This window comes from Halomicrococcus pelagicus, assembly GCF_050954125.1.
The window spans coordinates 161883-217178 of sequence record NZ_JBPBWC010000005.1 but is presented as its reverse complement, the minus strand read 5'-3'; the positions used below and the strand labels follow the sequence as shown (position 1 = coordinate 217178).

Below are 55296 nucleotides of genomic sequence, written 5' to 3'. Positions count from 1 at the left end.
TCCACCGACCACGCGACGCCGATTAACAACGACAAGTTCGAGTCACACGACCTTAGTTAGCGACGGACGAATGCCGAGTGCTTCTTCACTTTCTCGCTCGCAACCGAGACAAGGCGCACAAGACCCTCAAAATCGTCGCTATACCTCGGTCTTCAACGTCAAATGAGGAGTCATGCATAGCGTCCACCACCGAACAGGGTTCGGTGATTATCACCTCCCTGTGAGGGAACTATTCTCTCTATATAACATCCCCCTCATGAAAGATTTATTATACTCAAATGGGCTATAATTTTATTAATTATCAAAATGGAAAGATAGAGTCAAAGCATTTCGATAAATCGTCTTCGTTGCTCCATTTTTTCTCGTTCGCTTCGTCGATCGTAATGCTGTTCAAGGACGTCCTTGCTAACGTTAGCGCGGTCACTAACAGCTTTCTCTGGCATCTCCTGATTCAATGCATGTGTTATCGAACCACGCCGGATTGCGTGTGGCGAAACACTGGATGGACATTTTGATGCCCGGTCTCGCTCCGTGGCTTCACACGTCTCGATATCTCGTCCGTGCGGGCAAACTCCGCTGTACAGACAGGGACGAGTAAAGAGATACGCATAATGCTGGATAGTGCCGACGTGAATCCGTCCCTGTTCAGTCGCTAGCAACGGTTCACGTCCAAATTCATCTACCGTATCCGGTCGTTTGTTTTCAATCCAGTCGGTCAGCAGGTCACACATCTGGCCGGGGAGGGCTACGAGCCGCTCTCCTCGCTGTTTATTTTTCAATGGTGTCTCTGACTCTGGTCGATGAACAACCTCGAGGTACCGCTCACTGGGATGGAAGTCTTGCACGTCGAGTGCGCGGGCAGCACCACGTCGCATCATCGTATGCCAGAGAAGAGCGAGCGTCACATGTTTGAGTGAAGCGTACTGGTACTTTTCCAGTTCTTCCAGAACATCCTCGGCCTCATCGCTCGTGAGAGTCGTATCTCGCGTGTTCTCGTCTGCAGTGAGGCTTGGAGACAACACTTTCGTGTGAAGGTCTTGTTCGACAGCGTCGATAGACTCGAGCCACCGAATGAACACCCGTAACGTATCCATCTGAGTCTTCTCGGTCGGCTTCGCCAGCTCCCCGTCATTTCGTCGCCATATACGGTACGCGTGAAGGCGTCTTCCGGTAAGGTCGTTCAAGTTCTCGATGTCTTGGTCATCGCACCAGCGTCTGAAGTGGCCGAGACGTGATCGGTGAGAGTACAGCGTCGCCTCGGAGACATCTGCTGCTCGGTCTGCGAGGTACAGTTCGACGGCACGGTCAGGGTGAATCGGTTCGAGATTCATGGCTCTGTCTGTGATGCGAACGTACCATCAACAGCAGACCCGACGCAGGCTAGTGGATTTGGCCTCGTTTTGTTATTTTGTGTTCGAGGCTATGACGAGTGCCTGCAGCGCCCATACATTTGAACGCCGATAATCCCCGCGTAGTCGGGTGATTATCGTTCGAACAGGCACGATTTTGCTTTCGTTCGATGGTCGAACGAGGGAGTGGTCGTCACTGGGAGCTGTATACATCCAAACCGGTCCCAATCGAGAAAATCAATCCTTCAACGCCTTTATTTCGTTGTATCGTAAGCTGACGAATTTAATTCACTGTCTAGACTCAGTTTCGTCCACTTCCCACGGTTGGACTTCTTGGAGATTCCATCGCCTGGAGATGCGTTACGGAACCTCATCGGCCGGCCCCCGCTGCCCCGTATTTGTACTATAAACTGACAGGAAGCGCTTGCCAAATACAGACGACGTAATCAGCGGGACAGTGCCGATCCCACGTCCAACACTACTTGACTGAGACGAACGTATGTCCCGTTGTCCATGAGTGATTCTCATAGTGGTGGGATTTCAGCTCGACTCGGGTATTCGGATTCGTCGATTGCGGGATTCAACATGGTTCTGGCGGGATTCATCGCCTTCATGGGAATCATCACGGCAGAAGTCCTCTATCCAGATTATTCGACGAGACAGGAGATCAGTGATCTCGGGTCAACCGTGCCACCGAATCCAATTATCCACCAGCCCTCCGCAACGATCTTCAACAGCACGATGCTGGTAACGGGGGCACTCGTACTGATTTCAGCCTACTTTGTCTACCGCGCTCTAGATCGCCGTGGGTTCCCGCTTGCGCTTGCTATTTTTGGGTTCGGCGCATTTGGCGTCGGAGTTTTTCCAGGCAATGTGACACCCTGGCATGGGTTGTTCGCTCTCCTCACCTTCTTCAGTGGTGGTATCACGGTTGTTCTCTCTTCTCGGGTCGTCTCCCGACCGTTTTCCCTTCATTGTGGCCTCTTCGGTGGAATCTCTCTTCTTGTCCTGATTAGCGTCTTTTTCTACGGACTAGTCATCGGTGGCCCCAGCCCACTGGAATTCCTCGGATCCGGTGGGATCGAGCGCTGGGTTGCCTACCCTCTCGTCCTTTGGCTGCTCGCTTTTGGGGGCTATCTGCTGGGAAACGCTGGAAAAAAATAGTAGCCGTTCCGATTCGTGAACGATACGCGCCCTGTATCTTGCAGCGGCTCAACGAGTTACTGGGTTGCAGTCACAAATGTCGTTCTAAATATAGAGAGCGTATTCAACAAAAACGGACACCCTATTCAGCCTTTGTTGGTGAACGACTAAGAGGTCAATGGGTGATCTAAAACTATTCCTGTCGTCGAAATGACTATGCGGTCAAAGCATCTCGATGTATGTAGTTTATAAACAGACCTCATAAGATACCAAATTTTACCAATGATTAGAGTAACGTACGAAAATGTCAATTGAAGCAGATGACGAGGCCAGCAACGGGAGAATTCTATCACCGCTGCGTGAAAGAGTCAGCAGACGCCACGTTGTAATGTTGTCTCTTGGTGTTCTCGCGGGCTTCAGTATCGGTGTATTCGACAAGAGCGTAGTTACTGTCCCCGTTATCGGGCCAGTATCTGGGTGGCTACTCGGCACTATCGGACTTCTCGTAGTGGCTGTCATTTACTACCGCCAGGGAGGCAACTGTGGCTGTACTGGCGATTGTGACGGGAACTGTTCAGTCTGAAGCTTAGAGAGTCCTTCAGAGCTCACCCTTGGTGACGATCGTCATCCATCCAACGTCCAGTTGAGACCCCAAATAAGAGCATCGTAGGTGTCGTGGGAATAGCCTGTACTTGCGATGCGTGAGGCGTGCTGAATACGCGCCCTGTATTCACCACGCCACTTCAGATACCTGTTCGGTAGGTGACTTCAGACCGTGGAAGATACAGTGGTCGGATGCAGTACGCTGGATGAGTTCTGTTCGAAGGTGGAAAGCCACGAAGCGCTTCGGTGAGTATCTGTGTCGGAGGCTGGTCCACACAGATATTCGCACCACGGTGGTTCCGTGAATATCGCATCCTGTTAAGCATGTCCCGGTAGTAAGTGAGGTGTGCAAGATACCTCACGTCGAACGTTCGGCAATACGTCTATCTCTGCCGGAAATCCCTGGCTGTTCTTTGGCGTGACATACGCCATAACGTGGGGCTGTTGGCTGGCAGCGATCGTCCTCGAGGTGAGTTTCGACAGTACCGAAGGACTCGTATTGCTATTACTGGGGCTCCTCGGCCCCGGTGCCGCCGGTATCGGGTTCGTGTACCTCGTCTACGATGAACGAGGGCGGACGGATTTCTGGAATCGCATCAAGCAGGTTCGCCGAATCGGCGTTCGGTGGTTCCTCATCATACTTTTGGTCCCCGTGGTCGTGACTATCGTCGCTGCGTTGGTAGATACGCTATTTGGTGGCCCAGGCGCAACGGTAGGCGAATGGGTGCAGGAAGTTGGCACTAATCCCCTTGCGTTCCTCCCGACGTTGTTCTTTGCAACGCTTCCGCCGATCCTCGAAGAGCTAGGATGGCGAGGGTATGCGTTGGACCGGCTTCAACTGAACTGGTCTGCGTTGGGTGCAAGCCTGATCTTGGGCGTAGTCTGGGCGGCCTGGCACCTCCCGTTGTTCTTTATCGAAGGGTCGTTCCAGCGCGAGGAAGTTGGATTCGCCACGTCGGCGTTCTGGCTGTTCATGATCGGGACTGTCTCGCTCTCAGTGGTATTCACGTGGGTTTACAATCATACATCGCGCAGCATCCTCGGCATCATCCTGTTGCATGGGTGGGTGAACTTCGTCTCCCAATCCTTCGAGGTGGCGGACGCATCGTACTACTCTCACTGGGTGCTGCTCGCAGTCCTAATTACGGCAATCTGGGGAGCGAAGACCCTGACGAATGCCGAACAAGTGCCGCATCCACCCCTTCCTACTAAACAGTAGTTCAGCTGTAGATTATCTTACGTTCGTTCTCCACCTCCAAGATATCCACGCAAGTACTCCGACAATCCGGTGATCAGGTCAGTTCGAGCGAGCGACGTTCGTGAACTCGAATCGGGCACCGCCTTCGTCGCTCTCCCCGATGACGTAGTCCCATCCGTACGCGTCCGCGAGCTCGGCCACGAACGTCAGTCCGAGTCCGATTCCGTCGTCGTCCGTTGTGTAGCCTGCTTCCACCACTGCCTCGCGCTCGGCTTCGGGGATGCCTCGACCCGTATCTTCGACGTAGAAGCCGCCGTCGAGCGCGCCGACCCGTACCGTGACCGCTCCATCGTTGTGCCTGATCGCGTTTCGAAACAGGTTCTCGAATACGTGCTGGAGATGCGAGGGGTTCGCCGTAATCTGCTGTGTGCCCACGAGCGTCAGATCCACTTCGTCAGTCGCCGTCTCAGGCCACGCCTCCGCGGCGACGCTCTGCATCTCGACGGTCTCCAGGCCATCGACCTCGCTCTCGTCACGGGCCAACACTAGCAGTACCTCTATGATCTCGTCGATACGTTGGAGGGCGTCTGCAATCTGACTGATGGTCGCCGTGTTCTCTTCGTCGTCGACGAAATCGAGATAGGACTGAGCCACGTACAGCGGATTGCGGAGTTCGTGCGCGAGCATGCTGGCGAAGCGGTCGAGACGTTCGTTCTGCCGTTCGAGTTTCCGTTCGACGTCCTTGCGGGCAGAGATGTCGCGGAACGTCCCCACGAAATACTGTTCGCCATCCCGGGTGAAGTCGTTGAACGAGATAGCCAACGGTACCTCGTGACCGTCTTTGTGTTGTCCCGGCAGTTCGACGTACGTCCAGTCGATGTGTTTCTCGCCGGTTTCCAGATAGCGCTGAAAGGCCTCCATGTGGACCTCTCTGAGGCGTTCGGGAATGATCGTCATCTTCGACCCCCCGACGAGCTCCTCGGAGGGATACCCGAGGATGCGCTCGACGGCGGGGTTGGCGTACTGGATGACGCTCTCCTCGTCGAGCATGATGATGCCGTCGGCGGACGCCTCCGCAAGCGCATCGAACGCTTGCCGCCGCTGTGACAGAGCGGCTGACGAGTCTCCCATAGCGATTTTTCCGACCCACAGGGCGTTAAAGATGCGGTTTGATACTGCAAGCCACCGAGGCAGGGACAGACGTCCCAACGGGCGGTGAATACAGACACTTCCCGTGGAGGGACTCCGCTCAGTTGTTGAGGGAGGGGAGTTCGACGGAGTCGACTGGCCGTACGGTTCGGACGACTGACGTTCGGCGAGGAGGAGCGCGGAAAAGCACCAGGGGGTGGTGCTGGGGGCTGTCGAACCGTTCGTGACGAGGCCGGACTGCTGATGGCGGCAGACCGGGTAGGTCAGAGGCAACCTCGTCAACAGGGTGGCTGACCGGATTCGATAAATGCTTTGTGGGGCGTAGAGGCGATAATCCGGTCGAAACGAGTACGTCAGCCGGCCCGCATGGAACGTCACGGTCACCGTCGGAGCAGTCGTCCGAATCGTCCCGGGACGTCGCTAGAGAGCGTCGACCCATCGGTCGAACGCACCGCTTTCGGCGTGGACGTGCGCGTAGGTGCCGAGCGTCCGGTACTCCGTGAGACCGTCGCGGTCACCGTCGATACCCGACCCCCGCTCTACGTCGAAGGCGAACCGTGCGTCGGAGCCGACGTCGGCGCTGGAGTAGTGGAACTCGTGGCCGCGGACGGAGTCGTTCGCCCCGGCGGTGAGCGTCGGTTCGCGAGCGCGCAGTTCGACGTGGTCCAGGGCCTGATACCTGTCGTGCATCCGGACGTTGGCGGGCAGGACCCCCGCCATCTCGTACGAGTCCCCGTCGGCGGTCGTCAGCGACTCGCTCAGGACCATCATCCCACCGCACTCCCCCAGAACCGGGACGCCCTCGCTGGCGTACCGACGGAGCGACGAGAGCGCCGGTCCACCAGCGAGCGCGCTGGCGTGCAGTTCCGGATATCCGCCGGGAAGGTAGATACCGTCGGCGTCCGGAACGTCGTCGCCGTCCGTCGGTGCGAACGTCACGACCTCGGCTCGCGACCGCAGGCGTTCGAGGACGCCTGGATAGACGAATCTAAAGGCGTCGTCGCGCGGTACGGCGATTCGCCGGTCACGGGTCGGCTTTCGGTCGTCCGACTCGGGGCGCGGCGGTTCGCTGGCGGTCGCGACGAGTCGTTCGGTGTCGACGTGTTCGGCGACCTCGTCGAGCGTCTCCCGGTCGAGGGGAGCCTCGTCGCCCATGTGGAGGCCGAGGTGGCGATCCGGGATTTCGAGGTCGGAGTGGGGCGGAATGCGACCGAAGTACGTCAACCCGTCGGGAAGGGCGTCCACTATCCCCGCTTCGTGGCGGCCGCCGTGGGCACGCTGTGCGATGACGCCAGCGACGTCGATGTCGCGTCCCGCGACGGCGGCGTACTCGCGGAAGCCGACCGCGGTCGCAGCGACGCTTTCCATTCCGGCGCTCGCATCGACGACGAGCACTACTGGAAGGTCGAGAGCCTCGGCGACCATCGCCGTACTGGACCCGTCACCGTCGTAGAGTCCCATGACGCCTTCGACGACGCAGACGTCGCCGTCGCCGCGGTAGTAGTTCCGCCGCAGTCCGTCTTCGCCTTCGAGCCAGACGTCGAGGGTGCGCGATGGGCGGCCGGCGACGGCCACGTGGTGGCTGGGGTCGATGAAGTCGGGGCCGGCCTTCGCGGGCTGGGCCGAGTGGCCCGCCGCTTCGAGGGCCCGGAGTACGGCGAGCGTGGCGACCGTCTTTCCCACGCCCGAGCGCGTCCCGCCGACGACGACGCCCCTCACGGTTTCACCGCCGGTTCCGCTTCCGTGACTCGTTCGTACACGTCGACGACGCGGTCGCGCACTGCCGCCATCGAAACCCCCGCCTGGTCGGCCAGCGCCAGTGCGCCACCCATCCCGACGCCCTCTTTCGCTTCGCCGGCGACGTACGCGTCCATCGCCGGGTGGTCCCCGTCGGCGAACTCCGGGTCGGTCACGGTCAGCGTCAGATCGAGGTCGGCGGCCGACTCCTCTATCGCGGCAGTCTCGTCGGCCGCGACGAACGAGGTCGTGGCGAGCGACATCGGGTCGTCGACGTCCGCGTGTCGAACGAGGGCCGCGGCGGCGGCCAGTTGGGTGCCGCCGGCCAGCGTCACGTCGGTTCCGGATTCGAGCGCTCCGATGGTCGTCCCCGCGACGCCGGCCAGAACCGGATCGCCGACGCGACTCACCGCCGCCATCGGTTCGCCCGCCGCATCGCCCTCCGACAGGTCGCTCGCCGTCAAGGCGTCGTTCACTACGTCTCGCTTGAGGGCGAGGGGGTTTTCGGGGAGCGACGAGGAGACGGTCGTTCGCTCGCCGAGCGCGGTCAGGACGCCGAGTGCGGTCGTCGTTCCGCCGGGAATCGTCTCGCCGACGACGATCTCGTCGTCGGGAAGCGCGCGTCCGAGACGTGTGGCGTTCTCGAACACCTCTTCGGCATCTGGTACGGGACGTGACCGTCGGACGTCCTTGCCGCTCTCCTCACCGATCGTGACCGTCGGCGCACACGTCGGACTGCCGAGGCCGGCGTCGACGCCGAGCGTCTCGAACCCGAGCAGTTCCCGAACGGCGCGAGAAACGACCGCCGGAGTCGGACAGCCCGTGGGACTGACGGGGACGACGGGAGCCGAGGTCGGTTTCCCGTATTCGAGAATTTCGAGATCGGCGCTGGGAGTGTGTACCATTACGTCCGTGTCGGCCCCGGCGGCGCTGATGCCGTCGATTTCGGCCGTGCGAGTGCATCCGGCGACGAGAACGAACCTCATCGTATCGACGGCCCCCACGTCGAGTTTCCCTCCTGGCACCGTCGGTCGAAGTCACCTTGTCCTGTACTCATGCTCTGCGATTACCCATCTATTTTGTAGTTAGTGAAAGTAGACTTTAATCGTTTGGTGCGGCCCGGTGGGCCCCAGTAGAGGCAAGTGAGGTTGTCGTTCCCGCCCACCCAATACAAGCAAGATTGAAGTATGGCAACTGTGTTTGCTTTCGCATGGACGAAGATACGACCGAGCGTGCCCGACCGGACTCCGAGGGGACGGACGACTCCTGGATTCGGTCCGTCCCCTCTGGAGGGCCGCTTTCCGGGGAACGGGATGCGGCGAGTCGACGGACGCACGTTCGGGAGCAGGCGAACGGGAGCGGGTCGACGGACGACGAACGGACGAAACGGGAAGAACAGTTCTCCGCCGACGTGTCGAAATCCGATAACCGAGGTCGGTCGGCAGAACGAACTGACCGAAAGGAAGAGACGGGTACGGTGTTCTTGGTCGGCTCCGGCCCGGGAGATCCGGAACTGCTCACGAGGCGAGCGTGGCGGCGGCTGCGGGAATCGGACGTCGTTCTCCACGACTCGTTGACCGGTGACCGAATCGTCGACCAACTCCCCGAATCGGCGGAGGTCATCGACGTCGGAAAACGCCCGCCGCAGCGAACGACGCAGGACGATATTAACGAGTTGATGGTCGAACGGGCCCGAAAAGCGGAGGACGTCGTTCGTCTCAAGGGCGGGGATCCGAACGTTTTCGGCCGGGGAGGGGAGGAGGCGGAACACCTGGCGTCCGAAGACGTCCCCTTCGAAATAGTCCCCGGGGTCTCGAGCGTCCTGGCCGCGCCAAGCGTGAGCGGAATCCCGCTGACGCACAGGGACCGTTCCTCCAGTCTCACCGTCATAACGGGGCACCAGACGCCGGACAAGGACGAAAGCGCCGTAGACTGGGGCGCGCTCGCCGATTCCGTCGAGGCGGGAGGGACGCTCGTCATCCTGATGGGCGTGAACCGGTTGCCGAACAACGTTCGGGCGCTCCGAAATCACGGGGTATCGTGCGAGACGCCCGCGGCGATGGTGCAGAAAGCGACGTGGTGCGACGAGAAGACCGTCGCGGGAACGGTCGACGATATCGTCGCGAAGAGCCGAGACGCGGAGATAGAGTCCCCTGCGGTTACGATAATCGGTGACGTCGTCTCCGTGCGAGGCGACGTCGAAGAGTGGCTACTCCGGTAGCGAAGGCGCAACTCGCCCGATTCCGCATCTCCACAGTTTCGAGAGGGTGCTGCTCATCGGCGGAAGAACCGTCGCCCTTCGAAACGCCCGCCGATTCGCCGTCGTGGAGTCATCGCACCCACCGGCGAAGGCGAGTGTCTTCTCCGGTTCTCCACGGTCGTCCTCGTATCCGCTGGAAGTCGCGAAATCGTCGGACGCGGGTCCGGTCGGTAGAGTACCTGAGGGTTACCGCTGTCGGAAGTTTTTCGCCAGCGTCCAAAACTTATTAGGTGGTCGCTGCCCAGGTGGAAATCAAGCAAACTTGGCATAACTAAAGCCAGTTTGTATATCGGCGGGATTCCAACAATGACAAACGAAGCAATCCTACTCGTCGGCCGGAAAGCCCCGCACGCTCGCGAAGTGTACGAGACCCACGCGAACCGGCTCGGACGCCGAGCCAGCGTCGGCGACGTGCACGTCGCGACGTACGAAAACGAACCGGTCCGCGAACTCCGCGAGACGTTCGCCGAAATCGAAGGCGACCGGGTCTACGCCGTACCCATGACCACGGCGCACACGTTCGATACGACCGACGGTGTTCCCGCCGCGCTCTCGTACGTCCCCGGCGAGGTGCGCTACTGCGAACCGGTCGGCCGAAGCCCTGCCGTCACCGACATTCTCGTCCAGCGAGCCTCGGAAGTACTGCGAGCGGACGACGACGCCTCGCTCGTGCTCGTGGGGTTCGGAAGCAGTTCGAAACCGTACCAGCGCCAGACGACCGAGTACCACGCAGCACGCCTGAGCGATCAGTCGGACTACGGTGAAGTCCTCACCTGTTACCTCCTGCAGAATCCGACGGTCGAATGCGTGCGCTACAACACCTCGAACAGTCGTACCGTCGCCGTTCCGTTGTTTCTGACCCGGTCCGAAGCGACGACGGAGGAGATTCCGGCGAAACTCGAACTCGAGCGCGGCGGAATCGAGTACGCCGACCCGCTCGGCGACCACGTGCGAGTGACCGACGCGATCCACGCGGAGGTCGAAAAACAACGCGTACTCGCGACTAGCGAAGACGACCCGGCGTCGTTCGAAACCCGGCTCGCCCGGAATCGCCGCCCCGTTGCGACCGACGGGGAGGGAATACGGCGGTAGCAGCGTCGGTCAGTCCGCCCGAACGGCCAGCACGGACAAGTCCGAGAACGGCGTGTCTTCCGGTTTCGTCCCGCCCGCATACGTTCCGAGTTCGTCCAGCGTCGACCGGGTGACCTCCTCGTCGTCGTGCGTCAACCGCTCGAGGACGAGCGCGTCGCGCGACGGAGACGCACCCGCATCGACGAGGTCCGCGGCGACGTCTCCCGGCATCCAGTCGTACGGTCGCGGTAGTACGAGCAGGTGACGGTCGCCGACGGAGTCGCGGAGGCGCTGGAGATCCGGAGCGACGTCGCCGCTCTTGTGGAGCGTCACGAACGTCGTCTCCTCCATGGGCGTTCGCGCACGACTGGCAGCCACCTGGAGCGACGAGATACCCGGAACCACGCGCACCGTTCGGTCGACCGCGGCCTGGACCTTACCGACGAACTGGTAGCCCGAGTGGTTCGGGTCGCCCATCAGCACGGCAGTCCCGTCCGCACCGTCGCCGACCCGCCGGGCGAACGTTTCGAGCGCGTCGGCTTCGTCGGCGTAACCGCAGGACAGTAGTTCGGCGTCAGTCTTCTCGCGGACGAAGTCGACGACCGTCTCGAACCCGACGACGACGTCCGCCTCGCGAATCGCCCGCTCCCCCCGAGGGGTCAGGTACTCCGGATTACCCGGACCGATTCCGACCGCGTACACCGGGTTCTCCGCGGGCACCTCCGGTGCGGACGCCGCGACCGTCGCCGGGTCGGGACCGGCTTCCAAATCGTGTGGGTCGCTCATGTCGGGTCGACGTCTCCTCGTCTCATCGGTCGCTCCGATCTTCGTTCGGCTCTTCCGGAGGTTCCAGCGAAACCTCGCCGTCCCGTGCGTCGCTCGCGACGTGGACGAGTTCGTTCGTCAGCCCGGCCGCGAGTCCGCTTCCGCCGCGGCGACCGACGTTCGTGACGGCGGGGACGCCGTACTCGCGGGCGACTTCGCGGACGCGCTCGCGGCTCTCGGCGGCCTTCACGAACCCCACCGGCGTGGCGACGACGACAGCGGGACGGGTTCCGTCTTCGATGCAGTCGGCCAGGGCCAGCGCCGCGGTCGGCGCGTTCCCGACCACGGCGACCGCTCCGTCGTAGACGCCTCGGCGGTCGAGTTCGAGCACGGACGCGGCGGTTCGCGTCATCCCCGTCCGTTCCGCGAGGTCGGTGCCGTTGCCGATGGCCTTGCGAACCGAACACCCGTGGCCACGCCCGGTGATTCCCGACTTCACCATCGTGATGTCGGTGACGATGGGTCGCTCGTCGAGCACCGCCTTCGCGCCCGCCCGGACGGGGTCCCCCTCGAAGCGCATCAGATGCTGGAACTCCGGGTCGCCGGTGGCGTGGACCGACTTCTGGCGGATTCTGTCGCGGAGCGTCTCGTCGGGGACGAGTTCGCGCACGCGGTCCATGCTCGTCTCGGCGATGTGCATGGCGTTCTCGGTGGTCGCGCCGAGGTCGGCGTACGCTTCGGCTTCGTCGTCTGCCGAGCCGTCGACGTCGGCGTCAGTCGTCATCGCTCGTCACCTCCGCGGAGTCCGTCCCGTCGGCGCGCGCTTCGATGTCACCGTCGACTCGGAGATTGACGTCGCGGATGCGGTCCGCCGTCTCGTCGTCGGCGTCCCACAGTCCGCGGTCGATGGCCTCAAGGAGCGTGTCGGTGATGCTCTCCAGCGCCCACGGGTTCACGTCTCGCATCCACTCCCGACGGTCCTCGTCGAACGCGTACTTCTCGGCGACGTCGTCCCAGAGCGCGTCGCTCACGACGCCAGTGGTGGCGTCCCACCCGAGGACGACGTCGACCGTCGTGGAGAGGTCGCCCGCGCCCTTGTACTCGTGGTCCTCCATGCTGTCGAGCCAGTCCGGGTTGAGAACCCGAGCGCGCATCGCCTTCCGGACCTTCTCCTCGTTGGTGTAGACGTCGACGTTGTCCGGATCGGCGGAGTCGCCGACGTACGAGGCGGGTTCCTCGCCGGCGATCTCCGAGACGGCGGTGATGAAGCCGCCGTGGAACGCGTACCAGTCCGAGCTGTCGAACTCGTCCTGCTCGGCGGTGTCCTCGATCTTCACCGTGGCCTCGACGCTGCCGAGCCGGCGCTGGAAGGCGTCGCGTGCTTCGGAGACGCGACCGCGCTTGCCCAGCGCGTAGCCGCCCCACTGAACGTACACGTCCGCGAGGTCGGCGCGGTCGTCCCAGTTGCCCTCGTCGACGGCCTTGTTCGTCCCCGCGCCGTAGCCCCCCGGTCGCGTAGTGAACACGCGATGGGTCGCCGCGTTCCGCGCGTCGGACTCGTCCATCCCGTCCGATTGCAGGCGTTCGGTCTCCTCCTCGACGTGCTTCTTGACGTAGTTCAACTCCGGCGGCTCGTCGAGGTCGACCACGGCGTCGACGGCGTCGTGAACGACGCCGGCGGCCTGCGGAAACGCGTCGCGGAACAGGCCCGAGACGCGCGTCGTCACGTCGATCCGCGGCCGCCCCAGTTCCTCCAGCGGAATCGGGGTCACGTCGTCGACTCGTCCGGCGTCGGTCCACTCCGGCTCGACGCCCATCAGCGCCAGTACCTGCGCGACGGTCTCCCCGCGAGTACGTACCGTCGGCGTCCCCCACGCGACGACGCCGATCTCCTCCGGGTACTCGCCCCGCTCGTCACGATGACGTTCCGCGACGCCGTCGGCGACCTCCCGTCCGACCTGCCAGGCGCTCTTCGCCGGCACCTTCCGCGGGTCGAGCGTGTAGAAGTTGCGGGCGGTGGGGAGGAGGTCGACGCCGCCGCGAGTCGGAGCGCCGCTCCCGCCCGGCGGGACGTACTCCCCGGCCAGCGCGTCCGCCGTCCGGGGAATCTCGTCCTCGGCACCCTGCACGCGCGGTGCCGCCTCCTCGCAGACGAACGCCAGCGCTTCCCGAAGGTCGTCGTGGGCACCCGCCTTCGCGCGGGCGTCGCCCAGCGGTTCGACGTCGACGACGAGCAGGTTCATGTTCACCTCCGCGTCCGAGTCGGTTTCCGCTTCGGACGCGGGGACGTCGAACCCCTGTTCGGCCAGCGTCTCCACGAGCGCGAGGCTCGTCTCGTACACCTCGTCGGCGGCCTCCGCGTGGGTCATCCCGAGCGTCTCGTCGTACGTCCCCGGTTCGTCGAGCATCCGCTGGTAGTCGACTCCGAGCACGCCGGCGACGCTCTCCCGTAGGCTCGGCGCGCCCGGGTTCTCCAGTCGGGTGAGCGCGACGAGGTACTCGACGAGGCGCTCGTCCGCGGGCGGTTCGCTCATCGTGTGGAGCCCCATCCGAATCTGGGTGGTCTTCACGTCGGTGAGGTACTCGTGAATCCGCTCGACGAGTTCGTCGATGGAGACGTCGTCGCCCGCCACGCTCCCCTCGGCGAGCGTCGAACCTGCCTCCTCTGGGCCGCGGACGTCCGCCTTCTCCTCGACGCTTCCTTCGATGCCGAGTTCGACCGCGAGGTCCAGTTCGTCGACCGTCTCGCGGATGAGTCGTTCGAGGTGGTCGCCGTCGTCGATCCGGGCGTCCTCCATGCCCGCCTCGCGATACCTGTCCGCGAGTTCCTCCAGTTCGGAGAGTTCGTCGTACGTCCCCGCGTTGCGCATCACCGGCGTGAGGTAGTCGACGATGGCCGCGTACGAACGGCGCTTGGCCTGCGTCCCTTCCCCGGGGTTGTTGATGATGTACGGGTAGACGTTCGGGAGGTCGTCGATTAGCTGGTCCGGCGCGCTCTCGCCGTTCAACCCCACCGTCTTGCCGGGAAGCCACTCCAGACTGCCGTGCGTGCCGAGGTGCACGACGGCGTCGGCCTCGAAGGCGTTCCGGAGCCACGAGTAGAACGCCACGTAGTCGTGGGGCGGCTGGAGGTCCGAGTCGTGGTACACCTTCGAGGGGTCCGCGCCGAATCCCCGCGGCGGTTGCACGGTCACGAGGACGTTCCCGAACTCGATGCCCGGAATGGCGAAGGGGCGTTCCGGCGGGTCGCCCCACTCCGCCACGACGTTCTCGCGGAAGCGCTCGTCGGTGGCCTCGAACCACCGTCCGTACTGGTCCGGCGAGACCACGTCGACGCTCAAATCGCGTACGTCCTCGGGAGCCACCCAACGGTCGTCGAGCGTGAGTTGCGCGGTCAGTCGGTCGACGAGGGTCTGCCCGCTGTTCGGTAGTTCACCGCCGAGGTCGTAGCCTCGACCCTGCAACTCTTCGAGGAGGTTGACGGTGCTCTCGGGGCTGTCGAGTCCGAACGCCGTCCCGATGCCGTCGTCGCTCGGCGGGTAGTTGTGCAGGACGACCGCCACGCGCTTGTCCTCGTTGGGGAGGTGTCGGAGGCGCGCCCAGTTGACGGCGAGGCGTGCCGCGTGGTCGACCCGGTCGTCGATGGGGAAGTGTTGTTTCGGAGCGCTTCCGATACCAGCGGCGTCCTCCGTGCGCTCTTTCCCGCTGATCGGGTGGGTGATGACGTTCCCGTCGAACTCCGGGAGCGCGACCGACAGCGCGAGTTCGAAGCCCATCACGCCGGTGTCGCTGCTCTCGTACCGCGAGCGCGACCGCATCGTCGTGATCGTCTGGAGGACCGGGACGCCCAGTCGGTCCAGGAACACGTCCTCCGCGCTCTCGCCCTCGTCGCTCGCGTCCCGCCCCCGCTCGTCCATCGACAGCGAGAACATGAACGACGAGAGGACGGCGTCCACGACGGGGTCGCCGTCCTCGTCGAGCAACCAGTTGTCGACGACCCACTCGGCGTCCTCCTGTTCGTCGGTGTCGGTCGCCGGGTTGCAGAAGATGGGGAGCGCGTCCGCACCGTTCGCTTCGAGCGATCGCACGAGAGCGTCCACGTACCGGGTGTTCTCGTGGGTCCAGTGGGACTCGTAGAACCACACCGCGACGGTCGGCGTCTCGTCTCGCTCTGCGTTACGAGGCTCGTCGGCGCTTCGCTCCGGCGACGTTTCCGGGTCGATTCTGGCGCGCAGGTCTTCGTATTCGGCGCCTGGAACGTCGGGGTGATACACCCCCTCGGTCGGGAGCGCCACCGGACCGTCGTACTCGCGGTCCTCGTCGGCGTAGGCGTCGACCAGGAAGCGGACGCAGTTAGCGACGTTGGCGGTTCCTCCGCGGTCCAGGTACTCGTAGACTGCCTCGCGGTCCTCCGTGCCGACCGTCGTGTCTTCGAGGGCGTACGCGTCGCCGGTCGACTTCACGACCAGCGGGACCCCTTCCTCGTCGAGACGGTCGACGGCGCGTTCGTAGCCGGGCATGCTCTCCTCCGCACCGTGGAGCCAGAACACGGCCGCGTCCGCGTCGACCGCCTCCTCGAGGAACGCTTCGACGTCCGTCCGTTCGTCGAGGTCCCCCTCCGAGCGGACGACGAGGTCGACGTCGACGCGCTCGGCCGCGGCCTGGACGGCTCCGAGTTCGTTCTCCGTGGCTGTGTACAGGGCAACTGTAGGCATAACTCTATTAAACCTCTATTGTACTATTGCAAGTATGGTTGATTTGGGAGAGACCAAAAAAGTGTCGCAGCCCTCCCGGTCGACGGTGCCGTTCCCCGCCGTCGTGGGCCAAGAGGAGCTGAAAGAAGCGCTTCTCGTCGCCGGGGCGAACGACGAACTCGACGGGCTACTGGTCCGCGGCGAGAAGGGAACGGCGAAATCGACGGCGGCGCGCGCACTTACGGACCTGCTACCCGACCAGCGCGTCGTCGCCGACTGTCCGTACGGCTGTCCCCCCGGCGACGAATCCGCGCAGTGCAGCGAGTGCCGGACGCGGGACGATCCGTCCGTCGAAACCAGGTCGGTCCCCTTCGTGACGTTGCCGCTCGGCGCGTCCCGGGAGCGCGTCGTCGGCTCCCTGTCGGTTGCAAAAGCCCTGGACGGGGCGACGGAGTTCAACCCAGGTTTACTCGCCCGGGCGAACCGCGGCTTCCTCTACGTCGACGAGGTGAACCTCCTCGACGACCACCTCGTCGACGTCCTGCTCGACGCCGCAGCCAGCGGCGTCAATCGCGTCGAACGCGACGGTGTCAGCGTCACCCACCCTGCCGACTTCACGCTCGTCGGAACGATGAACCCCGAGGAGGGCGACCTCCGCCCGCAGTTCCGCGACCGATTCGCGCTCCAGGTCGAAGTGACCGGCGTGCACGACCTCGACCAGCGGGTCACGGTCGTCGAACGCGCCCTTTCGGGGTTCGACGACGACTACGACGACGAAACCGCGACCGTTCGCGAGCGCCTCCGCGGGGCGCGCGAGCGTCTCCCGGATGTGACGATTCCGGATTCGCTCGCCCGCGAGGCGGTGGAACTCTGCCGGGACGCGGGCGTCGAAGGGCATCGCGCGGACATCGCCACGGCGCGGGGTGCGCGTACCCTGGCCGCCCTCGACGCGAGGGACAGGGTCATCGAGACGGACGTTCGCCGCGCCGCCGAACTCGCACTGCCCCACCGTCTCCAGAGCCGACCCTTCGAAGACGCCCCCGATTCCGGGGACGTCGTCGACGACCACTTCGCAGACGGACGGGAGGACGCTCGTGACGGTGAGGCCGAAGACCGACCCGACCCCGACCCGGCCCCCGAGGAGTCGGATGACCCTCCCGAATCCGACGAGAGCAGTTCGGACGCGGGACGGGACGACGGCCGCGGCGAGTCAGCGGAGGGAGGCGACGACGAACGAAGCGACTCGCGAGAACCGCGGTCCGGCCCTCGTGACGGGTCCGAACGGGGAAGTACCGAAGACGCGCCGACCGAAAGCGGCGGAGACGACTCCTCGAACGGCGACGGGAGCGACGGCGACGAAGAAGCGACGCCGCTCGTTCCCGGTCAGCCACCCGCCGAAGCGGTCGAACCCGGTGACGGGATGGCTCCGGACCTGAGTGCGCCGACGGCGGAGCGTGCCGACGGGAGCGGACGGTCCGGAGCGCGTCCGAGCGAACGCGGTCGGGGAACGCGGGTTCGGACGGAGCGGGCCGGACTCGACGACGCCGTCGACGCGGCGGCGTCCGTTCGCGCGGCCGCGGTCCGCGGCGGCGACCGCGTCGAGTCGCGGGACCTCCGTCGCTCAGTCCGCGAGGGCGAGAGTTCGACGCTCGTCGTGTTCGCGATGGACGCCAGTGCCTCGATGCGCGGCCCGATGCGGGCCGCGAAAGGCGTCGCCCTCGACCTCCTCCGGGACGCGTACGAATGCCGGGACGAGGTGGCGGTCGTCACGTTCGCCGGCGAGAGCGCCGACGTGGTCCTCCCGCCGACCGACAGCGTCGACCTCGCGGCGCGTCACCTCAAGTCGTTACCGACGGGCGAACGCACTCCGCTCCCCGACGGTCTCCGCACCGCTGGCGAGGTACTCGCGCGGGCGGACCCCGGCGAGGCCGTGGTCGTCCTCGTCACGGACGGGCGGGCGAACGCCGGCAGCGACTCTCCGACGGCGGACACGCGGACGGCCGCATCTGCCCTCGCCGAACGCGGAGCGCACGTCATGGTCGTCGACGCCAGTGACGGCGGGCGGACGAATCTGGTGGCGGACGTCGTTTCCGCCGCCGACGGTGAACGCGTCCCCCTCGCAGCTCTCACGCCGGACCGCGTCGCGGACGCGCTCCAGCGGACCACGGGAGGAGACGGATGATAGACGTCTCCGGCGTCGGCGTTCTCGCCGCCGCAGCAGTACTCGGGATAACGCACGGATTCGAGCCGGACCACGCCGCCGGTATCTCCGCGCTGACGACCGACGCCCACGGGCGGACCCACGCGGCGTTCGTCGGGGGCAGTTTCGCGGTTGGGCACGTCGTGGTCGTCCTCGCCTGGGTCGGGGTTCTCACCGCCATCGGTCGCGTCGCGACGGCACCGCCCGCCGTGTTCGACACCGTGGGGACGACTCTGGCGGGTCTCGTTCTCTTCGGCGTCGCGTGCGTGTTGGCCGCGAAAGGCACGCGCCGGGTTCGCGGACTCCCTGTTCACTCCGCCCCGGCCGCCATCTCCGGTCCGGTCGGGCGGACGGTGTCCCACGCCCACCTCCATCTGCATCACTCCCACGACAGCTACGCGGACTACCTCCGGACGGGCGTCATCGGGTCGCTGTTCGCGCTGTCACCGCCGGTGAGCATGCTCGCGCTCGTCTCGACGGTCGTTCCGACGAGCGGTCTCCGCGGTGCGCTCGTGGCCGTCGCGGTCTACGCGCTCGCCATCACCTCGACCATGTCGGTCATGGGCGGTGGCATCGGCGAGTTGTTCTCGGTCGTCCAGGGGCGAGGCAAGCGAGTCCACGCGGCGTTCGAACTCGTGACGAGCGTCGTCGTTCTCGGGTTCGCGCTTCGTCTCCTCCTCTGACCTTCCCAGGACGATTTCGGGAAGAAGCGAAACTCAGCGGTGGAGTCGGTACGAGCCCCGAACGTCGTCCCCGTCGTGATAGGCGACGGGTTCCTCCACGGCCGCGAATCGACCGTCCTCGACTGCGGCCGCGGTGACGACGCCCGACGTCGGCCGCGTCGTCGTTCGGCCGTCGACGACGTCGAACCCGTGAAGCGCGTGTGCGTCAGGGTCCCGCTCCCGGAAGTGTTGCGCCGAAGGGACGGCGAGACCGTCGCCGTCGGTCGCCACCCCGTGGACGAACCCGCCGACCGCCGACTCCCAGCGAACCTCGCCGCCCGGCCCGACGCCGACGGCCGCGTGTTCGGTCGGATGGCGAGCGCTCGTCTCCCGTCCGTTTTCGGGATAGGTGTTTCCGGTGACGAAGACGACGCCGTCGCCGGTGGCGTGTACGTGGTTCGGATAGGCGTAGACCGTCTCCTCGCCCCGTTCGACGGGTCGCCCCAGGTCGACCGCCCAGCGGACGCCCTCGCCGTCGAGGAGGTAGCCCGATAGTCGGCGTGGCTGGCTACCGCGATACCGTCCTCGGCGATCGAGACGTCGCCGACGCGGCGCTCTCTGTCGCCGGGCGGATTCCAGCGGCGACGCACCGCTCCGGTGTCGGCGTCGAGGACGACGAGGCCGTCGGAATCGGTCCCCGGACAGCGGTTGCAGCAGACGGCGACGTTCCCGTTCCGGACGTCGAGGGAGATAGGCGAGGCGTCGGTCTCGTAACGCCACGTCACGGCGCCGTCGGCCGCGAACGCGTACACGACGCTCTCGAAGGTCCGGTCACCGTCCGGTCCTCGGTGGTAGCGGCGAGCGGCCGCGTACGCCCGCCGGTCGTCCGCGACCGCGTCCACGACGAACGGCTGGAAGAAACGGGTCCGCTTCGTCGGGCCACCGACGTCGTCCGCAGAGCGATAACTCCACCGTTCCGTCCCGGTGTCGGCGTCGAGCAGTCGGAGTGCGCCGTCGGGGCCGCGCTCACCGACGAGGAAGCCGTCCGCGAACGGGGCCAGCGAGACGACGCTTCCCGAGACGTTTTCTTTCCGCCAGCGTTCGTCGAGGGAATCGGCGTCGAACGCGACGACCGACCCGTCGGCGAGGCCGGCGACGACGGCGTCGTCGCGGAGGCAGACGCTGGACCGCCGACCGAGTTGCCGGGACCCGGCGGGATCGACGCTCCCCAGGTCGACCGTTCGGTTAGTCATCGACGGGGAACGCTTCGTGGAGGACGTCGTGGGACGTCCCGAAGTCGTCCAGCAGCGAGTCGCCGTGGTCGGTCAACCGGGCGAGCGACTGCTCGGCGTCGCGGACCGCGACGAGACGCCCCCGGAGGTAGTCGTACTCGGGGTCGCTCTCGTCGGCGGTTGCGATCTGTTCCTCCAGGTCGACGAGGGCCGCGTCGAGGTGACGCCGGAGTTCCGACAGGCTCTCGGCGTTCGCCAACCCCTCTATCGGACCCTCCAGGTGTCCCTCCAGTTCTTTCTCGGCGTGCTCCCGGACGCTCCGGTCGCTCGTACCGAGGACGTTCATCAATCCGAGTCGCAGCGCTTCGATCTCGTGACAGCTCATGGTTACAATGTTTGGTCGACGATGTCCGAAACGATTCGATCCCGGTCGAGGTGGGACGAGACGATACGCTCCGCGTCGTTTTCGTCGACGCCGCCGTACCAGACGCCGTCCGGGTAGACGGCGACCATCGGCCCGTCGCCGCACCGTCCAAGACACGACGAGCGGGTGACGCGCGAGTCACACTCCTCGGAATCCCGAACCGACTGGCGCAGGCGTTCGAGGATAGCCGGCGCGCCGTCCGCCGCGCACGTCTGGTTCGTGCAGACGGCGACGTGCTTCTCCGGCGCGTCGTGGGCGTGCGGGTCGTCGTCCACGGAGTCGCGGTCGGCGTGGGACTCCCGGTGGGTCAGCGCCCGCAACATGGCCCGCGCACCGCCGACGTCCTCCTCGTACCCGTCGAGTTCGACCTTGTACTTGCAGGTGTCACACGACATGCGGACGCTGTCGGTGCGCGCCTCCTGCCATCTGTCGCCGAGTACGTCCAGGAGCCGTGAGTCCGTCCCGAGGGGGTCTCCGGCCGCGGCGTCCACGTACGGGTACTCGTCGTCGAACTCCGCGGTCCGGTCGCGGACGCGTCGGGTGAGTACGCCGTCGCCCAGCATGTACGGGAGCACGACGACGGCGTCCGGGCGATGCTTCGCCACGTCGTGGAGCGCGTCCCGCAATCGGGGTTCCGTGACCCCGACGAAACAGGATTCGGTGCGGTCGAGCGCGCGGCCCTCGTACAGGAGCCGAGCCAGCTTGCGTACGTCGCCGTTGGCGTCCGGGTCGCTCGACCCGCGCGCACAGAGAACCACCGCGACGTCGTCCGCCTCGCGGTCGACGCCCAGTTCCGCCTCCACCGCGGCGGCACGGTCGTCCAGCAGGTCGACGATGGCGGGGTGGACGCCGAGGTGGGACCCGATGTGGAGCGTCAGGTCCGAACGCTCCGACCGCGCCCGCTGGACGGCCAGCGGGACGTCGTTTTTGACGTGGCTCGCGGCGAACAACGATAGCGGCACCACGGTTATCTCGGACACCGCGGGCGCGAGACTGCCGATCGCCTGCGATATCGTCGGTGCCGCGAGTTCGAGAAATCCCACGTCGACCGGGACGCCCAGTCGCTCTTCCAGGCCGGCGGCGAGTTCGCGGACCTGCTCGTTCGACTTCTCCCGGCGCGAACCGTGACCGACGAGCAACACCGCTTCGTCGTCGAACGCACCGCCCGCGTCCACTGAACGGGCCGCCTCGTCGCGGCCGGACTCGTCGCCGTCGGTACTCCGACTCATCGCTCTCCGGCGCGTTCGAGACTCTTCAGTAATTTCCGTCTTCGCGTCGGGGCGAACAGTCCGCTCTCCTCGCAGTTCTCGTACACCCACGGGCCGACCGTCGGGACTACCTCGTCGCTCACGCCGAACCAGTGGCCGCCCGAGGACGTCTCCTCGATGCCGCCAGTGGGTGCGTCCGGTGGAACGCTCGCGAGGAGCTTCTGGACGCGTTCGAGGAGGTGTCGGTCCTCGTGGACGAACGAGACGCCGACGGAGCCGCCGGTCGAACGGTCCGCAGAGACGCCGGCCGTCTCGGAGGAACCCTTGAAACAGATCGTGCCGCATCCCTCGAGTAGCCCGCGGAGAAGCTGGCGCTCGTACCCGTCGAAGGAGTCCAGGCGATACCCGCCGGGGTCGCCGTTCAACGGAAGCCCGAACGCCGCGGCCGCCCGGTTCGCCACGTCGCCGAAGAGCTGTATCGCGTACTCGTCCTCAGTGCGAGTGATAGCCGTGTCGTGGGCGTACTCGCGCTCGACGATGCGGTGGTCCACCCGTTCGTCGCCCGCGATGGCCGCGAGTCGGCGGGCGGCCGTCTCGTCGTTCGCGCGGACCGTCAGACAGCCCTCGTCCAGGTCGCCATCGCCGACGGCTCGCCCCCAGAAGTACGCCGTCTCCGGGTGGCTCGCGAGCAAGTCCGCGGGGGTGCCGGTCTCCATCGACATCAGTACTCCTCCACGGTGATCGCGCCCGGCGGACAGGCGGCGGCCGCCTGCCGCGCCTCGTCGGCGCGGTCGTCTTCGAACTCGGCGACTATCCGCCCGTCCTCCTCGCGGACGCGACCCTCGTCGCTCCCGCTCGGCGGGACCGGGTCCGCCGCCGGGTCGACCGTGGCCAGTCCGTCCTCGCCCTCGACGAAGCGCGGGTCTCGGGTGAGGCAGGCGAAGATGCCCTCGCAGGCGTCCTCGTCGACGATTACTCGGTAGCCTGTCATGGTTCAGTAGTCGTACTTGCTCTCGTAGCCGCGCGGAGTGACCATCCGGTCGTCCCAGACGTACGTGTCCTCGTTGCCGACGAGAATCGTGGTCGTCATGTCGACGAGGTCGGTCTCGCCGAGGGCTTCGAGGTCGCCGAGTTCGACGATTTCGACCCGCTCGTCCTCGCGACCGGCGCCGTGGACGATACCGACCGGCGTCTCGGGGTCGCGATGTTCCAGCAGAATCTCACAGCACTTCTCGAAGTTGTCCCGGCGCTTGCGACTCCACGGGTTGTAGATGGTGATGGTGAACCCCTCCTTGGCGGCGGCGTGGAGGCGCGACTCGATGGTCGGCATCGGTGTCAGGTGGTCCGACAGGGAGATGCTGACCGTGTCGTTCACGAGCGGCGCGCCGACCCGCGCCGCGCAGGACTGGGCCGCGGGTACGCCCGGAACGACCTCGAAGTCGAGCGCGCTGGCGGTCGCGCCCTTCGACTCCACGATTTCGAGCGCGAGGCCGCCGAGCGCGTACACGTTCGGGTCGCCGCTCCCGACGATGGCGACGTGATTTCCCGCGAGGGCGCGGTCGACGGCCTCCTCGGTGCGGGAGACCTCGCCGCACATCGGGGTGTCGTACAGTTCGTCGGCAGCGTCGGTGATTTCGTCGGGCAAGAGGTCGATGTACGTCGTGTAGCCGACGATGTGTTCGGCCTCGTGCAGCGCTGCACGGGCGCGTCGGGTCATCCCGTCCGCGTGGCCGGGACCCAACCCGACCGCGACGAGACTGCCGGGGTCGGCGTCGAAGTCGTCGACGGTCGCGCCGACCTTCTCTTCGGTCGACGCGTCCGCCGATCCGCCGCAGTTCGACTCGCTCGTCTCCGTCTTCGATGCTCCGCACTTGGATTCGGTGGTGTCGTCCGTGCTCATCGTTAGAAGTCGTCGACGTCACGCCCGCCGCGCGGGGTGACGAGATGTTTTCCGCGTTCGTTCTCCCAGACGTTCGTCTCGTGATTGCCGACGAGGATGGAGGTGCCCATCCCGCCGACCTCGTCGTCGTGGTCGTCGGCCGCCCGCAGCGTCGTGATGGTGTGGGTCTCGCCGTCCTGATTGCGACCGGTATCGCCGCGGCTGGCGTCGTTGAAGATGGCGACGGGGACGTCGTCGGCGCGCTCTTTGCGGACGACGTCTATCGCGCGCTGGTAGTCCCGCCAGCAGTTGTAGAGGACGATGACGAAGCCGCTGATCGCGGCCGCGCGCAACTTCTCCTCGATCTCGTCCCAGCCGCGCCACTTGTCCGACAGCGATATCGTACAGAAGTCGTTCGACAGCGGTGCGCCGAGGTTCGCCGCGCCGCCGAGCGCCGCGGTCACGCCGGGCACGACCTCGATGGGGACGTCGTACGCCCCGTCTTCCTCCGCCATGAGGAACAGGAGGTCGCTCTTCCCGTACACGTTCGGATCGCCGCCCGAGACGTGGGCGACGTCCTCCCCGTCGCGGACGCGTTCGAAGGCCTCGCGGGCGAGTTCGGTCTGTCGGCCCATCGTCGACCGGACGATATCCTGTTCCGGTCGACCGCCGGCCGAGGCGGTGGCCGTTCCGCCGTCCGTCGCGGTCTCCGGCGGAAGCGTCCCGTCGCGCCGGAGGAACTCCTGGTAGAGGTTCGAGGCGATGACGCAGTCGGCGTTGGCGATGACGTCCTTCGCCCGCTGGGTCATCGCGTGGGGTAGCCCCGGACCGATACCGACGACGTAGAGGGTACCCGTGTCGCCTCTGGTCTGGTCGTCGCTCATCTTATCGCCCCACCGCGACCGTCACCGCGCCCTCGAACCGCTCTTTCTCCCGCGCCAGTTCGTGTTCGCGACCACCTGCGATGGCCGACGCCTCCGCGATGCCCGGCCACCCGATGAGTTCCTTCGAACGCGACGGGGAGGGTCCCTCGAACCCCTCCAGGGTCTCCTTTTCGAAGAGGACCACGCCGATATCAGCTTCCCGTGCGGCCTCGTAGATGCCCTCCTCGCCCTCCTTCCTGGTGCCGGTGGCGACGAAGTCCACGTCCTCGAAGCCGAGTCCGAGGTCGCCCAGTGCGGCGTCCCACGCGTCGAGTACCCGCTCCGACTCCACGCCCGAGACGGTGCCCGTCCCGAGGACCACGCCGTCGTCCCCGTTCCGCTGGAGAACGGTCACGTCGTCGTCGACGAGTACCGCCCGCGGCCCGTCGAGTCGAGTGACGGGACCGAGTTCGTCGTTCAGGACGGCGAGGTTGGTCGCGACCGTCGAGTCGCCGTTGACGACGTGGGCGTCCAGCGCCTTCGCCTTGCTCTCGACTCCCTGCTTGCCCGCGGCTTCGCTCGCCGTGGTCATCGCCGGGACCGCACCCATCCCCGAGAGGTCGTGGGCGACCTGGTTGGCCCCGTGGTGGCCGCCAGTGATGGGGATGGCCCACGTGAGTTCCTCGTCGACGACGACGATGGCGGGGTCGTCCCACTTGTCGTCGAGCAAGGGTGCCGTCTTCCGCATCGCGATGCCCGACGCCATCAGCCCGACGAAGCAGTCGTACTCGCCCCAGTGCTCCGCGAACACGTCGCCGTGATACTCGACGATGTCCACGCGGTCGTACTCGTCGCCGATACCGTCCTTTATCTCGCGAGCGGTGTCGAGCTTGCGTTCGAAGCTGACGATAGCTATCTCCTCGGCCACCTCTCCGTCCGAGTCCGGCGTTGAGCAGTGGCCGCCCGATTCGCTCGATTCTCCCGATTCCGTCTCGTCTGTTTCGGTACTCATGGTCAGTCGTCGGCCTCGCTTTCGTTCGAACTCCCGTTCGCCCAGTCGCCGTACAGGTAGGAGCGCTCGTACTCCGTTCCCTGCGCCGCGTCGCCGATGATAACGAGCGCGGAGGCGCGGTAGCCGGCCGCCTCCACCTGCTCACCGATGGTGGCGATGGTCCCCTCGATGACGTCCTCGTCGGGCCAGGACGCGTGGTAGACCGCGGTGACTGGCGTGTCCGGGTCGTGTCCCGCGGCCAGCAACCGGTCCATCGTCTCCCCGACCGCGTGCGTCCCGAGATAGATACAGGTCGTCACGTCGCCCATCTCGACGAACTCGCCGATGTGGTCGTCGTCGGGGTCGAGTGTCTTGCCCTGGGGCCGAGTGAAGGCGACGTGGTTCGCCACGCCGTTCAGGGTGAGCTGCGTTCGAAGCGTGGCGCTCGCCGCGAACGCCGCGGTCACGCCCGGTACGAGGTAGGTGGGAACTCCCTCGTGTTCCAGCGCGTCCATCTGCTCCAGCGCCGCACCGTACACCGCGGGGTCGCCGCTGTGGAGGCGAACGACGTCGCGTCCCTCCTCGTGGGCGTCCCGCAGCAGCGGAACCAGTTCCTCCAGGTCCTTGCCGACGCTCGAAACCTGCTCGGCGTCCGCGCAGTACTCCTCCAGGAGCTCGCTGTTCACGAGCGACCCCGCGTGAACGACGAGGTCAGCCGCTTCGACCAGCTCGCGGCCCGTGACCGTCAGCAGGCCCGGGTCTCCGGGTCCTGCGCCGATGAACGGAATCCCCTCCCGGACCTCGCCGGCGGTTCGTTCGGCGATTCTCGAATCGCGCCGTCGGGTCCGGGCGTCCGCCTCCGCCTCGATGGCGTCTTGCGGGTCAGTCATCCGACGCCACCTCCGGGGGTTCGTCGCCGTGAGCCTCGCCTTCCGCGCGTTCACGCCTCGTCGCGTCGTCCGTCGTTTCGAACCTCGCAGTGGCCGGTTCGTGCTCGACGTCACGCTTCTCCGCGTAGGCCAGCGTGTAGTAGTCCCGCTGGGCGACTGCCTCCGGGTCCTCGGTCACGACGGTCTCGCCCTGCTCCATGAACAACCGGCGACCGTACAGCACGTCGTACCCGGCTTCGACGAGTTTCTCGTGCGTCGTCGGAGCGTCCGTGACCTTGAACAGAATCATCCGGTCCGGACCGGTCGGGGCCGCACCCCGGGCGGCCTCGTGGAGCGCGAGGCTCGTCCCCGACGAGATCTCGACGCCGAGGGCGGTCGCGAACGCGGTGACCGCGCTGACGCCGGGGACGATTTCGACGTCGACGTCCGGATGGAACGCGGACATCGTGCGTCGGAGGTGGCCGAACGTCGAGTAGACGTTCGGGTCGCCCAGGGTGACGAACGCCGCGGTTTCGTCACGCGCCTGCGGTGCAATCTCGTCGGCGGCCTCTCTCCAGGCCCGTCGAAGCTCGTCCTCGTCGCGCGTCATGGGGAAGTCGACGTCGCCGATGCGGTCTTCCGGCACGTGGTCGGTGGCGACCGACCGGGAGAGTCGCCCGGGCGAGTAAACGACGTCGGCCTCTTCGAGGATGCGTCGGCCCCTGACGGTGACGAGGTCGGCGTCGCCTGGACCGAGGCCGACTCCGTACAGGCTCATCGTCGTCTCCCGTCGGAACCGCGCTCCGACGACGTTCGAGGTTCACGCGACCCATCGCTCCCGTCGGAGTTCTGCTCCGACGACGTTCGCGGTCCGTCGGACCGCTCGCTCCCGTCGGTGTCTCGCTTCGCGGACGTTCGCTTCACGTCGGTCGGCTCGCCGCCGTCCGCGGCAACTTCGTTCGGGCTCCCGACCAGCATGTACACCGGATTGTCCGAGTCGAAGCTGGTCGCACCGGCCAACTGGTAGCCGTGGCTCACCTGAAACTGGACGACTTCGTCGAGGAGATTCCGCTCGCGGAACGCCTCGGTCGCCGCACCGGCGACTTCGAGCCTGGAGACGTTCATCACGACGCGGTCGATACCGGTGTCGACCGCGTGGTCGAGCACCGACTCGTAGTTCCTGCTCCCGCCGATGAACAGCGCGTCGGCGTCCTCCGGCAGTCCGTCCGGCGCCTCCGCCTCCCGGAGCGTGACGTCCGCGGTGACGTCGTTCGCCGCCAGGTTTTTCCGACTGACCGCCAGCCGTTCCGGTTTCCGTTCTATCGCAGTGACCCGCCCGGCGCGGCGCGCAGCCTCGATAGTGACCGCGCCCGTGCAGGGACCGACCTCGGCGAAGTGGTCGGTCGGCGCCAGGTCGAGTTTGCCGTGAAGGACGGCCCGAACCTCTGGTTTGGTCGGGCCCGCCTTCGCGTCGTGAGGAAGTACTGTGCGTACCATCACCGGAGACAACTTGCGTGGGGCCTAAAACAATTTTGGTTGATTTACTCCAAGTCAATTTTTGCTACGGCGCTCGTTTCGGCTTCGAAGACAAGCTCATCGACACTAAGGCAAAGATACTTGAGTTGCCGGTGCTCACAGTCGCCAACGACAGAATAAATGGATACGTCCGACGATGCAGGCGTTCTGCGGAGCAAGCGGAACGCCACGAGGTACCAGATTCTGGTCCAAATAGCGGAACGGCAGCCGGCAGTGAGCCAGCAGGAAATTGCGGACGTGATCGGAATCACTTCGCAGGCCGTGAGCGATTATCTCCGGGACCTGATCGAGCACGGGTGCGTTCGGAAGCACGGCCGCGGACGCTACGAGATCACCAAGGAAGGCGTCGACTGGCTCATCTCTCAGACCGACGAACTCCGCGATTTCGTCCGGCACGTCTCCGAGGACGTCATCGGCCAGGTCGAGATCGAAACCGCACTCGCGACGACGGCGATCGGCGAAGAACAGAGGGTGTCGCTCTCGATGCGGGACGGCGTTCTCCGAGCGACGCCGGGGGAAACCGCAAACGCAACTGCAGTTGCAGTCACGGACGCGGAGAAGGGACGGGACGTCGGCGTCACCGATTTCGAAGGCGTCCTCGACTACGAGGTTGGGAGAGTGACTGTGATCTCGGTTCCGCGGGTTCAGAACGGCGGAAGTACGGTGGTCGACTGCGCGACGGTGTCCGAGTGCGCCGAAACGCACGACCTGCTCGTGACGTCCGGCACCGAAGCGCTGGCGGTGGTCGAGTCGACGGACCACGAGCCTGACGTTCGCTTCGGGACTCCCCTCGCGGTACAGGAAGCCGCCACGAAGGGGCTGGACGTGCTGTTGCTTGCGGTCGCGAACGAGCTTTCGACGCACACGGACGAACTCCGGGAACGGAACATCAGCTACGAGGTCGTTGACGCGGCCGAGTAGTCCGGTCGGAGACACCCATCGAACGCGGTTCCACACGTGAAGGTGACGGCGTCCCTCCATACGACCGCCGAGTTCGCAGAGCGACGGCGGTCGAATCGTCGGGAATCAAATCCCGCATCTGGCGGGTCGGTGACGGTGTCGAAGGTACGCGGTCGCACCTGTTCTACGTGGCTGCCGTGACCGCTCGCTTCACCGCCGTCTCCGCTTCGAGTGCTCCCTGCAGTCGAGGGACGACGGCTCAACCGTCCTCGAATCGCTCTCCGAGCACGTCGGAGTCGTAGAGCGATTCGACCTCCTGCCGTTCGTACCCGTGTTCCCGGAGGATTTCGTCGGTGTGCTCGCCGAGCCGAGGCGGATACCGGCGAACGCTCGCGGGGGTTCGCGAGAGATGCATCGGAAAGCCGGGCATCTCCACTTCCCCGGCGGTAGGGTGAGCGATGGAGGCACGCATACCACGCGCCCGGACCTGGTCGCTTTCGAACACCTCCTCCATATTCTTGACGTCGCTCGCCGGGACGTCGTGGTCGCCGAACGCGGAGAGCAGTTCCGCGGTCGTCCGTTCGGCGAACTCCGGTCGGAGTTCCGCGTCGAGGGCCTCGCGGTGCTCGACGCGTCGTGGATTCGTCTCGAATCGGTCGTCGGCGACGAGGTCGGGGCGGTCGAGCGCCTCGCAGAACCGGGGCCAGACGTGTTCCGACGCCACCGCGACGACGACGTGGCCGTCGGCGGTTTCGTAGGCCTGGTACGGGGCGATGGTCGGATGTTTGCTCCCCATCCGGCCGGGTGGGTCGCCGGTCGCGAAGTAGTTCGTCGCCATGTAGCTCATCCACGCGGCCTGGCCGTCGAGGAGGCTGACGTCGACTTTCTGTCCGACGCCGTCGCCGAGTTCGCGCTCGAAGAGCGCCGCGAGAATCGCCTGCGCCGCGTACATGCCGGCACCGATGTCGGCGATGGCGACGCCGACGCGAACGGGACTGCCCTTCTCTTCGCCGGTGATGCTCATGAGCCCGCCCTCGGCCTGCATCATGACGTCGTAGGCCGGTCGGTCCTTGTCCGGCCCCCACTCGCCGTAGCCGGACAGCCCGCAGTACACGAGTTCGGGATTGTCCTCTCGGAGTCGCTCGTAGCCGAGGTTCCACTCTTCCATCTTCCCGACGCGGAAGTTCTCGACGAGGACGTCCGCGTCGCGGGCGAGGTCCCGGAACACCTCCTGACCTGCTTGCGAGGCGAGGTCGAGCGTCATCGACCGCTTGTTGCGGTTGACGCTCATGTAGTAGGCGCTCTCCTCGGCGTCGCCGTACCGCGGCGGATGCCACTCGCGGGTCTGGTCTCCGGTCCCGGGCCGTTCGACCTTGAGTACGTCCGCGCCGAGGTCACCCAACTGCATGGTGCAGAACGGCCCGACGAGCACGCGGGAGGCGTCGAGCACCGTAACTCCGTCGAGCGGGCCGGTATCGGTCTCGGGATTCTGCGCTTCACCAGTCATCGGTTTGCTCGTCGGCGGGGAGACCAGTCAGGTCTTCGCTTGGCATCGAGGCGTAGATCGCGGTGCCCTCGCAGGTGTGACGGCCTCCACGCCGGCCGCGCGGCCCGTCAGGGGTATCGGTAGCGACGCCGTCGCCGCCAGACTTGCGCGTCCCGCGGGCGACGCGGGACCGGTCGCGGGCCGTTCGGACGCCGTCGTGTCCGGCCGTCGAGTCGCGCCGGATGCGCACGTCGCCCACTCTCCCAGTTCCGCGAGCCGGTGGGCGAGCGACGAAGCGGCCGAACCGTTCGGTCGGGCACGGGCCGATACTCCGGTAGCGTCACTCCGCGAGAGCGTCGAGCACCTCGTCGGCGAGATACTCCCCGAACGGAAGCGAGGACGTGAGTCCGGGCGAAACGGCGTTGAGCACGTGCAGCGAGTCGGGGCCCCGTTCGAACACCGGCTCCTTCACGAGCCGACCGTCGTCGCGCACCACCTGTGCACGGATGCCGGCGTAGCTCCGGCGGAAGTCCGCTGCGCGGGCCTCGGGGACGAGTCGCCGGGCTGCTTCGACGAAGGCCCTCTTCCGGTACGACTTGTGGAGCTCCGCCAACGCTACGCGGACCATCTTCGGACTGCCGAGCAGTTTCCAGAGCCCCTCGTACCGCAGCGTCTCGGCCAGTTCCGAGAGGTCGAAGTCGGTGTTCCGGTAGGCCTCGCGCCCGAACGCGAGCACCGCGTTCGGTCCGACGATCACCTTGTCGTCCGTTCTGCGCGTGTAGTGGACGCCCAGGAACGGAAGACCAGGGTCCGGCGTCGGGTAAATCATCGACTCGCAGAGATGGCGGCGCTCGGGCGTGAGTTCGTAGTACTCGCCGCGGAAGGGGACGACCTGGTACTCCTCGCCGACGCCGACGTCGTGGGCGATGGCGTCCGCGTAGAGACCGGCGGCGTTCACGACGTAGTCGGCTTCGATTCGACCCTTGTCCGTCTCGACGAGATAGCCGTCTCCGCTGCGATTGAGCCCCTCCACCTCGTATCCCATGTAGAAGTCGACGCCCATGTCCTCCGCGTCGGCTGCGAGCGCGTAGACGTACTTCTGGGAGTCGACGGACGCGGCTTCCGGACAGTAGAGCGCCGCCCGTCCGTCGGCGTGCGGCTCGCGTTCGGAGAGCTCCGCGGCGCCAATCAGCTCCGTCTCGACACCGTTCGCGTCGGCCTGCGCCTTCAGGTCGTCGAGACGCGCTACTTCGGCGTCGTTCCGCGCGACGACGACGACGCCCGTCTCGGCCAGCGGTACGTCGTGGTCCGCGGCGAACGCCTTCATCCGTCTCGTCCCTTCCGTGGCGAACCGCGCCTTGAGCGACCCCGGCGGGTAGTTGAACCCCGGATGGAGGACGCCCGAGTTGCGACCGCTCTGGTGGACCGCCAGGTGGTGCTCTTTCTCCAGGACGCACACGTCGAGGGCGGACCGTTCGACCAGGTGGGCCGCGACCGAACACCCGACGCATCCGCCGCCGACGACGGCGACGTCGTGACGAACCATGCCGAAGGGTAAAAACGGGTTCATAAAGAGGCTACTGTTCGTCGAGTACCGGCGTGGCCGGAGACCGTAGCACAACGACCGGCGAAACTCACATTCGCGCTCGCCGACTAGCTTCGACTAATGACGTACGAGTACGCGCGTAGCCACGAGCACGAACTGGAAGCGGAGTACCTCGCCCCGACGGACGCCGTCGTCCTCGACCTCTACGAGCGGGACGAATCGCTGTTCATCGACGTGGTCGTCCCCTGTCCGACCTGCAGCGAACCGCTTCGACTGTCCGCTCGCGTGACCGAAGTGGCCGACTCGGACGTCGAGCTTCCGCTCGAAGATGCCGACGAGCTTTACGATTGAATCCACATCTCGAACGGGTCGGTCGTCGAATACGACGTACCGACCGCCTGTACTAGCGAACTTGACAGAAAGATTTTTTACGAACCACGAACATACTACTACCTGGAATCGAAGTGGTCAGCCATGGCGCTGCCAACTGGTCCCACCAGCTCCTGGTTCCAGAGCACGGACTTCCCGAGCCGACTGTTCGAAACCGGAAGTAACGACTACGAGCTGTACGAGGAGGACGGCGAGTTCGTCCTCAGCGTCGAGATGCCGGGCTTCGACGCCGACGAGATTACCGTCTCGTGGGACGCCGGCATCCTCAACGTCGCGGCCGAACACGAGGACGAGCAGCGCGGCCAGCGGAAGACGTACCACCGTCGGTTCCGCTTCCCGAAGGACGTCGACGACGACGAGATAACCGCCCAGTACAACAACGGCATCCTCGAAGTCCGGCTGCCGGTCATGACGGGCGCCACCGTCAGCGGAAAGGAGATCGAAATCCAGAGCTGACGGCGGCGTCTTCGGCGTCCCGGTAGCGGCGTTCGACGACTCGTTTTTCCCGGCAGACTGGGAGGCACCACAGAAGTCGAACGTCGGCGGCGATTTCGTCGCCACCGAAGGCCGTAACGAGGACGGGTGAAGGACGGGAGGACTCGCCGGAAGCCCGTGAACGGTGGTTCCCGTTCGCGTGACGGCCGACGCCGACGGGAGGCGACCGGGCGATTACAGCGCGTCGAGAACGCGCTCGAATCGTTCGGACACGTCCTCGGCGATGGGGTCGAGGTCGGCGTTGTCGGTGATGCCGACGAGTTGTTTCGGGTCGACGGCGCTCACGGCGACCTCGCCGTCGTCGGTCTCGTAGACGATGACGTTACACGGCAGGAGTGCGCCCAGTTCGATCTCGTCATCGAGGCCCTGGTACGCCAGCCCCGGATTACAGGCACCGAGGATGCGGTACTGCCGGAACTCCTCGTCGAGTTTCTCCGCGAACGTCGCCTGGACGTCGATGTCACAGAGGACGCCGAATCCCTCGTCTTCGAGGGCGTTCGTCGTCTTCTCGACGGCCGCGTCGAAGTCACCGTCGACGTCTGTCTGCATCGTATAGTCCATATTTCACAATCACGGTCCAGCCGCTTAGTACTATCGTGTCGGAGCGACACGAGTACGATGGACGGCGTCGCTGTCCCTCGGCGGTCGGGGACGCTCGACGTCGTCCCCTCGGCAGCGTTCTCCGACGCTCTTCCGCCCATCGTCGGCGCAGAATTGTGTAATAGCAGCAATACTAATCCGGCGGAGACGGGTGAGCACCGACCGACGTCGAACGCTTATCCGTGACGACGCCCTACGTCGAACGATGAGCGCTCCGAAACAGGACTTCCAGACCGCGGTCGACAAGACGCCGAGTCGCGACGAACGCGAAGACGCCATCGACGCGCTCGTCGACGCCGGCGAGTGCGAGAAACTCGCCATCCTCGTCCAGATGGACGGGCTGGACGGCCCCTTCCGGCGACGGGCGCTGAACGGGATGGCGCAGGCGGAGTGTTCCGACCTGCTTCGCACGATAGTCGAGAACGGCGGGCTGGAGGAGTCCCTGCAGTCCGACGCCCGGGAACTCCTCGAACGGTAGCCGGAACGCCGTCGCACGACAGCCGCGAGGTCGGAGCCGACGCGCGCGACGGTCGGGACGGTCGCCCGGTGGAGCGTTCGCACCGGTCGACCGGTCGCTCTACGCTTCACCCTCCTCGTCGGCGGTTCGTGGATGCCGCGGGACCGACACACCGAAGTACCGGGCAGTACGACCACCAGCCATGAGCGGACACGAACACCAACCGGGAGAGAGGGACCGCGTGACGGCACCGCAGCAGGAGTACTCGATGCGCGACGTGGGCATCGGCCTCGTCGTCTTCGTCGTCGGGCTCGTCGTCACGTTCGGCGTCCCCCTCGCACTGTTCTGACGTCTCTGGGGGTTCCGAGAACCCCGGACCGGCCTCGCAGTCCCCGAGAGACGCGTCTTCGCGGCTCGTACCCGAAGCGACGGGGGTGAGCGCGTGCGACCGAATCCCGTCGTTCGATACCGGCCGAACTTTTACTACGGGCAGAGTACCCCGGAGCATGGTGCGTAACTACGCGGAGTTGCACGACCCCAACGCGGAGTACACGATGCGAAATCTGTCCAGCGAGACGATGGGCCTCACCGGCGACCGCGGCGGCGGCCCGCGCGACCTGGAGATAACGGACGTCCAGACGACGATGATAGACGGCAACTTCCCGTGGACGCTCGTCCGGATATACACCGACGCGGGTGTCGTCGGCACCGGCGAAGCCTACTGGGGCGCGGGCGTTCCGGAGCTCATCCAGCGCATGCGGCCGTTCCTCGTCGGCGAGAACCCGCTGGACATCGACCGCCTGTTCGAGCACCTCGTCCAGAAGATGTCCGGCGAGGGCTCCATCGAGGGCGTCACCGTCACCGCCATCTCCGGCATCGAGATAGCACTCCACGACCTCGCGGGGAAGGTCATGGACGTGCCGGCCTACCAGCTTCTCGGCGGCAAGTACCGCGACGAGGTTCGCGTGTACTGCGACTGCCACGCCGGCGACGAGGCGAATCCCGAGTCGAACGCCGACGAGGCCGAGCGCGTCGTTGAGGAACTGGGGTACGACGCCCTGAAGTTCGACCTCGACGTGCCCTCGGGCCACGAGAAGGACCGCGCGAACCGCCACCTCCGCAACCCCGAAATCCAGCACAAGGTCGACATCGTCGAGGCCGTCACGGAGCGCGTCGGCGACCGCGCGGACGTCTCCTTCGACTGTCACTGGACGTTCTCCGGCGGGAGCGCCAAGCGCTTGGCGCACGCGCTCGAAGAGTACGACGTCTGGTGGCTCGAAGACCCCGTCCCGCCGGAGAACCACGACGTGCAGCGCGAGGTCACCCAGAGCACCACGACGCCCATCGCGGCCGGCGAGAACGTCTACCGCAAGCACGGCCACCGTCGCCTCATCGAGGAGCAGGCCGTCGACGTCATCGCGCCCGACCTGCCGAAGGTCGGCGGCATGCGCGAGACCCGGAAGATAGCGGACATGGCCGACACCTACTACACGCCCGTCGCGATGCACAACGTCTCCTCGCCCGTGGCGACGATGGCGAGCGCCCACGTCGGCACCGCCATCCCGAACTCCCTCGCCGTCGAGTTCCACTCCTACCAGCTCGGCTGGTGGGAGGACCTCGTCGAAGAGGACGTCATCCAGGAAGGGTACATCGAGATCCCCGAGAAGCCCGGCCTCGGCATCACGCTCGACATGGACGTCGTCGAGGAGAAGATGGTCGCCGGCGAGACGCTGTTCGACGAAGCGTAAGTTCGCCGAGCGCGGGGGTCCGGGTCTTCCGCCGTTCGACGGGCCGTAGCCGGCGTCGAGCCGGCGGACCTCCCGTCCGTCCCGTTCGACTCGGGGCCACACCGAGTCCGTCGCCCCTCCGTTCGACCGAGGAAAGCGCCGATTTCGCACATGTCCGGCTCCGGTGATGTTTATTTCCCATACAAAATTCTTATTTTACGCCGGCAACCGGGTCTTAGTATGACTCGACTCCGTCGACGAGATTTCCTGACGGCGGCGGTCGCCGGCACCACGGTCGCGGTCGTTCCCGTCGCTTCCCGGACGACGAACGACGCGGGAAGTCCTTCGGCGAGCGGCTGGACGACGCACCGCGGGAACGCGGGCCGGACCGGGGCGACGGACGCGGCCGGTCCGGGGCCTGACGTCGGGACCGAGTGGTCGACGGACCCTGGCGGCAGCGTGGCCGAACCGGCGGTCGCCGACGGCACGCTCTACCTCGGAATCACGACGGCGCACACCCCCTCGGCCAGCGAGGGGTACGTCGCCGCTTACGACCCGGCGACCGTCGAGGAGCGCTGGCGGAAGGGGGGTATCTCCCGTCCGGGGACCCTCACGGTCGGCGACGGGGCCGTCTACGTCGCCACCCACGGGACCGAGGACTCCGACGGGTCCGGATTCTTCGCGCTGGACGCCGGAACGGGCGAGACGAGGTGGCATCGGCCGGCCTCGTTCGGACTGGAGGATGTGGTGTTCGTCGACGGCCGACTGTACGGCGAAGCGGGTAGCGACGCCTGCGCGCTCGACGCCGGGACGGGCGAGGTTCGCTGGCGGACCGAAGGCGTCGGCGGCGGCACCTGCTACGCCGACGGCACCGTGTACTACGGTACGGGGGTCGCGCTGGACGCCGCCGACGGGAACAGCCGCTGGAACGTCTCCGGCGACATCGGTAACCAGTGGAGCGACGACGTGGTGCAGACGGTCGTCGACGGCACCACGTACGGTACCCTGTCCGGACAGGACCTGCCGACCGAGGTCCAGGCGCGGTCGGCGGCCGACGGGTCGCTCCGGTGGTCCTACTCGCCCGGCTCCGGGAGCTACTGGCGGTTCGACCGGCTCGCGGTCGCCGGGGGGCGGGTCGTCTGCACGTTCGACGACACGGTACACGCGCTCGACGCCGCGACGGGCGAGACGGCGTGGACGTACGAACCCGACGTGCAGCTCACCAGCAGCCCGACGATGGCGGGCGGGACGGTCTACGTCGGCGGGCGGACGGACCCCGAGTCCGACGCCGGCGACGCGGCCGTAGTCGCCATCGACGCGGCCTCCGGCGAGCGCACCTGGCGGCACGTCTTCGGGAGCTGGGAGTTCGAGGACTACGGTCCCGCCGCCGCGACCCCCGTCGTCGTCGGCGAGAACGTCTTCGCGGCGACGTATCCGGAGGGGTCGGCGATAGACTACGAGTACACCGAGCACGCCGACTTCCACGTCCTCGGCTCCGGCGGAGGGGGCGGCGGGACGACCACGACCACGTCCGAAACCTCGACCACCACCTCCGAGGGAACCACGACCACCTCCGAGGGGACTACGATCGGTTCCCGGACGACAACCGGCTCCCGGACCACGACGGAACCGCCGGCGACCACCTCCGAGACGGCGACCGCGACCGATTCGACGTCGTCCGCGTCGAAACCGACCGCGACGACCACGAACGCGAAGACCGGGGCGGCGCAGTCCACGACGACCGACGGACTACAGACGACGACCGCGGCCGGTTCGACGAGTTCCGGAACCGGAACGACCGCCACGGACGGCCAGACGGGATTCGGCGTGCTGTCCGCGCTCGGCGGTCTGGCCGGCGTCGGCGCCTACTTCCGGTCGCGCCTCGACGCGGAGGACTGAATCGCCCGCGCTGACGGTCGAACCCGGCGACGTGCTCGAAGTCGGACCACCGCTACACCGCGCCGGGGTCGACCTGCCGGCCGACCCACAACAGGCTGGCGACGAGGAGGACCGCGGCGAGCGGGACCAGGGCGGAGAAAGCCGTCAGCAGGACGCCGGAGGCCTGGACGCCGAGTACGACGAGCACGACGGGACCGCAGCACGCGGCACCCGACAGCAGGGCGGGGACGGCGGCGAGCACGCCGGACGAGGAGCGCGTCAGCCCGCACGCTTTCGGCTGTCGCCAGGCGAGGTAGGTGACGGCGAGGTTCGCCCCCACCAGCACCGCGAGACCCAGGCCGACCAGGAGGTCCAGCGGCGAGACGAGCAGCGTGGCGAACGGGAGTCCGAGCCGGGCGACGGGTTCCCAGGTGAGCGTCCCGGTCGGCTCGACCATCCGGGAGAGGGGGTCGCTCACGACGAGCAGTTCGACTCCGTCTCCGCCCGGCGTCAGGTGGCCGAGGGCGTAGAGGTAGGCCAGCAGGTAGCCCAGGGTCACCCCGAGAAGTACGAGGCGGGCGTCGGTCCGGGCGAGCACGGCCCGGACCGCGAACGCCGTCCGCGAGACCGTCCTCCCGACCGACCCCAGGCGTGCGCCCTCGGCGGTCGGCTCGCCGTCCGTCTCACTCATGGACGGACGTCTCCGGGTAGAGGCCGGCCCACGCGAACCACATCCCGTCGTAGGCGTACTGGCGCTCCAGCGGCAAGTCGGCGGGTGCGCTGGGAGTTCCGTCCGGACCGACGACGTCGCCGTCGCGGAACGCGAACGACCGCTCGTCCGGGTTGCGATAGACGTACGCGGTGTCGAGGTCGGGGTCGTAGGCCGCGAGCAGCGGCGTGCCCGCGAGTTCGCCGTCGAGGAGCTTCTCCGTCCGGAGCGCGTCCTTCGGGAACGCGGCGGCCCCCTCGGACGACCGCGTCCCGACGACGACCGCCTTGCCGTCCAGGCGGTCGTCAGTTCGGAGCGGCGGGAACAGCGGGTCGCCGCCGGCGTAGTAGCCGTCTCTCGGATTGTACGAGCCGTAGGGGTCGTCGTCGTAGTCGCGGACGTACCCGGTCTCCTCCGAGAGCACCCGGGTGTCGGGGTGGGCGTCGCGCCAGCGACCCCACGTCGTCCAGACGAGGCGGAACTCGCGGAGCGAGCGTTCGGCGAACTGCCCCTCTATGGCGGTGGCGAGCATCTGGGGCCACCGACTGTCGGTCGCCCGGTCGTACATCACGAGGTTGTCGTTGAGCAGGTCGCCGGAGACGCCGAACGTCGTCGCGCCGCGGTCGAACCCCATCGCCGTCCCCGTCAACGGGCAGTAGGTGACGCTGACCGGCGTGCCGTCCAGCGTGTCGTTGCAGATCTCGTGCCAGACGAGCACGTTCTGCGGGTAGGCTTTCGCGTCGCTCCCGCGGACGACCCCGAACACGACGTCGCCGTCGTCGAGTCGGTCGTTCGCGGCGCTCGCGTCCGTGAACGTCGGTTCGTCGATGGACGGGATGCCGTCCTTCGGCGGGCCGCCGGAGACGACCCCGGACCGGAGTCGTTCGAACGGGTACTGGACCGTCAGCGCGGCGTCGGCGAGCGGCGGTTCCCCGTCGGACGCGGTCGCGGACTCCGAGGGCGACCCGGTGGTCGTCTCGGTCGTCGTCGTGCCGTCGCCGTCCTGCCCCCCGCGGACGCTGCCGCCGAGACAGCCGGCCGTCGCCGCCATCCCTCCGACGGCCGACGCCGCCAGAAACGAGCGTCGTGAACAGCGCTGCATACCTCCGATAGGTCTCCAGCGTGGATAACGATTCCACGGGCGTGCACGCGAGATGCACGACCGGACGGCACCGCGGGAGAATCAGACCGTCGCTTACGCGCTGTCGGTGTCCTCGTCGACGTGGCGCTCGTCGACGCGCTCGGTCGACTCCTCGTCCTCGGGCAGCCCCGCGGCGTCGGACTGTTCGAGTTCCGCGGAGTCCATCTCCTCGTCGACCCGTTCGAGTTCCTCCTCGACCTCCTGTTCGCGCTCGCTCTGCATCTCCCGTTCTCGATCGCGGTCGTCTTCGGCCATGGGGCGGACTTGTTCGCACTCGCACTTGGCAATGGTGGCCCCCTCACCGTCCGCCGCGGACCGCCGACGCGTAACCGTCGCGACGTCGCGCTCGAAGACGCGCACCGCTGGAATTTTTACACCGCCCGCCGACGGTCCCCACATGGCCGACGTGCTGGAGGACAAACGCGCCGCGACCCGCTTTCGCATCCTCGCCGAGATAGCCGACCGCCAGCCGGCGGTGAGCCAGGGCGAGATAGCGGACGCCGTCGGCGTCACGAGCCAGGCCGTCAGCGAGTACATCCGTGGGCTCGTCGACGACGGCCTCGTCGAGAAAGAGGGTCGTTCGCGCTACAGCGTCACCAAGGAGGGCGTCGACTGGCTGCTCCGGGAGGCGACCGACGTCCGGCGGTTCGCCGACCGCATCACCGAGGACATCCTCGGAAGCGTCGGCGAGGACGCCGCGATAGCGACCGCCGACGTCGAGGAGGGCGAGGAGGTAATCCTCACCGTCCGGGACGGACTGTTGCACGCCTCGCCCGAGGGCGACGGCCCCGCGACCGGGGTCGCTACGACCGACGCGGACGAAGGCGAGGACGTCGGCGTCACCGGCTTCGAGGGCATCATCGACCTCGACCCCGGTTCGGTGACCGTCTACCAGGTACCGCCCGTCCGCTCCGGCGGGAGTCGCGCCGTCGACGTGGACGCCCTCGGTGACGCCGCACGGGACGCAGCGGTGCTCGCCGCCACGGGCGTCGAGGCGGTCGTCGCGCTCCGCTCGGCGAACGTCGAACCGGACACCACGTTCGCGACCGGCGAGGTGGCCGCCGACGCCGCGACGCGCGGACTGGACGCGGTCGTCGTCGCCACCGCCGACAGCGTCGGTCGGGTGACCGACGCGCTCCGCGAGGCCGGCGTCGCCTACGAGGTCGCCGACGTGAGCTGAACTAGTTCGCGTGCTTTTTCGCCGTGGTGTAGGCCTCGCGGACCCGCTGGAACTCCTCCCGGCTCCCGCCGTGGTCCGGATGGACGTCCTTGACCCGGTCGCGGTACGCCGATTTCACGTCCGAGAGGGTCGCGCCCGTCGACAGTCCGAGGATGGCGAACGCGGCCTGGGTCGTGTCGACGTCCTCGCCGTCGTCGAGCTCCGGCGTCTCGAACGGGAGGCGGTCGCCGAGGTGGATGCCCGGCATCTCGTGTTCGACGAGGACGCCGTACGTCGGCGACTTCTCGATGCGGAAGAACGCCCTCGCGTCGAAGGTTATCGCCACGTCGCGCTCGGGCAGGTAGAAGGCGACGTGTTGCCCCTCGACGAAGTGGTCCTCTGCGAACTCCTCGCCGATGCTCCGGAGGTACTGGCGAATCTCGACGCGCCGCTTGCTCTCGCCAAGGACGTAGGACGCCTTGCTCGCCTCCGGGGTCGGAAACAGGCGAGCGCCGACGAGGAAGATGCCGGCGATGACGACCGCCGTCGCGACGGACAGCAAGAGGCCGAGGACCAGCCAGTCGGCCATGATGTGCCGTAAGTGTCCCACGATTATCAAACTCCCGCCGGGACGGCGAACGGGCACTGAGCGCCCGCTCGCCCACGACGGACGCCGTCCACAGGGTCGGCGCGCCGACGGATGTCCCCGGGGGTGGCCCCGGAGGCTTTTGGGTGCATTTTTAGTGGTCGGACAGTAACGTCCGGGTATGACAGTAGCGGACGACTCGAACGAGGAGCACGGCCATCACCTGCCGGCCGTCGAAGACTGGCCGAGGGGTTTCGGCGAGGCGTCGTGGTGGCCGTTCATCACCGCGTTCGGCGCAGCCGGATTCTACGTCGGTGCCGCGCTGTACGTGCTCGCCCAGGGCGACCAGCCGCTCGTCGGACCGATGATCGGGCCCTCGGTGTTCATCGCCAGCGCCCTCGTCTTCCTCGTCGGGCTGTACGGCTGGGTGTACCACGCCTTCGTCAAACACTTCTGGTCGCGCGACCCCAACGAGAGTAGCGCGAACGCGCTCCGCTGGGGGATGGTCACGTTCCTCGGGTCCGAGATAGCGACGTTCGGTGCAGGGTTCGTCTACTACTTCTTCATCCGGACGAACACGTGGCCCCCGGTGGGCGACGAACTGCCCGAACTGCTGCCGATGGGCGGTATCTCGGAGATGCTGGGGTCGCTCGTGCTCATCAACACCATCATCCTGGTCATCAGCAGTGGGACGCTCCACTGGGCGCACGTCGAACTCCGGAAGGACAACCACCAGCGCTTCATCGCCGGGATCGCAGCGACGCTCCTGCTCGGCCTGATATTCATCGGCGGGCAGGTGCTCGAGTACTACGAGTTCATCGTCCACCACGGCTTCACGTTCACCGGCGGCGTGTACAACAGCGCCTTCTTCGGGCTGACCGGCCTGCACGGTCTGCACGTCAGTCTCGGCGCGGTGCTCATCGGAATCGTCTTCATCCGTGCGCTGTACGGGCAGTACTCCGCCGATCGGCACGTCTCCGTGACGACCGTCTCGATGTACTGGCACTTCGTGGACGCCGTCTGGATATTCCTCGTCGTCGTGCTGTACGCCGGCGCGGAACTGCACGCCTGATTCGCCGTCTCCTTTCTCGCGCTCTCGCCGTCGACCAGCCTCGCGCTCGCCCACCTCTCCGATAGCGGTCCGCTCGACGCCGTTTTCGACTTCCGAGACGGGGGTCGCGGGACAAGACAGCACATATTTATGGGCTACTTCCTAACGGCTAGGTAGCATGGATTCCAAGCGGCCAGCGTTCGTCGCGCTACTGGGTGCAGCGCTGCTCGCGCTCGCCGTCGACCCCGCGCTCGCGCAGGGGTACGACTCGGCGACCGAGGACCTGATTCGGACGCTGAACACCCAGCTTCTGTACGCGGCGATCCCCATCACGGTGCTCGTCGAGGGTATCCTCATCTACACGGTGTGGAAGTACCGGAACAACGAGGATCCGCTCCCGACGAAGGAGAACCGGCGGCTCGAGATTACCTGGACCGTGGCCACGGCCATCGTCCTGCTGTTCGTCGGCTACGCGTCGTACGGCGTGATGGCAGACCCGTACGTCACGACGACGCAGCAGGACGTGGAGAGCATGTCCGACGACGCCGTCGAAATCGAGGTCATCGGCCAGCGCTACAACTGGAAGTACACCTACTCCGACCAGAACATCACGAACCGCACCACGAACGTCGTCGTGCCGGCGAACACGAACATATACTTCAACGTCACGTCGACCGACTGGATACACGCGTTCCACGTCCCCGAACTCGGGCTGAAACAGGACGCCCTTCCAAATCAGCACAACACCATCAAGACGAAGATAAACGAGGAGGGGACCTACCAGGTCTACTGTGCGGAGTACTGCGGCTCCGGCCACTCCGCGATGCTGAGCGAGATCAAGGTCGTCTCACAGCAGGAGTACCAGCAGTTCCTGAAGGAGAACGGCGGCGGTAGCGCCGGCGGCAACAGTAGTTCGAACAACTCGACGGCGTCTGCCTGACGCGGTCGCTTCCTCTCGACTTCCTTTTCGGACCGACGCTCGCCCGGAAGCGGTTGGTCTAAGTGCCGCGGGTCGAAAGTACCGATAACGGTGTCATCCGACAGTTCATCGACCGGTTTCGAGCGCGCGCTCGCGGCGACAGCGGTCGGCGTCTACCTGCTGGTGGTCGTCGGTGCGACTACGGCGCTGACGAACGCCGCGACCGCGTGTCCGACGTGGCCGGCGTGCAACGGAAAGTGGGTCGTCCCCTTGGACGACCCGCAACTGGCGGTTGCGTGGGGTCACCGCGTCGTCGCGCTCGCGGTGGGACTGTTGCTCACCGGGACCGCGGTTCTCTCGTTGCGGCGCGACGTCCGGCGTCGCGTGCGCGAGGCGCTCGCGTTCGCCGCGGTCCTCTACCCGGCGCAGGTCGTCCTCGGCGCGCTCGCGGCGACGACGACGACGCCCGCGTGGTTCGCCGGCGTCCACCTCGCCGCGGGGATGGCCATCTTCGTCGGCGTCGTGCTCGCGCTCGCGTGGACGCTCGAACCGGAGACCAAGGACGGTCCGGTCGAGATGGGCGTCGTCGACCCGGACGGGCCGACCGATTCGCCGCCCGTCCGCTCCGCGCCCGATGGCCTCGCCGAACGCGCGAAACGGACCGGCTTCGCCTACTTCCGTCTGATGAAACCGCGGCTGATGTGGCTGCTCTGTCTCGTCGCCTCCGCCGGTATGGCGCTGGCGGCGGGGCCGAACCTGCGCGTCGGGACTGTCGTCGCCACGCTGACCGGCGGCGTCCTCTCCATCGGGGCGAGCGGGACGTTCAACCACGTCCTCGAACGCGACAAGGACAAGAAGATGAACCGGACCGCCGACCGCCCCGCCGCCACCGACCAGATTCCGATTCGGAACGCGGTGGCGTTCGGTCTGCTGCTGGCCGCGCTCTCGCTCACGGTCTTCCTCTCGGTGAACCTGCTCGTCGCCGCGCTCGGACTGACCGCCATCGTCTTCTACAGCGTGGTCTACACGCTGCTGTTGAAGCCGAACACGGTCCAGAACACGGTCATCGGCGGGTTCGCCGGGTCGCTGCCCGCACTCATCGGCTGGGCCGCGGTCACGGACGGCGTGGGACTGCCGGCACTGGTGCTCGCCGGCGTCATCTTCCTCTGGACGCCCGCCCACTTCTACAACCTCGCGCTGGCGTACAAGGACGACTACGCCCGCGGGGGCTTCCCGATGATGCCCGTCGTGCGGGGCGAGGCCGAAACCCGGAAGCACGTCCTGCTGTACCTGGGTGCGACGCTGCTGGCGTCGAGCGTGCTCGTCGCCGTGACGAACCTCGGCTGGCTGTACGCGGCGACGAGCGTCGCGTTCGGCGCGGTCTTCCTCTGGACGGTCGTCCGCCTCCACCGTGAACGCGACCGGGCGGCGGCGTTCCGCTCGTTCCACGCCTCCAACGCCTATCTCGGTGCGGTCCTGCTCGCCGTCGTCGTCGACGCCATCGCACTCTGACCATGAGCACGAAGATAGCTCGCTTCAGACCGAACGGCACGTCGCTTGCGGTGGGAGTAGCGGTGTTGAACGCCGAGTTCCTGCTACTCGCGCTCTACCTGGTAATGTCGAACCGCACCGGGGGCGAGATACGCTACCTGCTCTACCCGTTCGTCTGGATGAACGTCGCCGGTTACGCCGCCCTGAAGACGAAGCCGGTCGCCGAGACCGACCGCCAGCGCTACCTCGCGGCGGCGGTCGGCGTCGCCTACTTCCTCGTCGTCGGGTACTTCGGCGGGCTGTACGGCCCCGGCATGGACATGGCCGGGATACCGGCCGGCGGTGCGAGCGTCGCGTGGCTGCCCCCGGGCTGGGGGCCGGCGCTGCTGTACCACGGCGAGTGGCTCCGCCTCTCGCTGCTCCCGTTCAAGGTCGTCGGCTACCTCGGGCTGGCGTATCTCGTCTACGCGACCGTGCTGGACGCCGCGAGTTCGGCCCTCTCGGGCGTCCTCGGACTGTTCTCCTGCGTGAGCTGTGCGTGGCCGGTCGTCGCCACCCTGATGACCGGCGTCGCCGGCGCGGGGTCGGGACTGGCGGCGACCGTCGCGTCCGGGTCCTACGACATCTCGACCGCCGTGTTCGTCGTCACCATCGCCCTCCTGTACTGGCGGCCGACGGTGCGGTGACGCCAGCGGGACTACCGACGCCGACTACGTCACGCCGACGCCGTCCAGGAAGGACCGGTGCTCGTCGGCGCGTGCGTCCACCGCTCTCTCGGGCCGACCGGCCATCTCCTCGCGAAGGTTCCGCATCAACCGCACTCGGGCGAGTACGCGGTACGTCCGGCGTCGCTCCTCGAACCCCTCGTCGCTGGCGAGCGCGTTCGTCGTCTCGTAGCCGGCGTACAGCCGTCCGCGACATCTCGCCCGCTCGTCGCCGTCCAGTTCGGGCCAGTCGACGAGGAGGGCCTCGGTGACCGCGAGTTCGTACCGGGCGGTGGTCGCCACCGGCGACTCCCAGTCGAGGACGGCGGCGGTCACGTCCCCGCTCTCGCCCACTGTCGCGTCCCTGCTCTCGCCCACCGTCGCGTCTCCGTCCCCGTTCGCGTCCATCGTCACATCCCGTCGGTCGGCGTCCCACTCCTCGCCCTCGGTCGCTGCGGGGTCCAGCAGGAGGTTCCCGAGCCGGTAGTCGTTGTGCGTGACGACCGGTTCGAAGGAGTGCGGTGACGCGGCGAGGTGGTCGGCGGCGTCCTCGAAGTACGACGTCAGCGCCGGAACCAGGTCGGCGAACCGGCCGTCTTCGAGTCGCTCGACCTGCATCGTCGCCCACTCGCCGAACATCGACGGCCAGTCCTCGAACGCGCGGGCGACCGCCAGTCCGCCGTCGCCGGACCGGAGCGCCCCGAACTCCTCGACCGCTACCGCTCCGTGGAGGTCGCCGAGGTTCCGACCGGCCTCGAAGCAGACCCGCTCGAACGCGCCCGGCGCGAGGCGGGCGGGCGACGCCTCGACGTTGCGGCCGTCGACGGCCTCGGTGACGAAGAAGGGGTCGCCGACCGTCTCGCCTGGGTCGCTGCCGAGCACGGCCGGGACTGGAATCTCCGTCCGCTCGGCGACCAGCGAGAGCAGGTGTGGCTCCGCGCGGAAGCCGTCGTCGCCGAACCGCGTGCCGACCTTCAGCACGACCGTTCGCGTCTCCCCTCCCTGCTCCGCGACGGTGACGAACCGGACCGAGTTCTTGCCGTGGTCGGCCGGTTCGACGGCGCGAACCGTCACCTCGGGGAGTACCGCCTCGACCGCGCGTCGAGCGTCGTCCTCCGACAGCGAGTCGTCCGTGGCGTCGTCGGCGCGGGATTCGTCGGTCACGTGCTCGTCGTGGATGGCCGCCGTGAAAGGCGTTCGGCGAACCGGATTTCTATTAGATGTCCAACCGTTCCCCTCCGCCGACGGGGAGCGACGAGCGGAGCCCCGCTGGAGACCCGTCGCGGCGCACCGTCCGTCCGACCGGCGAGGGAGCCGTCGGCGGTCCGACCGCCGGGCGTTCTCGACCGGCCCCTCGCCGAATCGAACCCCTTACCTGCCGACGACGGCAATCGTCCGGTATGGCAGACGCACTCGTCGCCGAGGAGGTCCGCAAGTCCTACGGCGACGTCACGGCGCTCGACAGCGTCTCCCTCTCGGTCGGCACGGGCGAGGTGTTCTCGCTCATCGGGCCGAACGGCGCGGGAAAGACCACGCTTGTCCGGGCGCTCACGGGGACGACGACGCCCGACGACGGCCGCGTCCGGATTCACGGCGACGCGCCCGCCGAGGCGGACCGCTCGCGGGTCGGCCTGCTCCCGCAGTCGTTCGACCCGCCGGGCAGGCTGACGGCGCGCGAACTGCTCTCCTACTACGCCGGACTGTACGACGACGCCCGCGACGTGGACGCCGTGCTGGGGGAGGTCGGCCTCGCCGACACCGCCGGCACGTGGTACGAGAAGCTCTCCGGCGGCCAGCAGCGCCGGGTCTGCGTCGGCGCGACGCTCGTCAACGACCCCGACGTGCTCTTTCTCGACGAACCGACGACCGGCATCGACCCGGCCGGGCGACGCTCGCTCTGGTCGCTCGTCGACGAACTGGCCGAGAGCGGGACGACCGTCTTCCTGACCACCCACTCCATGGCGGAGGCCGAACGCCTCGCCGACCGCGTGGGCCTGCTCGCCGACGGCGACCTCGTGGCCGTCGGCTCCCCCGAGGCGCTGGTCGCCGAACACGGCGGTCGGAGCCGCCTCGTCGTCGAGACCGACGCCGCCCCGTCCGCTGTCGACGACCGGTTCACCGTCGAGGCGACCGACGCCGGCCTCGTCTTCGACGGCGTCGGCCCCGCCGAGATTGGCGACGTGGTCGGACTGCTGAACGACCGCGGGGTGACCTACGAGGCGCTGACGTGGACCGAACCGGACCTCGAAGACGTCTACCTGCGGCTGACGGGCGAGTTGCTGGGGCCGGACGCGACGCCGACGGCCGGCCGACCGGTTCCGGCGGGAGGCGACCGATGACGACCGTCGGGCGCGTCGTCGCCGAGGGCGGCGCGGCGTGGCGGTCGTTCGTCCGCCGCCGGACGGCCGTCTTCTTCACGTTCTTCTTCCCCGTCATCCTCATCCTCATCTTCGGCGTGCTCGTCCGGACGGGCGGCGGGGGCGGCGGCCTCTTCTCGAAGCCGGCGGGCTACTACGTCCCGGGCTACCTCGCCGTCGTCGTGTTGTTCACGCCGCTGTCGCGCGTCGGCCACACCGTCGCCCGTCACCGCGAGTCCAACCGATTCGAGAAGCTGGCGACGACGCCGCTGAGCCGCGCGGAGTGGCTGCTGGCGCACGCGCTCGTCAACGTGGTCATCATCGGTCTGGCGGGACTCATCATCCTCGGACTGGTCGCGGTGCTCACCCCCGCGGACGTCGCCCTCGCCGCGCTCCCGACGGTCGCCGTCTTCGTCGCGGTGGCCGTGGCGCTGTTCTGCGGCTTCGGCGCGCTGCTCGGCAGTCTCGCCGACTCGCAGGACGGCGTCGTCGCCGCGAGCAACGGCGTCGCGCTCCCGCTGCTCTTCCTCTCGGAGACGTTCGTCCCGCCGTCGATGCTGCCGGCGTGGTTCCGGCCCGCGGTGAACCTCTCGCCGCTGACCTACTTCGCGCGCGGCGTCCGAGACGTGACGTACGCCGGCACGGGAGCGGGCGCGGACCTGCTCGTGCTCGCGGTGCTCGCGGTGGCCTTCTTCGTCGCCGGCGCGTACGCCATCCCCCGCACCGACTAGTCGTCCGTACTCCGTCGCCCGTCTCCCCCGCTGTCACACGGAAACGGTCGGCCAGACGGGGTCGCAGTCCGCAACCCTTTTCGTCCGTCTGGTTACATCTCCGTCCATGTCGAGCGAGCGTCACCTCGACGCACTGGTAGTCGGGTACACGGCTCTCCTGGTCGGGCCGCTCGTCCCGCTCGCGGTCGAGGGGCCGCGCTGGCCGCTGTTCGCGACGGGCTGTCTCGTCGGTGCGGCGGTCGGGTACGTCGTCGCGGACGCGGCGTCGGACCTCGCCGCGAGCCTTGGTCGCCTCCGGGCCGGTGCCGTGCTCGTCGTCGTTCCGGTGGCGTACGTCTGGCCGCTCGTCACGCGACCGTCCGGACTCGACCCGGTGGCGTTCGTCCTCCACCCCGCCGCGGCCGGTGTGGCCGCCGTCCTGCCGGGGTTTCTGACGAGCCTCGTCGCCCACGAGTGCCTGCGTCGCCGCGAGCGCGAGGCGGTGACGACGCTCGTCGAGTTCTCCGCGCGCCCGTCTCCGCGGCGTCGCCGACTCCTGGTCGGCGTCTCGCTGGTGCCGCTGTCCGTCACGATGCTCGTCTTCGTCGCTGTCCACCTCTGGACCGACTCATCGCCGGACTCGACGACGGTGTTCGTCACCCTCTCCGGATCGCTGTCCGCTATCCTTCCCGCGCTGAGCGGCGAGCGCGACGTCGAATTCGGCGACGAAGGGGTCGTCCTGCAGGGGCGGAAACTCGACTGGGAGTCGTTCGACGGGGCCGAACTCACCGACGAGGCACTCGTCCTGCACCGGTCGGAGTGGTACCTTGGACGGCAGGAGTTCGACCGGGCGGACATCGAAGACGAAGAAGCGGTGACGTCGACGCTCGGTCGCTACCTCGATTACTCCTCGCCGGACTCGTAGTGGTCGCCGGCCGCGTCCGGAGTGCGGGTGCGGCCGACCAGCGCGAGGACGACGATGACGATGACGTACGGCACGAGGCGAATCAGGGTCTGGGAGATGGAGAACCCGAGCGTCTGGAGCCGTATCTCCAGCGCCGAGAGCGCCGCAAAGAGCAGCGACGCGCCGAACGCGCCCACCGGGTTGTAGTTCCCGAACAGGTACGCGGTGATGCCGATCCACCCGCGTCCGTCGACCATCGTCGCGCCGCTACCGATGAACTGGCCGAGCGACAGCGACAGTCCGGCGCCGCCGATGCCGGCGAGGACGCCCGACAGCAGGACGCTCGCGTAGCGCACCTTGCGCACGTCCACGCCGGCGGTGTCGAGCGCCCGCGGGTTCTCGCCGCTGGCGCGGACCCACCGGCCGAACGGTGTGTTCCGGAGGACGTACCACGAGAGCGGGACGGCCACCAGGAGCATGTACACCGTCGGGTTGGCGTTGAAGAACACTGGACCGACCACCGGAATCTCGGCGAGTCCGGGGACGACCCAGTTCGACAGCGTCGGCACCGTGCTGCTGGTGGTGCTCCCCCAGAGGACCCGGGTGGCGAACGGCGCGAACCCGAGCGCGATGAGCCACACCGCCAGCCCCGCGATGACCTGGTCGGCTTTCAGGTCGATGGTGACGACCGCGAACAGGAGCGCGAGCAGCGTGCTCGCGGCGACCGCCGCCAGGAAGCCGAGCCAGGCGGCCGTCGCCGGCGAGGCGAGCGAGGACGACCAGCCGCTGACGGCGACGCCGGTGAACGCGGAGATGATGAGCAGCCCCTCCAGACCGATGTTGATGACGCCGCTGCGCTCGGCGAAGATACCCCCCAGCGCTGCGAAGGCTATCGGGACGGTGACCCGGAGCGACGCCTGGAAGTAGCCGACGTCGAGGACGCCGATGACGGCCGCGGTCGGACTCGCCGGGAAGAACGCCTCGACGACGAGCGCGCCGGCGACGGCCAGCACGGCGAACGCGGCGAGCAGGACGTGTTTTCTACGCATCGTCACCACCCCCCGAGTCGGCCTCGACGTCGTCCGGTTCGCCGCCGTCGGTGGCGACGGGGTCGCGGTCCGCGACGCCCGCCCAGCCGCCGAGCATGCGGAAGAACTCCGGCATGGCGACGAACAGGATGATGAGACCCCGGAGCACGCCGATGAGCTCCGGCGGGACGTCCGTCTGGAAGCCGACCGTGAGCCCCCCGCTCTTCAGCACGCCGAACAGCAGCGCCGCCGGGACGACTCCGAGCGGATTGTTACCGGCGAGGATGGAGACGGTGATGCCGTCGAAGCCGAGTGACGGCGGAGCGATGTACCGCCCCTCGACCATCAGCACGTAGACGGCACCGGCCAGTCCGCCGATGGCACCCGAGAGCGTCATGCTCGCCACCGTCATCCGCTCGGCGTCGACGCCGGCGTAGGACGCCGCCGCCGGCTGGAGCCCGCTGGTCCGCAGTTCGTAGCCGAAGGATGTGTTCTTGAACATGTAGTAGACGCCGAACGCGAGCGCGAGCACCGCGACGAACACGAGCAACGAGAAGCTCGAACTCGGGTGGAACAGAATCGGCTGCAGCTTCGCGTACCCGGGCACGTTCTCGGTGGCGACCGTCGAACTCACCCGGAAGTAGTTGTTGACCAGGTAGAACGCTATCCCGGTGGCGATGAAGTTGAGCATGATGGTGGTGATGACCTCGTTGGCGTCGGCGTACGCCTTCAGCGCGCCGGGAATCGCCCCGTACGCACCGCCGACGACCGCACCGACGAGCAGGCCGAGCGGGATCAGAACGAGACCGCCGACGAGACCCCCCGGGACCAGCGGCGCGACGGCGAGCACGGTCAGTGCGGTCGCCAGCGCGCCGAGCACGAGCTGGCCCTGCGTACCGATGTTGAAGAGGCCGGCCCGGAACGACACCGCGACGGCCAGGCCGGTGAGCAACAGCAGCGTCATCTGCTGTAGCGTGAGCGCGACGTTGAACGGGGTGCCGACCGCGCCGTAGAACAGGTAGTAGTACACGAACACCGGGTCGTACCCGGACGCCAGGAGCAGGAGTGCGCCGACCAGCAGCGACGCGAACAGCGCCGTCACGCTCAGTGCGAGTCGCTCCAGGACCGACGCGCCGACCAGGCGTTCCAGTCCGGCCGTCGCCCTCGCCCGCAATCCGTCGCTCATCGGCGCTCACCTCCGGCGGGCGTACCGCCGTCGGCCGCGCGCGCGGCCATCCGGGGGACCGACGCGGGTTCCTCGCCGGCCATCAGCATCCCCAGTTGCTCCTCCGTGACCGACTCGGGGTCGACCACGTCGGCGACCTCCCCACCGTGGAGGACGCCCAGACGGTCCGAGAGCGTCCGGACCTCGTCGAGCTTCGACGAGACGAGGAGGACGGCCTTGCCCTGCTGGCGGAGTTCCAGCAGGCGGTCGTGGATGAACTCGATGCTACCGATGTCCACGCCGCGAGTCGGATGGGAGGCGACGACCAGCGAGGGGTCGCGGCGGAACTCCCGGCCGACGACGAACTTCTGCTGGTTCCCGCCGGACAGCGAGTGCGCCTCGGCGTCCACGTTCCGCGGACGTACGTCGTACTCCTCGACGAGGTCGTCGACGTGGTCGCGGGTCGTCTCCCAGTCGATTCGGTCGTTTTCGGCGTACGGCTCGGTGTGCTGGTTGCCGAGCAGGCTGTTCTCGACGAGGTCGAACTCCATGACCAGCCCCTCGTCCTGGCGGTCCTCGGGGATGTACGCCATCCCGCGCTCGATGTGCTCGCGGCGCGAGCGGGCGGTAACGTCCTCCCCGTCGAAGACGACGCGCCCCCCGTCCGGCGACTGCATCCCGGTGATGGCCTCGACCAGTTCGGTCTGGCCGTTGCCGTCCACGCCCGCGATGCCGAACACTTCGCCCTCGCGAACGTCGAAGCTCACGTCCGAGACGCGCTCGTGTCCCGTCTCGTCGGTGACGGTGAGGTCCTCGACGGAGAGGACGACGTCGCCGGGCGTGCGCTCCTCTTTGTCCGCTTCGAGGATGACCTCGCGACCGACCATCAGTTCGGCGAGGTTCTCCCGGGTCGCCTCGGCGGCGGCCACGCTGCCGACGTTCTCGCCGTCCCGGAGGACGGTTATCTCGTCGGCCGCGTGCATCGCCTCGCCGAGCTTGTGGGTGATGAAGATTATCGTCTTGCCCTGGTCGGTCAGTTCCTCGAGGACGGCGAACAGGTCCTCGACCTCCTGGGGCGTGAGCACCGCCGTCGGTTCGTCGAGAATCAGTACGTCTGCGCCGCGGTACAGCGCCTTCAGTATCTCGACGCGCTGCTGAACGCCGACGCCGACGTCCTCGACCTTGGCGTCGGGAGACACGTCGAAGCCGTAGCGCTCGCTCAGTTCGACGACCTGCTCGCGGGCGCGGTCGTGGTCGACCGCCAGCCCGCCCCACTTCCGTGGTTCGTTGCCGAGGACGATGTTCTCCGCGACGGTCATCGTGTCCACGAGCATGAAGTGCTGGTGAATCATTCCGATGCCGGCGTCGATGGCGTCCCGGGGCGATTCGAACGTGCGCGGTTCGCCGTCCACCCGGACCGTCCCCTCGGTGGGCCGGTAGAGCCCGTAGAGGACGTTCATCAGGGTGGTCTTCCCCGCGCCGTTCTCGCCGAGCAGTGCGTGGACGGTACCGCGTTCGACGACGAGGTCGACGTCATCGTTGGCGACGACTCCGGGGAACCGCTTCGTGATTCCGTCTAGATGTACGGTAGGAGTGTTCATTGGATCAGGACGACGCGGTCCTCGCCGGTCGGCGCAGCGCGCCCGACTCGGCCGCCGTCTCCCGGCGTCGGCGAGTCAGTGGCAGGGGCGACGCGTGCCGACGATGGTCGCACTGCCGACCGCGAGTCCGCGTCGGAATCGCTTGTCAGACGTTCTTCGGGTCCGTCGGGACCGAGATGTCGCCGTCGATGATGGCCTGCTTCGACTTCTTCAGTTTCGAGTTAATCTGTTTCGGAATCTCGCCGGTGTACTTCTGTCCGATGACGGCCTCGACGCCGTTCTTCTCCAGGCCGAGGGCGTGCGTCGTCCCGCCATCGAAGTTGTCGTTGGCGACCCGCTTGACCGATTTGTACACGGCCGTGTCCACGTGTTTGACCATGCTGGCGACGATCCAGTTCGCGTAGGAGCTGGCGCTCTGGGACTGGTCGGAGTCGACGCCGATGGCGTAGCGACTCTCCTGCTTGGCCGCCTTGAACACGCCGTTGCCGGTCCCGCCGGCGGCGTGGTAGACGATGTCCGCACCCTCGTTGTACATCGAGAGCGCTATCTCCTTGCCGCGCTGTACGTCGCTCCAGGAGCCGGCGTACGCCGACTTGACCGAGATGCCGTCGTCGGCGTGCTTCGCGCCGGCCTTGAAACCGGCCTCGAACTTCTTGATGAGCGGGTTCTTCTTCCCGCCGACGAAGCCGACCATCTTGTCGCCGTTCGTCGAACCGCCGCCCTTGCTGAAGTCGGTGGTCGTGAGCAGGCCGGCCAGGTGGCCGACCTGGAACGACCCCTCGTGTTCCTTGAACACGTAGCTGGAGACGTTGTCCCGCTTGACCTCGCCGTCGACCAGCATGAAGTTCTGCTTCGAGAAGTTCTTCGACGTCTTCTTCAGCGCGTCCGTCTGTACGAACCCGATGCAGCAGACGAGGTCGTACTTGGGGTCCTTCGACGACGCGAACTTTCGCTGGAGCGCCTGGAACTCGCTCGCTCCGCCCGGTTCGACCTCGTCGTAGGCGACGCTCATCTCCTCTTTGGCCTTCTTGACGCCGTTGAACGCCATCTCGTTGAACGAGTCGTCGCCCTTGCCGCCGAGGGCGTACACCATCCCGACGTTCGTCTTGTCACTACCGCCGCCGCCGTTCCCGCCGCCCCCGCCGGGGCTGCTGAGGCAGCCCGCGAGACCGCCGATGGCCAGTGCGCCGCCCGTTTTCACCAGTCGCCGCCTCTGTTTGTCAACGTCCGTCATCTGTTCGTTATTCAGTTCGATTGTTCCTGATAAACGCTCCGCTTCGCGTCCAGAACATCGAAAATGCGGACATTCGACCTGGCGGGCCGCATCTATCGAACCTCCGATATCGCGGCGTCGACGGCGTCCCTCGTTTTCGCGACGAGGGCGTCCACGTCGTCGCTCTCGGCGTAGATGCGGACGTAGGGTTCGGTCCCGCTCGGTCGGACGAGCACCCACGAACCGTCCGGCCGTTCCGCCCGGACGCCGTACTCGGTGTCGGCCGACGCGTCCGGGAACGTCTCGGGAATCGCCGTCTCCAGTCGTGCCATGGCCGCCGTCTTCGCGTCGTCCGGACAGGGGACGCTCACCTTCCGGTAGGGGCGTTCGCTCACCGCTTCCCGGAGCGACGCGACGCCGTCGGCCGCCGCGACCAGGCGCGCGAGTACCGCCGCGCTCGCGACGCCGTCTATCCAGCCGCCGAACTGCGTGTGGACGTGCTTCCACGGTTCCGCCGCGAAGACGACGTCCGTGTCCTCGCCCCCCGCGTTCCGCGCCGAAGCGATACCCTCGTGGAGCGCGCCGAGGCGCACTCGCTCGACTCGCCCGCCGGCCGCGCGGACGCGCTCGTCGATGCGCGCGGAGGCGTTCGGCGTGGTCACCACCACGGGGTCGTCCGCGTCGCTGGCCGCCACGTAGTGTTCCGAGAGAATCGCGACGACCGTGTCCTCGTGGACGATAGCGCCGTCGCCGTCCACCAGTACGATGCGGTCGGCGTCGCCGTCGTGTGCGAGTCCGAACGCGAAGTCGCCGCTCCGGGTGAACTCCTGCAGGTCGGTCAGCGTCTCTGGGGTCGGTTTGCTCTCACGGCCGGGGAAGTGGCCGTCGACGTTGGCGTTCAGCGTGACCACCTTCGCGCCGAGCGCCCGGAGCACCTGCGGCGTGGCGACGCTCGCCATCCCGTTACCGCAGTCGACCGCGACGCGAACGCCGTCCAGCGGCGCGCCGTGCCGGCGGGCGTACGCGACGACGGCCTCGAGGTAGTCGTCGAGCACGCTCTCGCGGTCACAGTCGCCCCATTCGTCCCACGCGACCGGCCCGGGGTCGTCCGCGACCCGGTCTTCGACCGAGCGCTCCGCCTCGCGGTCGTACTCCTCGCCGTCGACGAACAGTTTGATGCCGTTGTCCGTCGGCGGGTTGTGACTCGCGGTCAGCATCACGCCCCGTCGCCCCTGCGAGGCGAACG

General features: G+C 67.0%; 52 protein-coding genes and 1 pseudogene (1 of these 53 cut by a window edge). 21 read left to right on the top strand and 32 right to left on the bottom strand.

The features are described from left to right. Positions 1–320: 320 nt before the first annotated feature. A complete protein-coding gene (locus tag ACRYA2_RS12325; protein WP_433628345.1) occupies positions 321–1331 on the bottom strand; it encodes a tyrosine-type recombinase/integrase in 1011 nt (336 codons plus the stop codon). Positions 1332–1934: 603 nt separating this feature from the next. Here ACRYA2_RS12325 and ACRYA2_RS12320 point away from each other — a divergent pair. From ACRYA2_RS12320 to ACRYA2_RS12310, 3 genes are all read left to right on the top strand, one after another. Continuing rightward, positions 1935–2513, top strand: a complete 579-nt coding sequence (locus ACRYA2_RS12320; protein ID WP_433628342.1) for a DUF998 domain-containing protein — start codon at positions 1935–1937, stop codon at positions 2511–2513. A 283-nt stretch (positions 2514–2796) separates the two neighbouring features. Beyond that, positions 2797–3075: a hypothetical protein gene (locus ACRYA2_RS12315; RefSeq protein WP_433628339.1), complete on the top strand. Its 279-nt coding sequence runs from the start codon at positions 2797–2799 to the stop codon at positions 3073–3075. Between the two features lie 366 nt (positions 3076–3441). Then, positions 3442–4314: a CPBP family intramembrane glutamic endopeptidase gene (locus ACRYA2_RS12310; protein WP_433628337.1), complete on the top strand. Its 873-nt coding sequence runs from the start codon at positions 3442–3444 to the stop codon at positions 4312–4314. A gap of 78 nt (positions 4315–4392) precedes the next feature. Here ACRYA2_RS12310 and ACRYA2_RS12305 read toward each other — a convergent pair whose 3' ends face one another. The 3 genes from ACRYA2_RS12305 to cobT form a co-directional block, all read right to left on the bottom strand. Beyond that, entirely contained in the window at positions 4393–5424 is a 1032-nt protein-coding gene (locus tag ACRYA2_RS12305) for a PAS domain S-box protein (protein WP_433628334.1), read from the bottom strand. A 438-nt stretch (positions 5425–5862) separates the two neighbouring features. Beyond that, positions 5863–7161: a cobyrinic acid a,c-diamide synthase gene (locus ACRYA2_RS12300; protein WP_433628331.1), complete on the bottom strand. Its 1299-nt coding sequence runs from the start codon at positions 7159–7161 to the stop codon at positions 5863–5865. Continuing rightward, positions 7158–8165, bottom strand: coding sequence for a nicotinate mononucleotide-dependent phosphoribosyltransferase CobT (gene cobT / locus ACRYA2_RS12295; protein ID WP_433628329.1), 1008 nt, complete (start codon positions 8163–8165; stop codon positions 7158–7160). The genes ACRYA2_RS12300 and cobT overlap by 4 nt, the downstream gene beginning before the upstream one ends. 224 nt (positions 8166–8389) lie before the next feature. On the opposite strand from cobT, the gene cobA reads away from it, so the two are divergent. Next, the gene (gene cobA, locus ACRYA2_RS12290; RefSeq protein WP_433628326.1) at positions 8390–9400 is read left to right on the top strand and encodes a uroporphyrinogen-III C-methyltransferase; all 1011 of its coding nucleotides are present in this window, start codon (positions 8390–8392) and stop codon (positions 9398–9400) included. A 345-nt stretch (positions 9401–9745) separates the two neighbouring features. Beyond that, on the top strand, positions 9746–10531 hold the full coding sequence (locus ACRYA2_RS12285; protein WP_433628323.1) for a CbiX/SirB N-terminal domain-containing protein: 786 nt from the start codon (positions 9746–9748) through the stop codon (positions 10529–10531). A 9-nt stretch (positions 10532–10540) separates the two neighbouring features. Here ACRYA2_RS12285 and ACRYA2_RS12280 read toward each other — a convergent pair whose 3' ends face one another. From ACRYA2_RS12280 to cobN, 3 genes are read right to left on the bottom strand one after another with little or no spacing between them, the layout of a single operon-like run. After that, entirely contained in the window at positions 10541–11296 is a 756-nt protein-coding gene (locus ACRYA2_RS12280; protein WP_433628321.1) for a cobalt-precorrin-7 (C(5))-methyltransferase, read from the bottom strand. A gap of 22 nt (positions 11297–11318) precedes the next feature. Beyond that, positions 11319–12059: a precorrin-8X methylmutase gene (locus ACRYA2_RS12275; protein WP_433628319.1), complete on the bottom strand. Its 741-nt coding sequence runs from the start codon at positions 12057–12059 to the stop codon at positions 11319–11321. Beyond that, positions 12049–15990 carry a cobaltochelatase subunit CobN gene (gene cobN / locus ACRYA2_RS12270; protein ID WP_433628317.1) on the bottom strand — a complete coding sequence of 1314 codons (3942 nt, stop codon included), beginning with the start codon at positions 15988–15990 and terminating at the stop codon, positions 12049–12051. The genes ACRYA2_RS12275 and cobN overlap by 11 nt, the downstream gene beginning before the upstream one ends. 34 nt (positions 15991–16024) lie before the next feature. Between cobN and ACRYA2_RS12265 the strand changes: the two genes are divergently transcribed. Continuing rightward, the gene (locus ACRYA2_RS12265; RefSeq protein WP_433628315.1) at positions 16025–18151 is read left to right on the top strand and encodes an ATP-binding protein; all 2127 of its coding nucleotides are present in this window, start codon (positions 16025–16027) and stop codon (positions 18149–18151) included. Positions 18152–18695: 544 nt separating this feature from the next. Here the strand turns inward: ACRYA2_RS12265 and ACRYA2_RS12260 are convergent. The 11 genes and pseudogenes from ACRYA2_RS12260 to cbiT form a co-directional block, all read right to left on the bottom strand. Then, entirely contained in the window at positions 18696–20084 is a 1389-nt protein-coding gene (locus tag ACRYA2_RS12260) for an outer membrane protein assembly factor BamB family protein (RefSeq protein ID WP_433628313.1), read from the bottom strand. Next, a complete protein-coding gene (locus ACRYA2_RS12255; protein WP_433628310.1) occupies positions 20077–20448 on the bottom strand; it encodes a DUF3209 family protein in 372 nt (123 codons plus the stop codon). Before ACRYA2_RS12255 ends, ACRYA2_RS12260 begins: the two co-directional genes overlap by 8 nt. 2 nt (positions 20449–20450) lie before the next feature. Then, complete coding sequence (locus ACRYA2_RS12250) at positions 20451–21716, bottom strand: CbiX/SirB N-terminal domain-containing protein (protein ID WP_433628307.1); 1266 nt, start codon at positions 21714–21716, stop codon at positions 20451–20453. Continuing rightward, entirely contained in the window at positions 21713–22417 is a 705-nt protein-coding gene (locus tag ACRYA2_RS12245; RefSeq protein WP_433628304.1) for a cobalamin biosynthesis protein, read from the bottom strand. The genes ACRYA2_RS12250 and ACRYA2_RS12245 overlap by 4 nt, the downstream gene beginning before the upstream one ends. After that, positions 22417–22686 carry a ferredoxin gene (locus tag ACRYA2_RS12240; RefSeq protein WP_433628301.1) on the bottom strand — a complete coding sequence of 90 codons (270 nt, stop codon included), beginning with the start codon at positions 22684–22686 and terminating at the stop codon, positions 22417–22419. The genes ACRYA2_RS12245 and ACRYA2_RS12240 overlap by 1 nt, the downstream gene beginning before the upstream one ends. 3 nt (positions 22687–22689) lie before the next feature. Beyond that, positions 22690–23595: a precorrin-3B C(17)-methyltransferase gene (gene cobJ, locus ACRYA2_RS12235; RefSeq protein WP_433628299.1), complete on the bottom strand. Its 906-nt coding sequence runs from the start codon at positions 23593–23595 to the stop codon at positions 22690–22692. Positions 23596–23597: 2 nt separating this feature from the next. Then, entirely contained in the window at positions 23598–24458 is an 861-nt protein-coding gene (locus ACRYA2_RS12230) for a precorrin-3B C(17)-methyltransferase (RefSeq protein ID WP_433628296.1), read from the bottom strand. A gap of 1 nt (position 24459) precedes the next feature. Continuing rightward, positions 24460–25449: a cobalt-precorrin 5A hydrolase gene (cbiG, locus tag ACRYA2_RS12225; protein ID WP_433628294.1), complete on the bottom strand. Its 990-nt coding sequence runs from the start codon at positions 25447–25449 to the stop codon at positions 24460–24462. A gap of 2 nt (positions 25450–25451) precedes the next feature. Continuing rightward, a complete protein-coding gene (locus tag ACRYA2_RS12220) occupies positions 25452–26318 on the bottom strand; it encodes a cobalt-precorrin-4/precorrin-4 C(11)-methyltransferase (RefSeq protein WP_433628291.1) in 867 nt (288 codons plus the stop codon). Further along, the gene (locus tag ACRYA2_RS12215) at positions 26311–27075 is read right to left on the bottom strand and encodes a cobalt-factor II C(20)-methyltransferase (protein ID WP_433628288.1); all 765 of its coding nucleotides are present in this window, start codon (positions 27073–27075) and stop codon (positions 26311–26313) included. Before ACRYA2_RS12215 ends, ACRYA2_RS12220 begins: the two co-directional genes overlap by 8 nt. 101 nt (positions 27076–27176) lie before the next feature. After that, positions 27177–27794, bottom strand: a pseudogene (cbiT, locus tag ACRYA2_RS12210) (precorrin-6Y C5,15-methyltransferase (decarboxylating) subunit CbiT); the annotation flags it as partial. Between the two features lie 159 nt (positions 27795–27953). On the opposite strand from cbiT, the gene ACRYA2_RS12205 reads away from it, so the two are divergent. Then, on the top strand, positions 27954–28754 hold the full coding sequence (locus ACRYA2_RS12205) for a DUF7839 domain-containing protein (protein ID WP_433628286.1): 801 nt from the start codon (positions 27954–27956) through the stop codon (positions 28752–28754). A gap of 238 nt (positions 28755–28992) precedes the next feature. On the opposite strand, the gene ACRYA2_RS12200 is transcribed toward ACRYA2_RS12205, so the two are convergent. From ACRYA2_RS12200 to lhgO, 3 genes are all read right to left on the bottom strand, one after another. Next, positions 28993–30240: a CaiB/BaiF CoA transferase family protein gene (locus tag ACRYA2_RS12200; protein ID WP_433628283.1), complete on the bottom strand. Its 1248-nt coding sequence runs from the start codon at positions 30238–30240 to the stop codon at positions 28993–28995. Continuing rightward, the gene (locus ACRYA2_RS12195) at positions 30230–30478 is read right to left on the bottom strand and encodes a hypothetical protein (protein ID WP_433628280.1); all 249 of its coding nucleotides are present in this window, start codon (positions 30476–30478) and stop codon (positions 30230–30232) included. The genes ACRYA2_RS12200 and ACRYA2_RS12195 overlap by 11 nt, the downstream gene beginning before the upstream one ends. Before the next feature lie 81 nt (positions 30479–30559). Further along, on the bottom strand, positions 30560–31765 hold the full coding sequence (lhgO, locus tag ACRYA2_RS12190; protein ID WP_433628277.1) for an L-2-hydroxyglutarate oxidase: 1206 nt from the start codon (positions 31763–31765) through the stop codon (positions 30560–30562). Between the two features lie 120 nt (positions 31766–31885). On the opposite strand from lhgO, the gene ACRYA2_RS12185 reads away from it, so the two are divergent. After that, on the top strand, positions 31886–32116 hold the full coding sequence (locus ACRYA2_RS12185; protein WP_433628275.1) for a hypothetical protein: 231 nt from the start codon (positions 31886–31888) through the stop codon (positions 32114–32116). 123 nt (positions 32117–32239) lie between these two features. Beyond that, positions 32240–32611, top strand: a complete 372-nt coding sequence (locus ACRYA2_RS12180) for an Hsp20/alpha crystallin family protein (protein ID WP_433628272.1) — start codon at positions 32240–32242, stop codon at positions 32609–32611. A 213-nt stretch (positions 32612–32824) separates the two neighbouring features. On the opposite strand, the gene ACRYA2_RS12175 is transcribed toward ACRYA2_RS12180, so the two are convergent. Then, positions 32825–33211: a DUF302 domain-containing protein gene (locus ACRYA2_RS12175; RefSeq protein WP_433628269.1), complete on the bottom strand. Its 387-nt coding sequence runs from the start codon at positions 33209–33211 to the stop codon at positions 32825–32827. 244 nt (positions 33212–33455) lie between these two features. Here ACRYA2_RS12175 and ACRYA2_RS12170 point away from each other — a divergent pair, with 244 nt between their 5' ends. The 4 genes from ACRYA2_RS12170 to ACRYA2_RS12155 all read left to right on the top strand — a co-directional run bounded on the left by ACRYA2_RS12170 (position 33456) and on the right by ACRYA2_RS12155 (position 37333). Then, positions 33456–33728: a hypothetical protein gene (locus tag ACRYA2_RS12170; RefSeq protein ID WP_433628266.1), complete on the top strand. Its 273-nt coding sequence runs from the start codon at positions 33456–33458 to the stop codon at positions 33726–33728. 181 nt (positions 33729–33909) lie between these two features. Continuing rightward, a complete protein-coding gene (locus ACRYA2_RS12165; protein ID WP_433628264.1) occupies positions 33910–34056 on the top strand; it encodes a DUF7550 family protein in 147 nt (48 codons plus the stop codon). A 157-nt stretch (positions 34057–34213) separates the two neighbouring features. Then, a complete protein-coding gene (locus tag ACRYA2_RS12160; protein WP_433628261.1) occupies positions 34214–35455 on the top strand; it encodes a mandelate racemase/muconate lactonizing enzyme family protein in 1242 nt (413 codons plus the stop codon). 219 nt (positions 35456–35674) lie between these two features. Further along, the gene (locus tag ACRYA2_RS12155; protein ID WP_433628258.1) at positions 35675–37333 is read left to right on the top strand and encodes an outer membrane protein assembly factor BamB family protein; all 1659 of its coding nucleotides are present in this window, start codon (positions 35675–35677) and stop codon (positions 37331–37333) included. A 52-nt stretch (positions 37334–37385) separates the two neighbouring features. Here ACRYA2_RS12155 and ACRYA2_RS12150 read toward each other — a convergent pair whose 3' ends face one another. The 3 genes from ACRYA2_RS12150 to ACRYA2_RS12140 form a co-directional block, all read right to left on the bottom strand. Beyond that, positions 37386–38003 (bottom strand): hypothetical protein, encoded by a 618-nt coding sequence (locus ACRYA2_RS12150; RefSeq protein WP_433628256.1) that lies wholly within the window; start codon positions 38001–38003, stop codon positions 37386–37388. After that, on the bottom strand, positions 37996–39123 hold the full coding sequence (locus ACRYA2_RS12145; RefSeq protein WP_433628253.1) for a DUF3179 domain-containing protein: 1128 nt from the start codon (positions 39121–39123) through the stop codon (positions 37996–37998). Before ACRYA2_RS12145 ends, ACRYA2_RS12150 begins: the two co-directional genes overlap by 8 nt. Before the next feature lie 93 nt (positions 39124–39216). Next, a complete protein-coding gene (locus tag ACRYA2_RS12140; protein ID WP_433628250.1) occupies positions 39217–39561 on the bottom strand; it encodes a hypothetical protein in 345 nt (114 codons plus the stop codon). Between ACRYA2_RS12140 and ACRYA2_RS12135 the strand changes: the two genes are divergently transcribed. Beyond that, positions 39560–40342, top strand: a complete 783-nt coding sequence (locus ACRYA2_RS12135) for a DUF7839 domain-containing protein (RefSeq protein WP_433628247.1) — start codon at positions 39560–39562, stop codon at positions 40340–40342. The genes ACRYA2_RS12140 and ACRYA2_RS12135 overlap by 2 nt on opposite strands. A gap of 1 nt (position 40343) precedes the next feature. On the opposite strand, the gene ACRYA2_RS12130 is transcribed toward ACRYA2_RS12135, so the two are convergent. After that, positions 40344–40910, bottom strand: a complete 567-nt coding sequence (locus ACRYA2_RS12130; protein WP_433628244.1) for a J domain-containing protein — start codon at positions 40908–40910, stop codon at positions 40344–40346. A gap of 178 nt (positions 40911–41088) precedes the next feature. Here ACRYA2_RS12130 and ACRYA2_RS12125 point away from each other — a divergent pair, with 178 nt between their 5' ends. From ACRYA2_RS12125 to ACRYA2_RS12110, 4 genes are all read left to right on the top strand, one after another. After that, entirely contained in the window at positions 41089–41979 is an 891-nt protein-coding gene (locus tag ACRYA2_RS12125) for a cytochrome c oxidase subunit 3 (protein ID WP_433628241.1), read from the top strand. Between the two features lie 157 nt (positions 41980–42136). Further along, positions 42137–42898 (top strand): cytochrome c oxidase subunit II, encoded by a 762-nt coding sequence (gene coxB, locus ACRYA2_RS12120; RefSeq protein ID WP_433628238.1) that lies wholly within the window; start codon positions 42137–42139, stop codon positions 42896–42898. Positions 42899–42982: 84 nt separating this feature from the next. After that, the gene (gene cyoE / locus ACRYA2_RS12115; RefSeq protein ID WP_433628514.1) at positions 42983–44389 is read left to right on the top strand and encodes a heme o synthase; all 1407 of its coding nucleotides are present in this window, start codon (positions 42983–42985) and stop codon (positions 44387–44389) included. Between the two features lie 2 nt (positions 44390–44391). After that, a complete protein-coding gene (locus tag ACRYA2_RS12110) occupies positions 44392–45054 on the top strand; it encodes a DUF7546 family protein (protein WP_433628236.1) in 663 nt (220 codons plus the stop codon). A gap of 24 nt (positions 45055–45078) precedes the next feature. Here ACRYA2_RS12110 and ACRYA2_RS12105 read toward each other — a convergent pair whose 3' ends face one another. Continuing rightward, a complete protein-coding gene (locus tag ACRYA2_RS12105) occupies positions 45079–46236 on the bottom strand; it encodes a phosphotransferase (RefSeq protein WP_433628233.1) in 1158 nt (385 codons plus the stop codon). Between the two features lie 236 nt (positions 46237–46472). On the opposite strand from ACRYA2_RS12105, the gene ACRYA2_RS12100 reads away from it, so the two are divergent. From ACRYA2_RS12100 to ACRYA2_RS12090, 3 genes are all read left to right on the top strand, one after another. Continuing rightward, positions 46473–47411: an ABC transporter ATP-binding protein gene (locus ACRYA2_RS12100; protein ID WP_433628231.1), complete on the top strand. Its 939-nt coding sequence runs from the start codon at positions 46473–46475 to the stop codon at positions 47409–47411. Then, positions 47408–48160 (top strand): ABC transporter permease, encoded by a 753-nt coding sequence (locus ACRYA2_RS12095; RefSeq protein ID WP_433628229.1) that lies wholly within the window; start codon positions 47408–47410, stop codon positions 48158–48160. Before ACRYA2_RS12100 ends, ACRYA2_RS12095 begins: the two co-directional genes overlap by 4 nt. A 106-nt stretch (positions 48161–48266) precedes the next feature. Then, positions 48267–49064 carry a hypothetical protein gene (locus tag ACRYA2_RS12090; protein ID WP_433628226.1) on the top strand — a complete coding sequence of 266 codons (798 nt, stop codon included), beginning with the start codon at positions 48267–48269 and terminating at the stop codon, positions 49062–49064. On the opposite strand, the gene ACRYA2_RS12085 is transcribed toward ACRYA2_RS12090, so the two are convergent. From ACRYA2_RS12085 to ACRYA2_RS12065, 5 genes are all read right to left on the bottom strand, one after another. Then, positions 49043–50092 (bottom strand): ABC transporter permease, encoded by a 1050-nt coding sequence (locus tag ACRYA2_RS12085; RefSeq protein WP_433628223.1) that lies wholly within the window; start codon positions 50090–50092, stop codon positions 49043–49045. The two genes, ACRYA2_RS12090 and ACRYA2_RS12085, sit on opposite strands and share 22 nt — an antisense overlap. Further along, positions 50085–51257, bottom strand: a complete 1173-nt coding sequence (locus ACRYA2_RS12080) for an ABC transporter permease (protein ID WP_433628221.1) — start codon at positions 51255–51257, stop codon at positions 50085–50087. The genes ACRYA2_RS12085 and ACRYA2_RS12080 overlap by 8 nt, the downstream gene beginning before the upstream one ends. Further along, positions 51254–52837 carry an ABC transporter ATP-binding protein gene (locus ACRYA2_RS12075; protein ID WP_433628219.1) on the bottom strand — a complete coding sequence of 528 codons (1584 nt, stop codon included), beginning with the start codon at positions 52835–52837 and terminating at the stop codon, positions 51254–51256. The genes ACRYA2_RS12080 and ACRYA2_RS12075 overlap by 4 nt, the downstream gene beginning before the upstream one ends. A 145-nt stretch (positions 52838–52982) precedes the next feature. Beyond that, positions 52983–54071, bottom strand: a complete 1089-nt coding sequence (locus tag ACRYA2_RS12070) for a BMP family lipoprotein (RefSeq protein ID WP_433628216.1) — start codon at positions 54069–54071, stop codon at positions 52983–52985. 92 nt (positions 54072–54163) lie between these two features. Further along, on the bottom strand, positions 54164–55296 hold the 3' portion of the coding sequence (locus ACRYA2_RS12065; RefSeq protein WP_433628213.1) for a phosphohexomutase domain-containing protein. The gene runs 226 nt beyond the window's last position; 1133 of the gene's 1359 nt are visible here — the last part of the coding sequence; the start codon falls outside the window, past its right edge — the gene reads right to left on this strand; the stop codon is at positions 54164–54166.

Bases quoted from the DNA above. Each gene is read 5' to 3' on its own strand.
- ACRYA2_RS12325 (WP_433628345.1), bottom strand. From the start codon at position 1,331: ATGAATCTCGAACCGATTCACCCTGACCGTGCCGTCGAACTGTACCTC.
- ACRYA2_RS12320 (WP_433628342.1), top strand. From the start codon at position 1,935: ATGGTTCTGGCGGGATTCATCGCCTTCATGGGAATCATCACGGCAGAA.
- ACRYA2_RS12315 (WP_433628339.1), top strand. From the start codon at position 2,797: ATGTCAATTGAAGCAGATGACGAGGCCAGCAACGGGAGAATTCTATCA.
- ACRYA2_RS12305 (WP_433628334.1), bottom strand. From the start codon at position 5,424: ATGGGAGACTCGTCAGCCGCTCTGTCACAGCGGCGGCAAGCGTTCGAT.
- cobT (WP_433628329.1), bottom strand. From the start codon at position 8,165: ATGAGGTTCGTTCTCGTCGCCGGATGCACTCGCACGGCCGAAATCGAC.
- cobA (WP_433628326.1), top strand. From the start codon at position 8,390: ATGGACGAAGATACGACCGAGCGTGCCCGACCGGACTCCGAGGGGACG.
- ACRYA2_RS12285 (WP_433628323.1), top strand. From the start codon at position 9,746: ATGACAAACGAAGCAATCCTACTCGTCGGCCGGAAAGCCCCGCACGCT.
- ACRYA2_RS12280 (WP_433628321.1), bottom strand. From the start codon at position 11,296: ATGAGCGACCCACACGATTTGGAAGCCGGTCCCGACCCGGCGACGGTC.
- ACRYA2_RS12275 (WP_433628319.1), bottom strand. From the start codon at position 12,059: ATGACGACTGACGCCGACGTCGACGGCTCGGCAGACGACGAAGCCGAA.
- cobN (WP_433628317.1), bottom strand. From the start codon at position 15,990: ATGCCTACAGTTGCCCTGTACACAGCCACGGAGAACGAACTCGGAGCC.
- ACRYA2_RS12265 (WP_433628315.1), top strand. From the start codon at position 16,025: ATGGTTGATTTGGGAGAGACCAAAAAAGTGTCGCAGCCCTCCCGGTCG.
- ACRYA2_RS12260 (WP_433628313.1), bottom strand. From the start codon at position 20,084: ATGACTAACCGAACGGTCGACCTGGGGAGCGTCGATCCCGCCGGGTCC.
- ACRYA2_RS12255 (WP_433628310.1), bottom strand. From the start codon at position 20,448: ATGAGCTGTCACGAGATCGAAGCGCTGCGACTCGGATTGATGAACGTC.
- ACRYA2_RS12250 (WP_433628307.1), bottom strand. From the start codon at position 21,716: ATGAGTCGGAGTACCGACGGCGACGAGTCCGGCCGCGACGAGGCGGCC.
- ACRYA2_RS12245 (WP_433628304.1), bottom strand. From the start codon at position 22,417: ATGTCGATGGAGACCGGCACCCCCGCGGACTTGCTCGCGAGCCACCCG.
- ACRYA2_RS12240 (WP_433628301.1), bottom strand. From the start codon at position 22,686: ATGACAGGCTACCGAGTAATCGTCGACGAGGACGCCTGCGAGGGCATC.
- cobJ (WP_433628299.1), bottom strand. From the start codon at position 23,595: ATGAGCACGGACGACACCACCGAATCCAAGTGCGGAGCATCGAAGACG.
- ACRYA2_RS12230 (WP_433628296.1), bottom strand. From the start codon at position 24,458: ATGAGCGACGACCAGACCAGAGGCGACACGGGTACCCTCTACGTCGTC.
- cbiG (WP_433628294.1), bottom strand. From the start codon at position 25,449: ATGAGTACCGAAACAGACGAGACGGAATCGGGAGAATCGAGCGAATCG.
- ACRYA2_RS12220 (WP_433628291.1), bottom strand. From the start codon at position 26,318: ATGACTGACCCGCAAGACGCCATCGAGGCGGAGGCGGACGCCCGGACC.
- ACRYA2_RS12215 (WP_433628288.1), bottom strand. From the start codon at position 27,075: ATGAGCCTGTACGGAGTCGGCCTCGGTCCAGGCGACGCCGACCTCGTC.
- ACRYA2_RS12205 (WP_433628286.1), top strand. From the start codon at position 27,954: ATGGATACGTCCGACGATGCAGGCGTTCTGCGGAGCAAGCGGAACGCC.
- ACRYA2_RS12200 (WP_433628283.1), bottom strand. From the start codon at position 30,240: ATGACTGGTGAAGCGCAGAATCCCGAGACCGATACCGGCCCGCTCGAC.
- lhgO (WP_433628277.1), bottom strand. From the start codon at position 31,765: ATGGTTCGTCACGACGTCGCCGTCGTCGGCGGCGGATGCGTCGGGTGT.
- ACRYA2_RS12185 (WP_433628275.1), top strand. From the start codon at position 31,886: ATGACGTACGAGTACGCGCGTAGCCACGAGCACGAACTGGAAGCGGAG.
- ACRYA2_RS12180 (WP_433628272.1), top strand. From the start codon at position 32,240: ATGGCGCTGCCAACTGGTCCCACCAGCTCCTGGTTCCAGAGCACGGAC.
- ACRYA2_RS12175 (WP_433628269.1), bottom strand. From the start codon at position 33,211: ATGGACTATACGATGCAGACAGACGTCGACGGTGACTTCGACGCGGCC.
- ACRYA2_RS12170 (WP_433628266.1), top strand. From the start codon at position 33,456: ATGAGCGCTCCGAAACAGGACTTCCAGACCGCGGTCGACAAGACGCCG.
- ACRYA2_RS12165 (WP_433628264.1), top strand. From the start codon at position 33,910: ATGAGCGGACACGAACACCAACCGGGAGAGAGGGACCGCGTGACGGCA.
- ACRYA2_RS12160 (WP_433628261.1), top strand. From the start codon at position 34,214: ATGGTGCGTAACTACGCGGAGTTGCACGACCCCAACGCGGAGTACACG.
- ACRYA2_RS12155 (WP_433628258.1), top strand. From the start codon at position 35,675: ATGACTCGACTCCGTCGACGAGATTTCCTGACGGCGGCGGTCGCCGGC.
- ACRYA2_RS12150 (WP_433628256.1), bottom strand. From the start codon at position 38,003: ATGAGTGAGACGGACGGCGAGCCGACCGCCGAGGGCGCACGCCTGGGG.
- ACRYA2_RS12145 (WP_433628253.1), bottom strand. From the start codon at position 39,123: ATGCAGCGCTGTTCACGACGCTCGTTTCTGGCGGCGTCGGCCGTCGGA.
- ACRYA2_RS12135 (WP_433628247.1), top strand. From the start codon at position 39,560: ATGGCCGACGTGCTGGAGGACAAACGCGCCGCGACCCGCTTTCGCATC.
- ACRYA2_RS12140 (WP_433628250.1), bottom strand. From the start codon at position 39,561: ATGTGGGGACCGTCGGCGGGCGGTGTAAAAATTCCAGCGGTGCGCGTC.
- ACRYA2_RS12130 (WP_433628244.1), bottom strand. From the start codon at position 40,910: ATGGCCGACTGGCTGGTCCTCGGCCTCTTGCTGTCCGTCGCGACGGCG.
- ACRYA2_RS12125 (WP_433628241.1), top strand. From the start codon at position 41,089: ATGACAGTAGCGGACGACTCGAACGAGGAGCACGGCCATCACCTGCCG.
- coxB (WP_433628238.1), top strand. From the start codon at position 42,137: ATGGATTCCAAGCGGCCAGCGTTCGTCGCGCTACTGGGTGCAGCGCTG.
- ACRYA2_RS12110 (WP_433628236.1), top strand. From the start codon at position 44,392: ATGAGCACGAAGATAGCTCGCTTCAGACCGAACGGCACGTCGCTTGCG.
- ACRYA2_RS12100 (WP_433628231.1), top strand. From the start codon at position 46,473: ATGGCAGACGCACTCGTCGCCGAGGAGGTCCGCAAGTCCTACGGCGAC.
- ACRYA2_RS12095 (WP_433628229.1), top strand. From the start codon at position 47,408: ATGACGACCGTCGGGCGCGTCGTCGCCGAGGGCGGCGCGGCGTGGCGG.
- ACRYA2_RS12090 (WP_433628226.1), top strand. From the start codon at position 48,267: ATGTCGAGCGAGCGTCACCTCGACGCACTGGTAGTCGGGTACACGGCT.
- ACRYA2_RS12085 (WP_433628223.1), bottom strand. From the start codon at position 50,092: ATGCGTAGAAAACACGTCCTGCTCGCCGCGTTCGCCGTGCTGGCCGTC.
- ACRYA2_RS12080 (WP_433628221.1), bottom strand. From the start codon at position 51,257: ATGAGCGACGGATTGCGGGCGAGGGCGACGGCCGGACTGGAACGCCTG.
- ACRYA2_RS12075 (WP_433628219.1), bottom strand. From the start codon at position 52,837: ATGAACACTCCTACCGTACATCTAGACGGAATCACGAAGCGGTTCCCC.
- ACRYA2_RS12070 (WP_433628216.1), bottom strand. From the start codon at position 54,071: ATGACGGACGTTGACAAACAGAGGCGGCGACTGGTGAAAACGGGCGGC.